The sequence below is a fragment of the Bacillus sp. MUM 116 genome, assembly GCF_001866655.1.
Classification (GTDB): domain Bacteria; phylum Bacillota; class Bacilli; order Bacillales; family Cytobacillaceae; genus Neobacillus.
Map to the genome: position 1 here is coordinate 115343 of NZ_MLYR01000018.1, position 57671 is coordinate 173013.

The following is a 57671-nucleotide window of genomic DNA, read 5'->3' on the forward strand; positions in this document are numbered from 1 at the left end:
TGATGAAATTGACCGGATACGTGAAGTGGATGCCCTGACAGGAGAAATTATCGGGGAACGGGATCATGTTGCGATTTTCCCGGCTTCTCACTTCGTTACAAGAGAAGAAAAAATGCGTAAAGCCATTGAAAATATTGAAAAAGAGCTAGAGGAACGCCTCCAAGTGCTTCGGGATCAAGATAAATTACTAGAAGCACAGCGGATTGAACAGCGGACCCGATATGACCTTGAAATGATGCGGGAAATGGGTTTTTGCTCAGGAATTGAGAACTATTCCCGTCACCTTACGCTTAGACCCGCCGGTTCAACACCCTATACATTATTAGATTATTTTCCTGAGGATTTTCTCATTGTCATTGACGAGTCCCATGTGACACTGCCGCAAGTCAGAGGGATGTTTAATGGAGATAAAGCCAGGAAGGAAGTGCTTGTTGAACACGGATTCCGTTTGCCATCTGCATTAGACAACCGGCCGTTGACCTTTAATGAATTTGAAAAGCATATTCACAACATTATTTTTGTCTCGGCAACACCAGGGCCATTTGAGTTAGAACACACACCAGAGATGATTGAGCAAATTATCCGTCCGACAGGTCTGCTGGATCCTCCGATTGAGGTTCGTCCAATTGAAGGGCAGATTGATGATTTAATCGGTGAAATCCAAGATCAGGTAAAACGAAATGAACGTGTGTTGATTACGACCTTAACGAAAAAAATGTCCGAGGATTTAACCGACTATTTAAAGGAAATTGGGATTAAAGTACAGTACCTTCATTCTGAAGTTAAAACTCTCGAACGGATTGAAATTATTCGCGAGCTCCGGCTTGGTAAATATGATGTCCTTGTCGGAATTAACCTGCTCCGGGAGGGCCTTGATATCCCCGAGGTTTCACTTGTAGCCATTTTAGATGCCGATAAGGAAGGCTTCCTCCGTTCTGAGCGTTCGTTAATCCAAACGATTGGACGTGCGGCCCGAAATGCCAATGGTAGGGTTATTATGTATGCTGACCGAATTACTAATTCGATGGAAGTAGCAATCAGTGAAACAAAGCGCCGTCGTGCCATTCAGGAAGAATATAATCAAAAGCACGGAATTACGCCGCAAACCATCCAGAAGGATATTCGCGATGTAATTCGTGCCACACATGCGGCGGAGGAACAGGAAGAATACAAACCGACAGCAGCCCTTGGCAAGATGTCCAAGAAAGAAAAAGAGCGCTTGATTGCCGATATGGAAAAAGAAATGAAGGAAGCTGCCAAGGCGCTTAATTTCGAACGCGCTGCCGAGCTTCGTGATTTAATTTTAGAATTGAAAGCGGAAGGATAACGTTAATCATGGCAATGGAAAAACTTATTGTAAAAGGAGCCAGGGCTCACAATCTTAAAAATATTGATGTTACAATTCCGAGAGATAAACTAGTGGTCTTAACAGGACTTTCCGGGTCGGGGAAGTCCTCGCTTGCCTTTGATACGATTTATGCTGAAGGGCAGCGACGCTATGTTGAGTCGCTCTCAGCCTACGCCCGTCAATTCCTTGGACAGATGGATAAGCCGGATGTCGATGCGATTGAAGGACTTTCTCCGGCCATTTCAATCGATCAAAAAACCACCAGCAGGAATCCACGGTCAACCGTGGGAACCGTGACGGAGATTTATGACTATTTACGGCTCTTATTTGCGAGGGTGGGGCATCCTACTTGTCCGAATCACAGAATTGAGATTTCGTCACAAACCGTAGAGCAGATGGTGGACCGAATTCTTGAATATCCGGAACGGACGAAAATGCAAATACTTGCCCCGATTGTTTCCGGCCGCAAAGGAACCCATGTAAAGGTGTTTGAAGATATTAAAAAACAAGGGTTCGTCCGTGTCCGTGTCGATGGTGAAATGTATGACATCGGGGATGAGATTGAACTTGAAAAAAACAAAAAGCACTCCATCGAAGTGGTAGTGGACCGGATTGTTGTGAAAGAAGGCGTTTCCGCAAGGGTGGCTGACTCCCTTGAAACGGCTCTGGGACTTGGCGGCGGAAAAGTGATTGTCGACGTGATTGGCGAGGAAGAACTGTTATTCAGCGAAAACCATGCTTGTCCGCACTGTGGTTTTTCGATTGGAGAATTAGAACCGAGAATGTTTTCTTTCAATAGTCCGTTTGGTGCCTGCCCTCAGTGCGATGGACTTGGTTCCAAACTTGAAGTCGATGTCGACCTGGTGATTCCAAACAAGGATCTGACGCTAAAACAGCATGCAATTGCTCCATGGGAACCAACTAGTTCGCAATATTATCCACAGCTGCTCGAGGCAGTCTGTGATCATTATGGAATTGATATGAATATTCCCGTTAAGGATATTCCTAAGCAGCAAATGGATAAAATTTTATACGGTTCAGACCGTGAGAAAATCTATTTCCGCTATGAAAATGATTTCGGGCAAATCCGTGAGGGGCATATTGAATTTGAAGGCGTACTTCGGAATATTGAACGACGATATAAGGAGACAAGTTCCGATTATATCCGGGAACAGATGGAAAAATACATGGGCCAGCAGCCATGCCCTGCTTGCAAAGGATATCGTTTAAAACCGGAAAGTCTGGCCGTCTTGATTTCCGGTAGACATATCGCCCAGATTACCGACCTTTCGATTGAAGAAGCGCATCAATTTTTCTCCGGATTAAATCTTACTGAAAAGGAAATGCAAATTGCCCGGTTAATTTTTCGTGAGATTAGCGAGCGATTAGGCTTTTTAATTAATGTCGGTCTTGATTATTTAACCCTAAGCCGAACTGCGGGAACACTTTCCGGCGGTGAGGCTCAGCGGATTCGCTTGGCCACCCAAATCGGGTCGCGTTTAACCGGAGTTTTATATATACTTGACGAACCATCGATTGGTCTGCACCAGCGTGATAATGACCGGCTAATCGGAACGCTGCAAAACATGCGTGATATTGGAAATACCCTGATTGTTGTCGAACATGATGAGGATACAATGCTTGCAGCGGATTACTTAATTGATATAGGTCCCGGTGCTGGAATACACGGAGGAGAAGTAGTATCAGCCGGGACACCGGAAGAAGTAATGGCTGATCCCAATTCTTTAACGGGTCAGTATTTATCCGGCAAAAAATTTATCCCGCTGCCGCTTGAGCGCAAAAAACCAGACGGCCGCTATGTTGAAATTAAAGGGGCATCAGAAAACAATTTAAAAAATGTTAATGTCAAGATTCCTTTAGGCATGTTTATTGCAGTTACAGGTGTGTCCGGGTCAGGGAAAAGTACACTGATTAATGAAATCCTTCATAAGTCACTGGCACAAAAGCTGAACCATGCAAAGACAAAACCAGGTGAACATAAGAGTATTAAGGGCATTGAATATTTAGAAAAGGTGATTGATATTGATCAGTCGCCAATCGGCAGAACACCTCGTTCGAACCCGGCAACATACACGGGGGTTTTTGATGATATTCGCGATGTTTTTGCAACAACGAATGAAGCGAAGGTTCGGGGTTACAAAAAAGGCAGGTTTAGCTTTAATGTCAAGGGCGGACGTTGTGAAGCCTGCCGCGGTGATGGAATTATCAAAATTGAAATGCACTTTTTGCCTGATGTTTATGTTCCTTGCGAGGTGTGTCATGGAAAACGCTATAATCGTGAAACTCTGGAGGTCAAATACAAAGGGAAAAATATTTCCGATATTTTAGATATGACGGTGGAAGCGGCAGTTGAATTTTTTGAAAACATTCCAAAAATCAGCCGTAAGCTGCAAACGATTTTGGATGTCGGGCTTGGCTACGTTAAATTAGGGCAACCGGCGACCACCTTATCAGGCGGGGAAGCACAGCGGGTGAAGCTTGCTTCGGAACTGCACCGGCGTTCGACTGGAAAGTCGTTCTACATTTTGGATGAGCCGACAACCGGTTTACATGTGGATGATATCTCCCGTCTGCTTGTTGTCCTCCAGCGCTTGGTGGAAAATGGAGATACTGTTCTCGTGATCGAGCATAATCTTGATGTGATTAAAGCAGCCGACTACCTTATCGACCTTGGTCCGGAGGGCGGAGACAAGGGCGGTACGATAATTGCCTCTGGTACACCGGAAAAAGTCGCGGAAGTTCCAGAATCTTATACAGGTAAATATTTAAAACCAGTCCTTGAACGCGATCGACTAAGGATGAAAAAACAAATCGAAGAAAAAGAAATGATGGCAAAAAGCTAAAATGCTAGCATTTAAGCAAGCTAGGACCTCGTGTCCTAGCTTTTTTCCATTGGCTATGTTAAAGGTCAATGTTGATTCTGTAACCCTGTTGAATGAAGCGGAAATCAACAGATTTATTTTAATAGAGCCTTTGCATTAAAGAAACTGAAACTTTTACTTCGTCCAATTCGTACTAATTAAGTAGAACAGAAGGCGTAAAAATCCTGAAAGCGGAATAAAATGAATTGAAAATAATGATCTGAGGTGAAAACAATGAAAGAGGAACGAAAACGAATATTAAAAATGGTCGAAGAAGGAAAGCTAAAGGTTGACGAAGCATTATCCTTGCTCGAGGAACTTGAAAAGGCACAGCAGACAATGGAACAAAAGCAGGAACAAATTGTTAACGAGCTTTCGACAGCTATTAAATTTGAAGAAGCACAAAAAGATCACCAGGAATATACGCAAGGAAACAAATTCCAGTCCACAAAAGATAAAATATTTGAATTCGTTGATTCCGCATTGAAAAAAATTAAAGATTTTGATCTCGATTTAAACTTCGGACAATCCGTCGAGATCTCCCATATTTTTCATCACGGCGACGTTTATTTAAAGGATATGGATTTGGATGTGGCCAATGGCTCCTTAAAAATCGCTCCCTGGGATCAAAAGGATGTTCGGATTGAATGTCAGGCAAAAGTATATCGGGTCGAAACCACGGAACAGGCAAGACAAAACTTCCTTAAAGATGTCATATTTGCGATTGAGGGAGAAAAGCTCCGCTTTACAACCCAGCAAAAATGGATGAAAGTTGACGCGGTCGTCTATATACCGCAGGCACAGTATGAACGAATTCGTGTAAGAATGTTTAATGGGCCGATTTCAGGAGAAGAATTGAATGTAAACGATTTTCGCGTGAAAACGGCAAATGGAAAAATTGAATTGGCAAAAGTCAATGGAAGACGCGCTGAAATTGAAACGGCCAATGGTCATATTAAGCTGCAAAACAGTATTATCGACGACGTTGAAGCGGAGACCATTAATGGTGCCATTAAACTTGATGGAAACTTTAGGAAGATGGAAACGCAGACTTTTAACGGCAATGTAACTTATAACCTGAATGGCAACCGCTGTGAATTGATTTCAGCTAAGGCGACCACCGGAAGCATTGATATCTATGTTCCAGAAGGTGTTCCCGTTAATGGGGAATTGAAAACCAATCTTGGCGGTTTTAATATGAAGCTTGAGGGAATCCAAATTCTCGAGGAAAAAAGTGAAATGATACAAAAATTGCTCCGGTTTGAATCGATTAATCATCCTGATAAGAAGTTAAAAGTATTTGCCGATACGAAAACAGGATCGATTACGGTAAACAAATCAGATGGGGTCATTCCTTTTAAATAGGTGGGAAACATATATGGAGAAATCTTTAGTACCAACCGAGCAGGATCTAAAAAGATGAGATGGCTGCTCGGAGTCTTAATAAATGCAGTACTATTTATGGCAATGGCAGGATATTTTCACGATAGCTTTCATGTGACTGGATTTACTGCTGCTGTTCAGGCAAGCTTTTTGCTATCGATTCTAAATATTTTGGTCCGCCCGTTGTTAATCCTGTTAACCCTTCCGGCAACCGTTTTAACACTTGGGCTGTTTTTGTTTGTTATTAATGCGATTACTCTCGAGCTTACCGATTACATTATGGGCGCGTCATTTGAAATTTCCAGCTTTGGGATGGCCTTGTTTGCTTCCGTGATTATGGCCATCGTTAACCTTATCATTCAAAAAACCATTCTGGAACCTTCCAAGAAACACTAAAATGAAAAAATAGCATGGGATTGAATCCTTTGCTATTTTTTTTATATCCCTTTAAACTGCACAGCACTTTGTTTCCTATTTGCTCTATACCCTATTTAAGAGAAATTGTCTAAATTATTTGGTTCTGGTTTAAAAAGTGCTAAAATAGAGGAATCTTATTTTTATTTTTATTTTTACTATTTTCGGCTATAAAATAGAAACTTGCGCTTTTCTAAAAAAGGAGGAACAGCTTTGGCAAAAGTACGCACGAAGGAAATTTTAGAAAAATTCCACCTTGAACTCATAAGTGGTGAAGAAGGAATCAACCGTCCCATTACTACAAGTGATATTTCCCGGCCAGGGATTGAAATGGCCGGATATTTCGAATTTTATCCTGCAGAACGAATCCAGCTTTTAGGGAAAACAGAACTTTCCTTCTTTGAGGAACTCACACCAAATGAACGGATGTCCCGGATGGAACAGCTATGTACCGATATTACGCCTGCCATTATTGTCACTCGTGGTTTAGAGGTTCCTCAAGAACTGATTGAAGCTTCGGAACGCGAATCAGTTCCTGTACTACGCAATGGTATGAAAACAACCCGTTTCTCCAGCCGTTTAACTAATTTTTTAGAGAGCAAACTTGCACCGACTACTGCCGTCCATGGTGTATTGGTCGATATTTATGGTGTAGGGGTATTAATAACCGGAAAAAGCGGTGTAGGTAAAAGTGAAACCGCATTGGAATTGGTGAAACGCGGTCATCGCTTAGTGGCAGACGACTGTGTTGAAATCCGCCAAGAGGACCAAGATACCCTTGTTGGAACTTCTCCTGAATTAATCGAGCATTTATTAGAGATTCGCGGACTGGGAATCATCAATGTGATGACCTTATTTGGTGCGGGTGCTGTCCGCAGCAACAAAAAAATCTCACTAGTGATCAGCCTTGAAAATTGGGATTCGAAAAAGCAGTATGACCGCCTTGGTTTAGATGAAGAAAAAATGAAAATTATTGATACAGATGTAACCAAGATTACCATTCCGGTTCGTCCAGGACGAAACATTGCCGTCATCATTGAAGTGGCCGCGATGAATTTCCGACTCAAACGGATGGGGGTGAATGCCGCACAGCAATTTACCGAGCGGCTTTCTGAAGTAATTGAAGAAGGGGAACATGAGGATATTTAAGGGAAATAAGGAGACGTGAACATGAAAGAAAACATTCAACCGCTTAATCCCATTGCCTTTACACTTGGACCAATCCAAGTGCATTGGTATGGAATTATTATTGGTTCAGGCTTGGCGCTTGCTTTGTTCCTTGCGATCAGGGAAGGAAACCGCCGCGGCCTGCCGAAAGATACTTTTGCAGACTTAATGCTCTGGGCCATCCCGATTGCCATTATTTCAGCACGAATTTATTATGTGATATTTGAATGGAAATATTATGCTCAGCACCCAAGCGAGATTCCAGCCATTTGGAATGGCGGAATAGCCATCCACGGTGCACTTATTGGCTCTGTTATAACCACCTATGTTTTTGCTAAAAAACGGGGAATTTCCTTCTGGAAAATCACCGACATCGCTGCACCAAGCCTCATACTTGGCCAAGCTATCGGGCGCTGGGGAAATTTTATGAACCAAGAAGCACATGGGAGAGAAGTGTCAAGAAGCTTCCTCGAGAGTTTGCATTTACCCGATTTCATTATTAACCAAATGTACATTAACGGAAGCTACTACCACCCGACATTTTTATATGAATCTGTCTGGGACTTTATCGGTTTCATTCTATTAATGCTGCTTCGCCGGGTTAACCTAAGACGAGGAGAATTATTCCTTTCGTACGTGATTTGGTATTCCATCGGCCGTTTCTTTGTCGAAGGAATGAGAACCGATAGTCTTATGCTAACCAGCACTCTCAGAATGGCACAAATGATTTCCATCGTCTTGGTTATTGGCGCGTTGGTAATCCTGCTTATTCGGCGAAAAAAATCGGAAGAACGATATTTAGATCAATCAGTATAATAAGGCGGTGTGAAAGGCAACATGTCGAACAAAATTACCACCCTTCTATTTGATTTAGATGGGACATTAATCGATACAAATGAATTAATTATTGCTACTTATTTACACACACTTGAAAAATATTATCCAAACAAATATAAACGGGAAGATGTTCTTCCGTTTATGGGGCCAACCCTTCATGAAGCATTTTCAACCGTTGACCCCGACCGTGTTGAAGAAATGATTTTAGAATATCGGACCTTTAATCTTGCAAACCATGATTTACTCGTAAAAGAATTTCCAAATGTCCTGGAAACGATTCAAACACTGAAAGAAAAAGGTTATAAGCTGGGGATTGTTACGACGAAAAAGCACGATGTCAGCTTAAAGGGACTTCGTTTGATGAAGCTTGAGGAATATTTTGATGTGATTGTAGCGATGGATCATGTCACAAAGGTAAAGCCGGATCCTGAGCCGATTTTTAAAGCATTGGAGCAAATAAACTCCACACCGGAGGAAACGATTATGGTCGGAGATAATTTCCATGATATTTTGGCAGGGAAAAATGCCGGCACGAAAACAGCAGGAGTTGCCTGGACAATAAAAGGCAGAGATTATCTTGCAAAATACGAACCAGATTATATGCTTGAAAACATGGCCGATTTATTAACCATTCTCGGAGAGTGAGAAGGATGAGAAAAACAACCCGCTACCCGGTTGAGGGAGCCAATTCCTTGTGGCATGTTTACAAAACCGTGCCATTTTGGAAGGTGGTCAAAAATTTTATTGTCATTCAGCTCGCTCGTTATTCTCCTTTTCTTGGGGTGAAAAATTGGCTGTATCGCACCTTCCTCCGGGTTAAGGTTGGGGAGCAGACCTCGTTCGCATTAATGGTGATGCTCGATGTTATGTTTCCAGAAAAAATCAGTGTCGGCCGCAATACGGTAATCGGCTATAATACCACGATCTTGGCACATGAATATTTAATTAAAGAATACCGGCTCGGCCCGGTCGAAATTGGCAGTGAAGTCATGATTGGTGCAAACTCGACGATTCTTCCCGGTGTTACGATTGGAGATGCGGCGATTGTTTCAGCAGGCACTCTCGTTCATAAGGATGTACCTCCGGGAAGCTTTGTTGGCGGTAATCCAATGCGGGTGATTTACACAAAGGAAGAATTGGAAAAACGTTGGGCAAACGACCCAATTTATCAAAAAAATAAATAAGGATTTAAGATAGAGCCTGGTTTTAAGACTAGGCTCTTTTCAATTGTACAGACTATTCATGAGATTTTTCATTGACGAACAGCAAACCAAGGGGTAAACTACTAATAACTTTAATTTACTACCATATTAGCAGACTAAAGGATTTCCATAAAAAGGATGATAGTAATGAGCCGTTTGTTTATGTTTGAAAAGCCATTGGGCATGAGGGATACACTGCCGGAGTTATTTGAAAAAAAACATCATGTTCAATCCTTGTTAGCGGATGCGATTAAGCTTTGGGGCTATAAATTTATTGAAACCCCTACTCTTGAATACTATGAAACGGTTGGAGCGGCATCGGCCATTCCGGATCGTCAGCTTTTTAAATTACTCGATAAAGAGGGCCATACGCTTGTATTAAGGCCGGAGATGACGGCACCGATTGCACGTGTCGCTGCCTCAAAGCTTTTGCAGGACGATCTGCCATTAAGGTTAGCCTATACAGCCAATGTCTATCGGGCTCAGCGTCGTGAGGGAGGACGGCCTGCTGAATTTGAACAAATTGGTGTTGAGTTTATCAATGATGAGACCGTCTCATGTGACGGTGAAGTGATTTCGCTATTGGTCTCATCTTTAAAGCAATCCGGCTTGGATAAATTTCAAGTATCGATTGGTCATGCGTCCTTTACGGAGGAATTATTTTTGCAAATATTAGGTACAGAGGAGCGGGCAGATTCACTTAGAAGATTTTTATTTGAAAAAAATTATGTCGGATATCGTGAGCATATTTCTTCCCTGTCCTTGTCCTCAATTGATAAACAAAGGCTTTTGCAATTCCTCGATTTACGTGGTGGGGAAGAAGTAATCGGTATGGCGTTTGATTTAATCGAAAACGAACAAGGCAAGCAAGCCATCCTTCAGCTCAAAGAATTATGGGATGTCCTCCGTGATTACGGTGTACAGGATCAAGTAAGATTCGATTTGACACTTGTCAGCCATATGAGTTATTATTCAGGAATTTTCTTTGAAGCCTATGCAGGCAATGTCGGTTTCCCGATTGGAAATGGCGGCCGATATAGTTTAATTGAGAAGTTTGGGAAGAAAGCAAGTGCGACTGGATTTGCCCTCCAGCTTGATCGGATATTAGAAGCACTCAGTGAATTTGAAATCGAAAATGACTTGCAATGTATTTTCTTCAGCCAGGAACGGCGGAAGGAGGGCATTGAGTTAGCCCAAAAAATGCAAGGACAGGGAGAGCGCGTCGTACTTCAGGATATTTCCGGCGTAAAAAATCTTGATGCTTTTTCAAAGAAATTTTCCAATGTGGTTTATTTAATCGGTAAAGCGCGAAAGGAGCCTGCAAATGAGTGATTTAATAACGATTGCCATGCCAAAAGGACGGATCTTTGAAGAGGCTGTTGTTTTACTTCGGAAAGCAGGCTATAGGCTACCTCCTGAATTTGAAGATTCGCGCAAGCTGATTATCGATATTGAGGAAGAGGGCCTGCGGTTTATTTTAGCAAAACCAATGGACGTCCCTACCTATGTGGAACATGGTGTTGCCGATGTAGGCATTGCAGGAAAGGATGTAATGCTCGAGGAAGACAGGGATGTTTACGAGCTCCTTGATTTAAAAATCAGCAGCTGTTATTTGGCAGTAGCTGGACTCCCAAACACGAAAATGAACGATGTGGCTCCAAAAGTGGCTACAAAATATCCAAAGGTGGCAGCTGCCTTTTTCCGTGAGCAAGGGGAACAAGTGGAAATTATTCGTTTGAATGGATCGATTGAACTTGCTCCGATTATTGGCTTATCAGACCGGATTGTCGATATCGTATCTTCAGGCCGGACATTAAAAGAAAATGGCTTAGTAGAATATGAACGAATCGTCGATGTGACCTCACGGATTATCGTCAATCCAGTTAGTTATCGAATTAAGGATGCAAAAATAAATGACCTCGTATCGAGGCTTCATGAAGTAGTTTCAGCGGAGGTGAAATCGAAATGAAAATTCAAAAAGTGGATGATTTGGTTTCCATTAAACGTTCGATTGAGACCGGTACGTCGGAACAGCTGGCGGTTGTTAAAAATATTCTTTTCGATATCCGCACCCGCGGCGACTTAGCGTTACGGGAGTATACGGAAAAATTTGACCGTGTTCAGTTAAATTCCTTTTCCGTAATGGAAGAGGAAATCGCAGAAGCCTACAAGATAGTGGATGAGGATTTTGTTGCGATTGTTCAGGAAGCAGCAGAAAACATCCGCTCTTTCCATGAAAAGCAGTTGCGACCTTCCTGGATGACAACAGAAGAAAATGGAACTATTTTAGGACAAAAAATTACGCCGCTGGATTCCGTTGGGGTTTATGTACCCGGCGGAACGGCTGCATACCCTTCTTCAGTACTAATGAATGTCATTCCTGCAAAAGTTGCCGGGGTGAAACGGATTGTCATGGTATCCCCGCCCGACAAAGAAGGGAAGTTGCCTGCTGCCGTTTTAGTTGCGGCAAAGGAAGCGGGAGTTAAGGAAATCTATAAAGTCGGCGGTGCCCAGGCAATTGCCGCTCTTGCTTATGGAACAGCATCAATCGCACCGGTTGATAAAATCACCGGACCAGGTAATATTTTCGTTGCGTTGGCTAAACGAGAGGTTTTTGGTGATGTTGATATCGACATGATTGCCGGTCCAAGTGAAATTGCTGTTTTGGCTGATGAAACGGCAAAGGCAGATGAGGTTGCCGCCGATCTTTTATCACAGGCGGAGCATGACCCTCGTGCCTGCAGTATTCTGGTTACCCCTTCACAACAATTGGCCGATGAGGTTTCAATCGAAGTGGAGAAACAGCTGGCCTTGCTGCCGCGAAAAGAAATTGCTGCGCGTTCAATTGAAGATTACGGTGTCATTTATGTGGTAGCAAATCTTGATGAGGCAGTGGAGACGATTAATGCGTTGGCACCAGAACATTTAGAGATCATCACGGAAAATGCGATGGAGATTCTCGGGAAAATCCGCCATGCGGGGGCGATTTTTATCGGGAGATACAGCTCTGAACCGGTTGGCGATTATTTTGCTGGTCCGAATCATGTTTTACCGACAAACGGAACAGCACGTTTTTCAAGTCCGCTGAATGTGGATGATTTTCAAAAGAAATCAAGTGTTATCATCTACAGTGAAAAAGCTTTGCAGGATAACGGAGCAAAAATTGCAACATTTGCCCGGATGGAAGGGCTTGAAGCACATGCAAGAGCAGTCGAAATGAGAATGAAAAAATAAATTAATGGATACTTACAACAGATTCGCAAATAAAGTCAATGAATCCGCAAATAAGAATGTTAGATTCGCAAATAAAAGCAGGTTCCGACTAAATCAATAAATACTAATACTAGAAAAACAACATAGGAGGGCCCCTTCATGGAAAGAGTGGCAGGAATTGAACGGAACACAAATGAGACACAAATTAAACTTTCTTTAGCAATCGATGGGGAAGGACATTCAGACCTAGAAACAGGGGTCCCATTCCTTACACATATGCTAGATTTATTTTCAAAACACGGACACTTCAATTTAACGGTGGATGCAAAGGGTGATATCGAGATAGATGATCACCATACAACAGAAGATATAGGAATTTGCCTCGGACAGGCACTTCGGGAAGCACTCGGTGATAAGCGGGGAATCAAGCGCTACGGGAACGCATTTGTCCCAATGGACGAAGCACTGGCGCAAGTAGTAGTAGATCTCAGCAACCGTCCGCATCTTGAAATGCGTGCAGAGTTCCCTGGTCAAAAGGTCGGAACTTTCGATACTGAACTTGTTCACGAGTTTTTATGGAAGCTGGCTCTGGAGGCGCGAATGAACCTTCATGTCATTGTTCATTATGGAAAAAATACACACCATATGATTGAGGCAGTTTTTAAAGCACTGGGCAGAGCGCTGGATGAGGCGACAACGATTGACCCGCGAATCAAAGGGGTCCCTTCGACAAAAGGGATGCTGTAAAACAGTCGTTACGGAAAAATTAGCTGTTTTTTACTGGAACTGATACTTTTAAAAGGTTTTATCGGCGAATCGATGGGTTTTATCAGCGAATCACCAAATGCAATGAACACCGAAGGGAGTGTGTAATCAATGATTGGCATTGTTGACTACGGAATGGGCAATCTTTTTAGCGTCAGTAAAGCGCTGGAACGATTAGGTGCAGAGTATTTTATCTCCGCCCAAAAAAGTGAATTGCTTTCAGCGGATGCGTTAATTCTTCCAGGCGTTGGAGCTTTCCGAGATGCGATGGAACTCCTGCCTGTGGATACCATTAAAGAATTTGCCGCATCAGGAAAACCGTTGCTTGGGATTTGTCTTGGCATGCAGCTTCTTTTTGATGAAAGTGAAGAAAATGGTCCCACCAAAGGGTTAGGGCTTTTACCTGGGAAAGTGCGCAGGTTTCCGGGGAAAACGGCAGAGTGTGAAACCTACAAAGTTCCTCATATGGGCTGGAACCGGCTTGAATTTGTAAAAGCATCCCCTCTTTTAAAAAATCTTGAAGAGGATTACGTCTATTTTGTTCATTCTTATTTTGTCGATGCAAAAGACTCGGATGTGTTACTAGCGAAGGCAACCTACCATGAAGAAGTTTCTGCAGTGGTTAGCAGGAACAATATTTATGGGATGCAATTTCATCCGGAAAAAAGCAGTAAGCTGGGAATGGCACTTTTAAATAACTTTTTACAATTGGCAGATAAAAAGGAGACAGTACGATGAGTATCACGATTTATCCTGCGATTGATATGCGGGGCGGAAAATGCGTACGCCTTCTCCAGGGGGATTACGACAAGGAAACGATATATGGGGATTCGCCATTTTCAATGGCACAGCAATTTGCAGCTGATGGAGCAGATTGGATTCACATGGTGGATCTCGATGGCGCAAAGGATGGAAAACGGGTAAATGACCGTTTTGTGCTTGAGGCGGCAAAACAGTTATCCGTGAACATTCAAATCGGTGGAGGTATTCGCTCTGAAGAAGATATTGTTCACTATCTTGAAAATGGTGTAAATCGGGTCATTATCGGGAGTATCGCAGTGTCAAATCCAGATTTTGCTATTGAAATGATAAATAAATACCAGGAGCGAATCGTAATCGGCATCGATGCCAAGGATGGTTATGTAGCGACACATGGCTGGTTGGATACATCAAAAATAAAGGCCGTCGATTTAGGCAAGCGGTTTGCTGATGCAGGTGCGGAAACATTTATTTTTACCGATATCGCAACAGATGGAACGCTTGCCGGACCAAATATTGCTGCGGTTTGTGAAATGGCAAACGTCACAGGTAAAAACGTAATAGCATCCGGGGGAGTCAGCAGTTTAGCCGATCTAAGTGCCTTAAAAGCGATTTCTCATCAGAGGGTAGGCGGTGCGATTGTTGGAAAGGCCCTCTATGAAAAAAGGTTTACTTTAAAGGAAGCACTTGATGAGGTGAGAGTATGACTTTAACCAAACGAATCATTCCTTGTCTGGATGTAAAAGAAGGCCGGGTGGTAAAAGGAATCCAATTTGTCCAGCTCCGCGATGCCGGCGACCCGGTTGAATTGGCTAGATTTTACGATGAACAAGGGGCCGATGAACTTGTTTTTCTTGATATCTCGGCTTCGGTTGAAGGCAGAAAAACGATGGTAGAAGTCGTTAAGGCCGTTGCCTCTCAGCTTGCAATTCCTTTTACAGTTGGCGGCGGAATCAATGCATTAGAGGATATGAAACGCATTCTTCGCGCTGGTGCAGACAAGGTATCACTGAATACAGCTGCGGTTTTGAATCCGAAGCTGATTGAAGAAGGCGCAAGCTTTTTTGGATCTCAGTGTATTGTTGTTGCTATTGATGCGAAATTTGATGAAGAATGGGGAACGTGGCGCGTTTATACCCATGGCGGCCGCAAGCCAACCGATAAAAAGGTGGTGGAGTGGGCCCAGGAAGCAGCGGCCCTTGGTGCTGGTGAAATTTTATTAACAAGCATGGATAGCGATGGCGAGAAACATGGTTTTGATCTAAAGCTTACAAAAGCGGTGAGTGAGGCTGTTACCATCCCGGTTATTGCCTCAGGCGGTGCGGGAAATGCAGCACATTTTGAAGAAGCATTTGTAACAGCAAAAGCGGACGCAGCACTTGCAGCATCGATTTTTCATTACAAAGAAACGTCTGTGCATGAAGTAAAGAGCAAGCTTAGGGAAAAAGGAGTGACGGTACGATGAATGTGAAATTTGATGAAAAGGGACTTGTTCCCGCGATTATCCAAGATGCAGGTACGAAGGAAGTATTAACCCTTGCCTATATGAACGAAGAATCACTTAAGAAGACATTGGAAACAGGTGAAACATGGTTTTACAGCCGTTCACGCCAGGAGCTTTGGCATAAGGGGGAAACGAGCGGGAATACACAGTCTGTAGTAAGCATTAATTACGACTGTGATCAGGATGCACTTTTAGTTCTCGTTTATCCGAAAGGTCCAGCCTGCCATACCGGTGCAGTCAGCTGTTTTTCCGAAAGAGTGTACGAAGGTGAATCAAGTTTGAGTGATTATCAAATCTTGCAATCACTTGAAAAAGTTATTTTAGACCGTGAGCGGGAACGTCCGGAAGGGGCCTACACAACCTATCTTTTTGAAAAAGGTGTCGATAAGATTTTGAAAAAAGTCGGGGAAGAGGCAGCTGAAGTGATCATTGCTGCAAAAAATCGCAGCCATGAGGAACTAAAATGGGAAGCAGCCGATTTACTCTATCACCTTCAAGTTTTATTGGTGGAACAAGAGCTTCCATTCAAGGAAGTATTGAAAACATTAGAAGAAAGACACAAAGACCGGTCGTAGGGCTGGTTTTTTTGTCGAATCCTGCCCATCCTTCTTCCTAGGTTCTTCTCGTACTGCCCATTGTTATGTTATACTACATTAGTTATGTACGTTTTGGAAAGATGGAGGACTTTATGGGAAAAGACTCGAAAGCAAGAATTCAAAAGGGAAAAATTCTCTCATTTGTCCCAACAGGGGAATATTACTTCAAGAAGGGATTAAAGTCCTACTATCGACGTGACTTTATCAATGCAAAAAAATACTTGGGGCGTGCGGTACAGCTGGAACCAGGTGAGCCGATTATTACTTGCCAGCTGGCGATTGTATCGACAGAACTGGGTGAGTTTGAACACTCAAATCGACTCTTGCATCAAATTCTTGAAGAGCTTGACGAACACATGGTGGAATGCCATTATTTTTTAGCGAATAATTATGCCCACATGGGATTATTTAAAGATGCTTATCATCATTCAAAGCTTTATTTAGAGCTTGAGCCGGATGGTGAATTTAGTGAGGATACAGAAGACCTGCTGGAATTATTGATGTTGGAAGAAGAGGGGCTTGAAGATGAGTTGTATCAGCAGGATGATCTCATCGTAAAACAAGAACAAGCCCGGGATTTATTAGACTCAGGATATTTTCCAAAGGCAATTGAATTGTTAAAAGACGTTGTCGAGAAGTATCCAGAGTATTGGTCTGCTTATAATAATTTGGCACTTGCTTATTTTTATTTAGGAAAAACAGAAAAAGCCGAATCGATTTTAGAGGATGTTTTGGCACGGAATCCCGGAAATCTCCATGCATTATGTAACCGGCTCGTGTTTGCCCATTATCAAGGCCAATTTAAAAGTGCTAAACGATTGATGGAATCGTTGAAAAAAATTAAACCGCTTTTTGTTGAACAACAGTTTAAGCTTGGAGCAACTTTTGCATTAGTCGGTGAACATGAACTTGCTTACTATTGGCTTAAAAAGCTATATAAAAATGGATTTGATGGAGACGGTCCGTTTTACTATTGGCTCTCAAGCGCGGCCTATCAAATTGGTAATCAGCATTTTGCTAAAAATATCTGGAAAAAGGTTCTCGAAATCAATCCTGAAAAAGAAGGATTTGAGCCATGGAATGCCGACAGGGGGCAGGTTGGCGGTTTTGAAGACCATTCAAGTTCCATTTTTCAGAAATTAGACAGTGATTATATTGAGGAACGATTATTTGCTCTTTTTCTTATAGCGGTTTCCGATAAAGCGGAGGATATTTTTTCATCGAAACGATTTTGGGAAAATCAAAAGCTGACACCAATGGAACTGGAGTATGTTTCATTTATCAAATCCGGTACCCCCTCAGTTACGGCAGATGCACAAGAAATTGCCGAAATTTTGTACCAAAACCATCAGCCAATCGGACCAATTGAATCCGGCTTATATTTAATCTGGTTCTCGACGTTTGTGGAAATTTCGAAATCGGATGTGAAATTAAACAATAAACAGGCATGGGCGGGAGCGATTGAATATGTTTGGAGCAAACTGCGCAGCGAAAAAATTTCACGTGAGGAAATCGCTAAAAGGTATGGGCTATCCACAGCTACTGTTGGGAAATATGTAAAACTAGTAAATAACTTCTTAAACTAAGCATATTTTTGGACTATAATCTATTTGTTTTATACGATTAGGGAAAGGGAATAATATTACCTAATCGTATTTTTTTATAGGGAGTGAGTATTAGTGTCCGAAGAAAAAATTTATGATGTTATTATTGCGGGAGCCGGCCCAGCTGGAATGACCGCTGCAGTATATACTTCACGTGCAAACCTTTCTACACTTATGATTGAGCGTGGGATGCCTGGCGGGCAAATGGCCAATACAGAAGATGTTGAAAATTATCCAGGCTTTGAAAGCATTTTAGGACCGGATTTATCCACCAAAATGTTTGAGCATGCCAAAAAATTTGGTGCCGAATATGCTTATGGTGATATTAAAGAAATTGTCGACCATGGTGATTATAAAATTGTCAATGCGGGTTCAAAACAGTATAAAGCCTATTCTGTGATTATTTCCACGGGTGCTGAGTATAAAAAAGTCGGCGTTCCCGGTGAAAAAGAACTAGGTGGACGCGGCGTTTCTTATTGTGCAGTCTGTGACGGTGCTTTCTTTAAAAACAGAGAGCTTGTCGTGATTGGCGGCGGTGACTCTGCTGTTGAAGAAGGCGTTTATTTAACCAGATTTGCAACGAAGGTAACGATTGTTCATCGCCGTGATCAGCTTCGTGCGCAAAAAATTCTGCAAGACCGTGCGTTTGCAAATGAGAAAGTGGACTTCATTTGGAATCACACCATCAAATCGATCAATGAAAAAGATGGCAAGGTTGGCAGTGTCACATTGGTTTCAACGGAAAATGGTGAAGAGCAGGAATACAAAGCAGATGGTGTATTTATTTACGTCGGCATGCTTCCATTATCAAAACCATTTGCAAACCTTGGAATTACAAACGAAAATGGCTATATTGAAACAAATGAACGTATGGAAACAAAGGTGCCAGGAATTTTCGCTGCGGGAGATATCCGCGAAAAAACATTGCGTCAAATCGTAACTGCTACTGGTGACGGCAGCATTGCCGCACAAGCTGCACAACATTTTGTTGAAGAGTTAAAGGAAGAGTTAAAACTTAAAAAATAAGATGGAAAAAAGTAACTGGGTTTTAACTCTTCTGTAACAGTAGTGAAATAATGATGGGGTATGATAGAAATAGTAATTGACCCCCTTTAAAAATATACCTTTTAGTGCACAGGCCCAAAGCCTGTGCTATTTTTTTTGACTATTCCTATTGGAAGGAATTTTTTAGTTAATTATCAAATTTGTATTCATTGTGACTGGATATCAAAAATAGTATAATGAAATGAATCACAATACCGGGAAATTTTTATGGAAAATAGTAGCAAGTTTCAGTATATAGATTAGGTGCTTATGCATTTGAAAGAAGGTGAAATTATGCAGCGGGTCACCAATTGTGTATTAATAAGGGACAATCAAATTTTGTTGCTGCAAAAGCCACGGCGAGGCTGGTGGGTGGCTCCTGGCGGTAAAATGGAGCCGGGCGAATCGGTCAGGGATTCCTGTATTCGGGAGTACCGGGAGGAAACGGGAATATATTTAAAAAACCCACAATTAAAAGGCGTTTTTACGATGATTATCAAAGAAAATGATTGTGTGGAATCTGAATGGATGATGTTTTCATTTTTAGCCAATGACTCAGACGGCATGGATGTCGAGGAGTCGGAAGAAGGAATTCTTCAATGGCATGCATTGGATCAGATTAAAAATCTGCCAATGGCTGCGGGTGATTATCATATCATCGATTATATGATACATGGAAAAGGAATCATTTACGGCACTTTTACGTATACAAAAGACTTTCAACTAATCAGTTATCGATTAGATCCAAGCTAATTTTATAGGGGGAATTGAAATGAGTACCGGTTCTACTGGCGATACTCAAATGGTCATCATTACAGGAATGTCTGGAGCAGGAAAAACAGTTGCAATTCAAAGCTTTGAAGATTTAGGGTTCTTCTGTGTTGATAACTTACCCCCGACATTATTACCAAAATTTCTTGAACTAATGAAGGAATCAGGGAATAAAATGAATAAAGTGGCCTTAGTGATGGATTTGCGGGGAAGAGAGTTTTTTGATCATCTTTTTAAAGCTCTTGATGACCTTTCAGAAACCTCATGGGTTACGCCAAGAATTTTATTTTTAGATGCCGATGACTCCTCATTAGTTCGCAGATACAAAGAAACAAGGCGGTCACATCCACTGGCACATGAAGGTCTGCCACTAGAGGGAATTAAGTTAGAAAGAGATCTTCTCGAAGAATTAAAGGGACGTGCTCAATTAATTTATAATACGTCGAAAATGAAGCCGCGTGAATTAAGAGAAAAGATTTTAACGGAATTTACGGTGAACAAAGAACATATATTTACTGTCAATGTCATGTCATTTGGATTTAAGCATGGGCTGCCAATCGATGCTGACCTTGTATTTGATGTGCGTTTCTTGCCAAATCCTCATTATATTGAGCATATGAGACCTAAAACAGGAATTGATGAAGAAGTATCCAGTTACGTTTTAAAATGGATTGAAACACAAAAATTTTTAGAAAAGGTAACGGATCTGCTTTCATTTATGCTCCCGCATTATAAACGGGAAGGAAAGGCACAGTTGATTATTGCGATTGGTTGTACAGGCGGGCAGCACCGTTCGGTTGCACTTGCGGAGTATATTGGAAAATATTTTTCAAAAGATTACAAAACCTGTATTACGCACCGTGACATTGAAAGGAGAAAGGAAAAAACTACATGAGCAATTTCGGACAGCCAAGAATTGTCATCATTGGTGGGGGAACTGGATTGCCTGTTTTGTTACGGGGATTGAAGCAGTATCCCGTTGATATTACTGCGATTGTTACAGTTGCGGATGACGGAGGGAGTTCGGGGAGGTTGCGGGATGACTTGCATATTCCACCGCCCGGAGATATTCGCAACGTGTTAGCAGCGATGTCCGATGTGGAGCCGCTTGTTGAGGAAATGTTTCAGCATCGTTTTAAAACCTCTAATGAATTATCAGGACATTCACTCGGGAACCTTATTCTTGCAGCGATGACATCCATTACAGGAAACTTTGTTCATGCTATCCAAGAAATGAGCAAAGTACTAAATGTTCGAGGCAAGGTATTACCTGCAGCCAACCAAAGTGTTGTGCTGCATGCTGAAATGGAAGATGGGACTGTCGTTTCAGGCGAATCTAAGATCCCTTATTCCGGCAAAAAAATAAAAAAGGTTTTTTTAACACCAAATGATATTCGGCCTCTGCCGGAATCCATTCAGGCGATGCGCCAGGCGGATTTAATTATTATTGGCCCAGGGAGCCTTTATACAAGCATTTTGCCAAATCTTCTTGTTCCAAAGCTAGGAGACGAATTATGCAAGACCCATGCCAAAAAAGTTTATATTTGTAATCTAATGACCCAGGCTGGGGAAACACATGGTTTTACTGCGAGCGATCATGTAAAGGCGATATACGATCATTTGAATTATGCTTGTATAGACACGGTACTGGGTAATAATGAAGAAATACCCCCTGAAGTCCAACTCCGTTATAACGAAGAATTAGCGGACCCAGTAATATATGATTTTACGCGTCTTTACGAACTTGGCCTTGAAGTGGTGCTTGCTGACATTGCTATTCAGGAGAATGGTGCGCTAAGGCATGATCCAAAAAAGGTTGCCGATATATTATATAATTTACTTATGGATGAAACTAAAAAGCGTTATCATCGTAAATAATAGCAGGCAAGAAACTTGAAGGGGGTGAAGGGATGTCTTTCGCTTCAGAAACGAAAAAGGAATTAACCAACATGGAAGTGAAAACGTGCTGCATTCAGGCGGAGCTATCTGCTTTAATTCGAATGAATGGTTCCCTTTCCTTTTCAAATCGAAAATTAGTTGTTGATATTCAAACGGAAAATGCGGCAATTGCCAGAAGAATTTACACATTGTTAAAAAAAAGTTACGATATTCAAGTTGAATTACTTGTTCGGAAAAAAATGCGTTTGAAAAAGAATAATGTTTATATTGTCCGCTTAGCGGACCAGGCAAAAGAAATTCTTGAAGATATGAAAATTCTTGGTGAAGGTTTTACTTTTATTCATGATATTTCAGACGATTTAATTAAAAAGAAGTGCTGTAAGCGTTCTTATTTACGTGGTGCATTTCTTGCCGGCGGGTCTGTGAATAACCCGGAGACGTCTTCCTATCATTTGGAAATTTCTTCGCTTTATAAGGAGCACAATGATTCTTTATGCGAGTTAATGAATACATTTGGTTTAAATAGTAAAACGCTTGAACGGAAAAAAGGATTTATCACCTATTTAAAGGAAGCCGAGAAAATCACCGAGTTTTTAAATATTATTGGTGCCCATAATGCCCTTCTGCGTTTTGAAGATGTCCGAATCGTAAGAGATATGAGGAATTCGGTTAATCGTCTTGTCAATTGTGAAACAGCAAACTTAAATAAAACCATTGGAGCATCGATTCGTCAAGTAGAAAATATTCGTTATATTGATCAAACAGTTGGACTTCATATTTTGCCGGATAAGCTTAGGGAGATTGCGGAACTGCGAATGAATTATACGGATGTTACCCTAAAAGAGCTTGGTGAAATGGTTTCCGGAGGTGTAATCAGCAAGTCAGGTATCAATCACCGTTTAAGAAAAATTGATGAGATAGCAGAAAAACTGCGACATGGTGAGGTAAGTGTTAAAAATAGATAGAATAATTGAGGAGGATATTGGAAATGTTGGAAAAACAAGTGGAGGTAAAATTGAAAACCGGTCTTCAGGCCCGTCCTGCAGCTTTATTTGTTCAGGAGGCGAACCGATTTTCTGCGGATGTGTTTCTTGAAAAGGATGGAAAAAAGGTTAATGCTAAAAGTATTATGGGGTTAATGAGTCTTGCGGTTGGTTCTGGAGTAGTTATTAACATCATTGCTGATGGTGTTGATGAAGAAAATGCCATCATGACATTAACAGAATTTGTTGAAAATGAACATTAAGAATTTAAAAGGGTTTGGCTGACAGGCCAAACCCTTTTTTTACAAAAAAACAACCGGCCAAAAGCCGGTTGTGCAAAAAATTTATTTATTATTTTTGTCTTCTAATATATTACGAGTAATGATGTTATCGATTAGCCCGTATTCTTTTGCTTTTTCAGCAGTCATGAAGTTGTCACGATCTGTGTCTTTGGCGATGACTTCAAGCGGCTGGCCAGTGCGTTCTGCCAAAATTCCGTTCAATTTATCGCGGAGGAATAAAATGCGTTTTGCAGCGATTTCAATTTCTGTTGCTTGTCCTTGCGCACCGCCAAGTGGCTGGTGAATCATAACTTCTGCATTAGGAAGGGCGAAACGCTTGCCTTTTTCCCCTGCAGCCAGTAAGAAGGCACCCATAGAAGCAGCCATCCCGATACATACAGTGGATACATTTGGTTTAATATATTGCATCGTATCATAAATCGCCATTCCAGCTGTGATGCTACCGCCAGGGCTGTTGATGTATAGGGTGATATCCTTTTCTGGATTTTCAGCTTCAAGGAATAATAATTGTGCCACAATGGAGTTTGACACATTATCATCAATCGCGCTGCCAAGCATAATAATCCGGTCTTTTAACAGGCGGGAATAGATGTCATATGCTCTTTCTCCCCTGTTTGTTTGTTCAATAACTGTAGGAATCAAATTCATTTTTCTTCCTCCTTTAAGTATAAAAGATTTTACTTATGTATAGTTATCATACACTGATGGTCAATAAAGGTCAAACATTTCGTCTGTAAAATTGTTCGACAACTTTCCTCCTTACATCATTTCCATCTCTCATAAATTTAAACCCATTCCCTACTTGCAATTATAAGTGAGATATCATATAATAGGTAAGTCGTTAATATTTGCCCTCGTAGTGCAACGGATAGCACGCAAGATTCCGGTTCTTGAAATTCGGGTTCGAGTCCTGACGAGGGCGTACACAATTGTTGATATCACTGCGTTTTATAAACGTGGTGATATTTTTTTATGCTCATTATCAACGGGTACGGTTTAACCGAAAATACCACGCAGTATAAGACGCTCCTTACGTTATATTCGAAGGAGGGTTCCACTATGAAACGAAGAAGTTCTATTACGAATGTTTAAGTTCAACACGCACACAATTATGATTCCGAAATAAGCAAAATATCCTATAAGATTATCTAAATGTTGTTCTAAATATATTCCCCTAAGAAAAAATAATTAAAATGGAGCTGCTGAAAATCAGCAGACTCATTCTCATGCATATTTCCTAGTTTTTCATAAAGGGAAAAAATAATTTTACCTCAGTTCCAACCCCTTCTTGACTTGTAATTTTAATTTCACCTTTATGCAATTTCATAATAGTTTTCGCGATGTTTAATCCTAAACCATAGCCTTCTGTGTTTCTGCTTCTTGCTTTGTCTACCCTGTAAAACCGTTCAAAAATTTTATTGATTTCTTCCTTAGGTATTCCAATTCCATAATCTTTAACTCGTATAATGGCGTGTTGTTCATTCTTTTCAATAAAAATATCAATTCTATCCTTACTATATTTCATTGCATTATCCAGTAAAATAATAATAACCTGTTTGATTTTTAATTCATCCGCACGAGTAATAATTGGATCTTTTTCAAAATGAAACGATATTTCACGCCTATATACATGTTTAATCTGTTTTAAAACACTTTGGCATAAAGATACCAAATTCGTCTCATTAATTTCTAGAATATCTTCTTTCTCTAAGTTGGCTAAGTCTAGAAAGGTCTCGGTCATTTTTTGAATTCTCATTGCCTCAGAATTAATGACTTGGATTGCTTCATTAGTCATTTCTTTATTTTCTAATCCACGCCTTATTAAAAAATCTGCGTAGCTCATAATGATGGTTAAAGGCGTTTTCAATTCATGTGATGCATCCGAAATAAACTGTTTTTGTTTTTCCATATTTACTTGAAGTCTGTGAATCATACGATTAAAAGTTCTTGCCATGGTCTGAAGTTCATCTTTTGTCTTATTTTGAAGGGTAATTGTCTTAGGAACCCCGCTCATTTCAATTTCCTCCATGGTTTTAATCATGTTAGAAATCGGTCTCATAATCATATTTGCTAGCCATCTTCCTCCAAGCAGGGATAAAAACGCAGCTAATAAAGTGCAAAAGAATAGAACAGCACGAAGAATCTCTTTATTCGTTTCTAAACCTAATAAACGCTGACCAATTTCCAAGCTTCCTGTAATTTGATTACCATTTCTAATTGGAACTCGAACAATTAATACCTGTTCTTCTCCATGTTCCGCTGAAATCAAATGTGTTTGCGCCTGCTTTTTTTCAGCGAATTTCCCTTTTATTTTTTTTGAAAGTAATGAGTCATTCGTTATTTCATGAATCACTTTGTTATTCGGGTGTATAATTCTGATATAGGAATGGGGAGTTAAAAATTCATCTAATTTTTCGTTAATATCGCTGGAATAATCGAGTGAATCAATGACTTTCAACACGTCCTCAGCTTTTTGATACTGTAAATCTTCTTCCCTATTTATCGTAAAGTTCATAAATAAAAAGTAGACCACCATATTAATGAGTATCAATATGCACAACATCCAAGCAGTCGTTAAAAGATTAATTTTTGTGGTGATCCTCATCTGTTTACTCCTTTATGGTATATCCCACGCCCCGTACAGTAGTAAATAATTGGGAGGAAAATCCTTCATCTATTTTTTTTCTGAGATGAGCTACCGTAACATCGATTATGTTGGTTTCTCCTTCATATCCTAAACCCCAAACATTCAGTAAAATACTATCTCGTGTTACCACTTTATTTTTATTCATGACTAAATAAAGCAAAAAATCATATTCCTTGGGAGTTAAGGAAATTGTTTTTCCATTCCTTACTACTTCTCTTGTATCTGAGTCTATTATTAAATCCTTAACGTTCAATACAGAATTTTTTTGTATTGATTTAGGTTGATTGCGTAAAAAGGCACGAATGCGAGCTAATAATTCTTCCATTTTAAAAGGCTTGGCCACGTAATCGTTAGCTCCTTGATCTAATCCAGCTACTATATCCAATGTTGTATTACGAGCTGTTAAAAGAATAACAGGAACATCCGTGTTTTCATATCTTAACCTCCTTAATACCTCAATCCCATTTAAGCTAGGCAGCATCACATCCAATAAAATTAAGTCAATGTCTGTTTGTAATGCGGTTTCTAATCCTGCTCTGCCGTCATGTTCAACTGTAACCTGATACCCTTCCATCTCCATCTCCATTTTTATGATGCGGGCAATATGTGTTTCATCCTCAATTATAAGAATATGTGCTTTCACTTCACACTCATCCCTTCTCTATCTATACATGCATTTCCCTTACTAAATTTAATACTTTTCGAGTACAAGCCGAAACATTTCGAACAACAAAAAATTAAAAAATATCCAAACTCCGCCGTATACATACCCACCAACAAAATCACTTGGAATTACATTGGTCAGTGCGATATTCACAATCGCTAGCCCCATTAATATGACTAATCCAAGTAAAGGAACAACTATGGTCAAAAAAATCTTATCCGAATGACGAACAAGTAAAAATAAGCATGTTCCATAAATAACAATCATAATAATTGCATTTAAATCAGGAAAATTGGATGAATGAAATTTCTCTGTGAAACCAAACTTTCGGAGGAATGAAAAAACCTCCATGATGGATGCACGAAAAAGGGTGGCTCCAAAAATGGAAACGATGAGTAAAAGATATTCCAGCACCCTGTTTTTCCTTTTTATCCAAATTCGGAAAATGGTTAGCACGATCATGCTGCCGAGTGCAAAGGGTTGCTGGAATACTAAAAATCCTTCCATCCAACCCATATAAACGACAGAGTGAACCATATATTCAGCGATTTGATTGAATTTCGTAAACTCACTGTATAAATAGTCTTGGGCCATTCCCAACATTAAGCTAACCATTCCGATTAAAACGAACGTGAGAAAAATAAGAAATATTTCCGTTGCTCTTATGGTTTTTAGTCGAGTGCTTAACCGTTGTAACAAACCAATAAAAAAATCCTTAATTTGGTTTTTATAAAATCGATACACCAGATAGCCGGCTAACAATACAGCCAAAACAATAAGAAACAGGGCTAAATATTTACTTGCCGCTTCATGGAAAGCCTTCCATTCGGGACCCAATACTTTTCCTAATGTAATAAAACAAATTCCCCATAAACATACACCTGTGTATGCAGGGATGAAAAATTTTCGAAAAGGCATACTGGAAATTCCCGAAATATAACCCGTAAAATGCCTAATCCCTGGAATGAAATAAGCAAACACCAGTAATTTACTGCCAGACCGTTCAAACCAAGCAGCTGTTTTTTTATATCTTTCAGGGCCGAGATGGATGTATTTCCCGTACCTTTCGATTAGTTTATATCCGCCTGCCTTGCCAATCCAATACGTTGCGGTTATTCCCAAACCACCTGATAAAAAGACCATCAGGAGTGCCAAAATGTAATTCATTTTCCCTTGATATACAAAGTACCCTGCATAGCTCATTAAAACTTCCCCAGATATAGGGAGAGCCATGAGTTCCAAAAAAATCCCTATAAATAAAATTAAATAACTATGTTGTGCAAATAAAGAGATTAAATATGACATAAATGCCTCCTATCAACAAAATCAAATCAAATGATGAGCAGGGTAACTCGGAAGTTTATCTACAATTTATCACTTTTTTTAAAATGATTTTTCATTTTAAGGAAATTTTAAGTTTCTATATAGTGAATGGACAGGTTCATTTTATAAACTTAGAATACCCCATTTCGAATGGCAGTAACATTTATTGAAATGATGACAAGAACCTTAAAGCTGCCAGAGTTTTTTAATGTTAAGGAGGTAACTATGAAAAAATTAGTAGAGGCAACCATGCAAAGAGCCATTCTCATGATTGTGTGTGTTGTCATTATTTTGGCTTGGGGAGGAATCTCTGCTTATCAGATGCAAAGAGATTATTTGCCTGGAATTAACAATACTACCCTTACAGTTAGTATGAGAGTGCCGGGGAATCAAGCTGCTCAAGTAAAACAGCAAGTAACCGATAATCTCGCAAGTGCCGTAAAAACAGTAGATGGTTTGTCCAATGTTGAAACCACTTCTTATGACGGCGGATTATTTATGAGTTTGTATTTTCCGATGAATACAGACATGAAACAAGCTGAAGATCAAGTAAATAAAGCATTGGCAAATGCCGGTCTTCCGCCAACTATTACAAGCACTCCTTCTGTAACACGATTAACAACAAGTTCATTCCCAATTTTGACTTACAGCGTAACAAGTTCAAAGTTGGATGAACCAACACTTCGTTCCACTGCAACGCAGGAAATTGTTAAGCAATTAAAATCTGTTCCAGGTGTAGCGGATGTATCTGTTTTTGGTGGAGCAAAAGATGGCTATGTATTAACCGTTCGTATGAAAGACCTTGTGAAAAACGGGTTAACATTGGACGATATTAATAAATCGTTCGCATTAGCTGTTCCATCCATGCCGCAAGGTACTATTGCAAACAATCAGTTATCCATTCCAGTATCGTTTGATGGATTGACATTAACTGTGAAACAATTGGAAAACGCAACAATTAAGAACAAAGCAGGAAAAGCAATTCCTGTATCTGCGTTTGGGACTATCACTCATTCTTTGAATGACTTAAAAACAGTTTCAAGAACAAACGGAAAACCAAGTGTTACGTTAAATGTGATCAAAACACCATCAGCAAATATTACGGATGTAGCAGATCAAGTAAAAGACCGAGTTGCACATCTTCACTTGGATACAATCAATCCAAAAGATGTTTCTTTCAAAGTCCTACTTGACCGGGAGAAAGAATTAAACAGTTCTCTTTTCGGTTTAGTACGAGAAGGTTTACTTGGTTGTTTATTCTCAATGATTTGTGTGTTCTGCTTCTTCCGAAATGTAAGAAGCACATTATTAATTGCTATTTCATTGCCAATTTCATTACTGGCAACAACGGCTTTCTTAAAATCAATGGGTATTACTTTAAACATTTTAACCGTTTCAGGTTTGATTGTAGCCATGGGCCGCATTGTCGATGACTCGATTGTTATTTTAGATAATATGTACCGTAAACGGGAGGAAAACAAGGATAAGTCCTTACTTTCCATTCTTGCATCATCGGTTGTTGAAATGATTCCTGCAATATTAGGCTCCACTTTAACGACGATTGCCGTTTATATTCCTATTGCTTTTGTTGGCGGAGTCATCAGTGCTTCCTATAGTGGATTTGCATGGTCAGTCGTGATTGCACTCATCATTTCATTCTTTGTTGCGATGCTCGTCATTCCTGCTCTTGCTTTTATGGGATGGAAAGGCGGAAACGGGGAAAAGCAAACCGTCAAACTCGATACAAAAATGAAACCAGTTTTGCAATCAGCGTTTAAACACAAAAAAGCAATGATTATTGTTTCTATACTGGTATTTTTAGCTGCTGGCACCTATTCTGCTTTTCTTCCTGTAAGTTTATTGCCTAGTGGAAAAATCGGACAAATTGCCATTAAAGCAGAATTGCCAAAAGGAAGCACACTCATTCAAGTCGATTCAGAAGTACAAAAAATTGAGAAAACATTGAAGGCAAATCCAAAAGTCGATGCGTATTCAGCCAATTTCGGTTCGACTATGACACCTCAAAGTGATGATGTGTTTGACCAAGGCGGTGGCTTTATCACCTATCCAAATGTCGCGAACCTTTCGGTTGTGTTGAAGAACGACAAGGATGCTGATTCTGTCATGAAGCAATTACAAAAGCAGCTTCCGACATTATCTAAAGATGTTACCTATACTGTAACAAGCCAGAACATTTCTGGTGATGATTCACAAATGCGTATCTTGTTTACTGGTTCAGATCAAGCAACATTGGATCAAGTAGCTCAACAAGTGAGAACCAACTTATCAAAAATTGCTGATTTAAGTGTAGATGGAAAAGTGGATTTAACAAATGGATCACCTAAGTATAAAGTGACTTTTGACCAAAAAGCGATTCAAGATAAAGGAGTAAAAGTGGCTGACATTTTAACGGTCATTAACCGTTATATGTCTCAATCTAAGGATGCAACAATTACCGTGAATCATAAAGCACTTCCTGTGGACCTATATTTAGATCAAATTGCAACAGGATCAAACTCTACGATTACCTTAAATGCTTCTGCGGATGATGTCTTAGCATCTCTTGCAGCTGAAACGTTAAAAGGAAATAATGGTCAAATGGTTCGATTTGACCAAATCGCTAAGATTGGAAAGGATACTTCTGCTTCAACCATTAGCGAACGAGATGGTCAACCATTCTCCCTTGTGACTGCACAAATTACATCTAATGATATTAGTAAAGTGTCAAGTCGAGCAGACAAAGTTCTAAGCGATATGAAACTTCCAAAAGATGTAACGTACTCATTAGGTGGTATTACTCAACAAGTAAAAGATATGATTTTCGATATGGTTGTTGCCGTTGCTTTCTCTATCCTTTTAGTATTACTTATTACTTCTTCTATTTTCAAAGGATGGAGAGCACCATTATCTGTACTTTTAAGCATTCCACTTGCTTTAAGTGGTGTAGTAATCGCATTAATTTTATTCCACGGAGAATGGAATTTAGCTGCATTAATTGGGGTTCTGATGCTTACAGGTATTGTCGTTACAAACGGTATTGTATTAATTGACAAAATTGAAAGAAATCGAAAAGAAGGAATGGCTGTAAAAGAGGCTGTATTGAATGGTAGTCTATCCAGGATTAGACCGATTTTAATGACCGCAGCAGCAACTATTCTTACTTTGTTACCACTTGCATTATCCCATAATGCAGATACGGTTATTTCTCAAACGCTCGGTATTGTGGTAATTGGCGGTATGGTAACGTCAACAATCAACAGCTTTATTATCATCCCGATCATTTATGAATGGTTGCATAAAAAATCAGCAGCCCAAAACCTCAGTACAGCTGCTCAAAGAAGTATCGGCTAAATGAGAATATTAGGGAGTAAGTAACCATTAGTAATTACAAAAACACCGACACAGTCGGTGTTTTGTTTTTCTCAATCCCTAAGCCATTTATAATTTATTTATAGAATTTTAAATAGACATTGTCTATTACTTTAACCATAACACTTTTAAGCAACCAAGATTAACTGAGCCTATTTTTAATAAAAACTTTTGATTTAAAAATCTGAAATTATCCAACCTTCAAAAAATATCAGGACCCTTAAAATCCTTATGAAGCCTGTATTCCCCGCAATCCAATTGAAAAAAAGATCTCATATACCAATTTCTTTCCATACACCAAATCCCTTCTATCATGTAAAATAGAAATATGGGGGGATTGGAATGAACTTAAAGGCGGGTTTATGGCAACAACAAACGTTAAAATTAACCATGACGCAGGAACTGACACAGGCTATTGCGCTTTTGCAGTACTCTGCCATGGAACTGAATGCTTTTTTGGAAAATAAGGCGCTTGAAAATCCCCTAATGCAGATTGAAAATGGGAATGTTCAACCGATGAATCCGTTGATTGATCGAAACCGGAAAAAATCCCAAAAAGCAGAAAAAGACTGGATTGAACAAATTGCCGGAAAAACAGTCAATTCACTTGAGAATCAATTAATTTCCCAATTAAATTTAAGAAAACTTACACCGGAGCAATTGAAAACAATCCGTCATCTTATTCACAACCTTGATGAAAACGGTTACTTATCTGGCGACCTTGCTGATATGGCAAAAATGTTAAAAGTTTCGGAAGAATTTGTTGAAGAATGCTTAATCATTATTCAAACACTTGAACCAGTAGGAATCGGTGCCCGGAACCTTCAAGAGTGTTTACTGATTCAAATAGAATGGGAATATCCTGATCATGAATTGGCCCATAAAATTATTTCTGATTACTTTGTTCCATTTGCGGATAAAAAGTGGAAACAGATTGCAAAGGAACTGCAAGTTTCCCTAAAGGATATCCAAGAGGTTTTTGATTTGATTCAACTGCTTAATCCTAAACCAGGAGCACTTCTTGGGCATGAGGATACTACTTATGTGATTCCTGATGTCATCATCGAAAAGTATGGAGACGAGTATACGATTCGGATGTGTGATGACTCGATGCCAAGGCTTTCCTTTAATGATGGTTATTACAAGAAGTTTTCTGGGGTTCAAGGGCAAGATCCGAGTGTCGTGAAATTTTTACAGGATAAAATGCAAGACTATCAATGGATTATGAAAAGCATTGAACAAAGGAAAGAAACCTTAACCAAAGTCGTTGCGAAGATTTTAGAAAAACAGGTACCTTTTTTCCAGAAAGGGCCGCACTATTTATTGCCAATGATCATGAAGGATATTGCAAATGAACTTGAAATCCATGAATCCACGGTCAGTCGCGCTGTTCGTGAAAAATATGTCCAAACACCGATTGGGACTTTCCCGTTAAAATCATTTTTCACAAGTACGATTCAAACTACATCTGACGAAAATACTTCTTCAACCTTAGTGAAAAAAGCAATTTCTTCTTTAATTGAAAGGGAAGATAAGCAAAAACCACTTTCTGACCAAGATATCGTTGAACAATTAAAAAATGCCGAGGGGATGGTTATCTCAAGACGGACTGTGGCAAAATATCGCGATCAATTGGGAATCCCTTCGTCTTCCAAACGGAAAAGGTTTAATTAAAGGAGTCAAAGTATGTCACAGATCCGTGTAACCTTATTCACAAGAAAACAATGTCCATTATGTGATAAAGCTAAAAATACTTTAATGGAACTGAAAGAAACATGGGGGTTTATCTTGGAAGAAATTGATATAGCAGCAAGTGATGATTTAACAGAACGTTATGGTTTAATGATTCCGGTGGTTCATATCGATGACGAAGAAGTGGGATTTGGCTTTATTGATAAATTTCACTTAAGTAACCGTTTGCAAGAAAAATCTGAATATTAACCAGTTGAAATTACCTTTCACTCCTGTTAGAATAAAGGAGTGATATTTTTTTGGATGTAGCGGGACGTAATATGTCACATAGGGACATTTTATGTCCAACTACATATTATAAAAGGAGCCTGTGCTCATGCAATCATTCATCGACATCCAAAAAAGGTTAGTTCCTGATATTCTGCAAGTGCTGCAGAAAAGACATCATATCCTAAGATACATCGGATTCATGCAGCCTGTAGGAAGAAGAAGCTTAGCCGCAAGCCTTGGTTACACGGAAAGAATCCTCCGAAGTGAAGTAGATTTTTTGAAGGATCAAAACTTAATATTCTCCAATAATGTGGGAATGAGTCTTACATCTGATGGGGAAAATTTGCTTGATGATTTGGAAGGACTCATGCGTGAATTAAAGGGTATTGATGTGATGGAATTAGAATTAAAGCATCGCCTGGGTATTAAAAACGTCATTATTGTTCCAGGAGACAGCGATGACTCTCCAATGGTGATAAAGGACCTTGGAAAGGCAAGTGCCTCTTACATGAAAAAGCATCTTGGAGGAAAAAATATTATTGCTGTTACTGGCGGTTCGACAATGGCGGCAATTGCCGATGAACTTTCGCCTGAACCGGATCATAAAGAAATTTTGTTTGTTCCTGCGCGGGGCGGTGTTGGGGAGGATGTACACAATCAAGCCAATACCATTTGCTCAATTATGGCGGCAAATATGAAGGCAAAGCACCGTGTGTTTTATTTACCCGATCAGGTTAGTCCTGAGATTTATGATTCGCTTATTAAAGAGCCTGGAATTCATGAGGTTTTAGAGCTAATTCAATCGGCGGACATTGTTCTTCATGGGATTGGGGACGCTATGACAATGGCTGAACGAAGAAAGTCAAGTTCCGAAACCATAAGGAAAATGGAAGAGGGAAATGCTGTTGGCGAAGCGTTCGGTTATTATTTTAACGAGACGGGCGATATTGTACACAAGGTTTTTACAGTTGGAATCCAACTCGGCGACTTAGCCCGCATCCCCGATATCATTTCTGTAGCCGGCGGTGCATCCAAAGCAAAGGCCATTCGGGCTTATATGAAGCAAGCTCCTCCATCCACTGTCTTAATAACGGATGAGGGTGCAGCAAGAAAGTTATTAAAAGGGTAAATCCTTTTTTAGCCGATAGAAAGTAAATCTATTCTATCAGGCAGTACATTATAAAATCCTTAACCAATTAAAGGAGGAAATTATCATGACAGTAAAAGTGGGAATTAATGGATTTGGTCGTATTGGGCGTAACGTTTTCCGTGCGGCATTAAACAATTCAAATATTGAAATCGTAGCAATTAATGACTTAACAGATGCTAACATGTTGGCACATCTTTTAAAATACGATACTGTTCACGGAACTCTTTCTGAGAATGTAACAGTTGATGGTGAATATTTAGTAGTAGGCGGTCAAAAAGTAAAGGTTATCGCTGAGCGCGATCCTGCACAACTTGGCTGGGGAGACCTTGGTGTAGATGTAGTAGTAGAATCTACTGGCCGTTTCACAAAACGTGAAGATGCCGCAAAACACCTTGAAGCAGGCGCTAAAAAAGTAATCATTTCTGCTCCAGCTTCAAACGAAGATATCACAATTGTAATGGGTGTTAACGAAGATAAATATGATGCCGCTAACCACCATGTATTATCAAACGCATCTTGTACAACTAACTGCTTAGCTCCATTTGCAAAAGTATTAAATGATACTTTCGGAATCAAGCGTGGTATGATGACAACTGTTCACTCATATACAAATGACCAGCAAATCTTAGATTTACCGCATAAAGACTACCGTCGTGCACGTGCTGCAGCCGAAAACATGATTCCTACAACAACAGGTGCAGCAAAAGCTGTTGCATTAGTTCTTCCTGAATTAAAAGGAAAATTAAACGGTATGGCAATGCGTGTTCCAACTCCAAACGTTTCAATTGTCGATTTAGTTGCAGAATTAGAAAAAGATGTAACAGTTGATGAAGTAAATTCAGCATTAAAAGCTGCGGCTGAAGGTCCGCTAAAAGGAATTTTAGCTTACAGTGAACTTCCATTGGTTTCTAGTGACTATAATGGAGCAACAGTTTCATCTACTATTGATGCATTATCAACAATGGTACTAGAAGGAAACATGGTAAAAGTACTTTCTTGGTACGATAACGAAGTTGGGTACTCTAACCGTGTTGTTGACTTAGTAGATTACATCGCTCAAAAAGGACTTTAATCATAGAACATTTCTGTTTAGACGGAATTGGCAAAAACGCCAAGGGCAGTCTATAATGGTAAATGGCGTGACAAAGGGGAGTGGGGAAGATTCCCCCTCCTTTTTTTATTGTAAATGGATGATATACCATTGATCGGTATTATTCGCAGTACATATTAAGGAGGTCCTTTTATGAACAAGAAAACATTAAAAGATGTAGATGTAAACGGAAAACGTGTTTTTTGCCGGGTTGATTTCAATGTTCCCATGCAGGATGGACAAATCACCGATGAAACACGAATTCGTGCGGCACTGCCAACCATTCAGTATTTAATGGAACAAGGAGCAAAAGTGATTTTAGCCAGCCATTTTGGCCGTCCAAAAGGCAAAGTAGTAGAAGAAATGCGTCTAGCCCCAGTTGGAAAACGCCTTGCAGAATTGCTTGGAAAAGACGTTAAGATCGCCGATGAAGCGCACGGTGATTCAGTAAAAGCTCTAATTGAAACGATGACAAATGGCGATGTCCTTCTCCTAGAAAACGTTCGTTTCTACCCTGGCGAAGAAAAGAATGACCCTGAGCTTGCAAAAGCATTTGCAGAACTTGCTGATGTTTATGTAAATGATGCATTTGGTACTGCTCACAGAGCACATGCTTCAACTGAAGGTGTTGCTCACCATCTCCCAGCTGTTGCCGGATTCTTAATGGAAAAGGAATTAGAGGTTTTAGGAAAAGCACTTTCTAACCCTGAGCGACCATTTACAGCGATTATCGGCGGAGCAAAGGTAAAGGATAAAATCGGTGTTATCGAAAATCTTTTAGAAAAAGTTGATAATCTAATCATCGGCGGCGGCCTTGCTTATACATTTGTAAAAGCACAAGGGCATGAAATCGGTAAATCTCTCCTTGAAGAAGACAAGATTGACTTAGCAAAATCCTTCATGGAAAAGGCAAAAGAAAAAGGTGTTAATTTCTATATGCCGGTGGATGCCATTGTGGCGGATGATTTCTCTGCGGATGCAAATACAAAAGTGGTAGCGATCGATGCCATTCCTGCTGATTGGCAAGCACTTGATATCGGACCAAAAACTGCTGAAATCTACCGCGATGTAATCCAAAACTCAAAACTTGTCATTTGGAATGGACCTATGGGTGTATTTGAAATCGACAAATTTGCAGGCGGAACAAAAGCGGTTGCTGAAGCTCTAGCTGAAGCAGAAGGAACTTATTCTGTCATTGGCGGTGGGGACTCTGCAGCAGCAGTGGAAAAATTCCATTTAGCAGATAAAATGAGCCATATCTCCACAGGAGGAGGAGCTTCCCTTGAATTTATGGAAGGGAAAGCATTACCTGGAGTCGTGGCATTGAACGATAAATAAGATAGTATTTTATTTTTACTAAGAAAGGATGGAACCAACATGCGCAAACCAATTATTGCAGGAAACTGGAAAATGCATAAAACACTTTCAGAAGCAAAAAGCTTTGCAGAAGAAGTAAAAAATCTTGTTCCTGCGCAAGACAAAATTGAATCTGTCATTTGCTCACCAGCGTTATTTTTACAAAGCTTGGTAGAAACGGCTAAATGCAGCGATGTAAAAATTGGTGCACAAAACATGCATTTTGAAGAAAGCGGAGCTTTTACTGGTGAAATCAGCCCGAAGGCACTTGCTGATTTAGGTGTTCAATATGTGATTATTGGGCATTCCGAACGCCGCGAAATGTTTAATGAAACAGATGAAACTGTCAATAAAAAAGTTTTGGCTGCATTTAACTACAATTTAACTCCTATCGTATGCTGCGGTGAAACGCTTGAACAACGTGAAAACGGCGAAACAATGGACCTGGTTGGAGATCAAATCCAAAAAGCCCTTACTGGTTTATCTGATGATCAAGTAAAACAAACGATTATTGCCTACGAACCAATCTGGGCAATCGGTACAGGTAAATCTTCTACTTCAGCGGATGCGAACGAAGTGTGCGCCCATATTCGCCAGGTAATTGTAAAGCAATTCTCAGAAGATGTTGCGAATGCAGTAAGAATCCAATATGGCGGCAGTGTGAAGCCTGGTAATATCAAAGAATACATGGCACAGCCTGACATCGATGGTGCATTAGTTGGCGGAGCAAGCTTAGAACCACAATCATTCCTGCAGTTATTGGAGGCAGGAAGCAATGAGTAAATCTCCTGTTGCACTCATTATTTTAGACGGCTTTGGCTGTCGTAATGAACACAAAGGGAATGCAGTTTTCCATGCGAAAAAGCCAAACTTTGATCGTTTTTGGGAAACATTTCCTCATTCTCATTTAATTGCTTCCGGTGAAGCCGTAGGACTTCCTGGGGGACAGATGGGGAACTCTGAGGTTGGGCATTTGAATATCGGTGCCGGCCGGATTGTTTATCAAAGCTTGACCCGTGTGAATATTGCGATTCGTGAAGGAGAATTTGAAAAAAATGAAACCTTCACAGGTGCAATGGAACACGTAAAAAAACATGGAACAAGCCTTCATCTGTTTGGATTACTTTCAGATGGCGGTGTTCACAGTCATATCAACCATATGTTTGCTTTACTGAAGCTTGCAAAGGATGAGGGTGTTGAAAAAGTATACATTCATGCCTTCCTTGATGGCCGTGATGTTGGACCAAAAACAGCCGAAACATATATTCAGCAGACACTGGACAAAATGAAGGAATATGGTGTCGGTGAATTTGCGACCATCTCTGGAAGATATTATTCGATGGACCGCGATAAGCGTTGGGAACGGGTTGAAAAATCCTACCGGTCAATGGTATATGGAGAAGGTCCTTCTTATACCAATCCATTGGATGTTGTCAAGGATTCGTACGAGCATGGCATTTTTGATGAATTCGTCATTCCATCTGTGATTACCAAAGAAGATGGACAACCTGTGGCAACAATTCAAGACAATGATGCGGTAATTTTCTATAATTTCCGTCCTGACCGTGCTATTCAGATTTCAAACACGTTCACGAATGAAGATTTCCGTGCTTTTGACCGCGGGGATAAGCATCCGAAACATTTATTCTTCGTCTGCCTGACTCATTTTAGTGAATCGGTTGACGGTTATGTTGCCTTTAAACCTTCAAACCTTGATAATACGCTTGGAGAAGTTTTATCCCAAAATGGCTTGAAGCAATTGCGAATTGCTGAAACGGAAAAATATCCGCATGTCACGTTCTTTATGAGCGGTGGCCGTGAGGATAAATTCCCGGGAGAAGAACGGATATTAATTAATTCTCCTAAAGTAGCCACCTACGATTTAAAGCCTGAAATGAGCGCATATGAAGTAACCGATGCACTTTTAAAAGAAATTCAAGCTGATAAATTTGATGCTATTCTTCTTAACTTTGCGAACCCAGACATGGTTGGCCATTCAGGAATGTTAGAGCCAACGATTAAGGCGATTGAAACAGTCGATGAGTGCTTAGGAAAAATTGTTGATTTAATCCTTGAAAAAGGCGGAAAAGCCATTATTACCGCTGATCACGGAAATGCCGATGAAGTAATCACGCTTGAAGGTGAGCCAATGACAGCTCACACAACAAATCCGGTGCCGGTGATTGTCACAAAACCAGGTGTTGAATTACGTGAAGATGGAATACTTGGCGATTTGGCCCCAACCATGTTAGATTTATTAGGTGTACAACAACCAGCCGAGATGACAGGAAAATCATTAATTAAAAAATAAAATTTATTTTTAGGAGAGATACAAATGCCATTTATTGTTGATGTTTATGCACGTGAAGTTCTAGATTCCCGCGGTAACCCTACAGTTGAAGTTGAAGTTTTCACTGAATCAGGCGCATTTGGCCGCGCATTAGTACCAAGCGGTGCTTCTACTGGTGAATATGAAGCAGTAGAACTTCGTGATGGTGACAAAGAACGTTACCTTGGCAAAGGTGTTTTAAAAGCAGTTGAAAACGTAAATGAAATCATTGCACCATTCCTAGTTGGAGAAGAATTCAGTGTTCTTGACCAAGTGGGGGTTGACCAAGCATTAATCGAATTAGACGGAACAGAAAACAAAGGTAAATTAGGTGCAAATGCAATTCTTGGTGTTTCCATGGCTGTTGCTCATGCTGCTGCAGACTACTTAGATATTCCTTTATACCAATACCTTGGCGGATTCAACTCCAAGCAGCTTCCAGTGCCAATGATGAACATCGTAAACGGTGGAGAGCATGCCGATAACAACGTGGATATTCAAGAATTCATGATCATGCCAGTAGGTGCTCCAAGCTTTAAAGAAGCACTTCGTATGGGCGCTGAAATTTTCCACAACCTAAAAGCAGTTCTTAAAGGCAAAGGTCTTAATACAGCTGTTGGGGATGAAGGTGGATTTGCTCCAAACCTAGGTTCTAACGAAGAAGCGCTTCAAACAATCGTGGAAGCAATCGAAAAATCTGGTTACAAACCAGGTGAAGAAGTTATGTTAGCAATGGATGCTGCTTCTTCTGAGTTCTACAATAAAGAAGACGGCAAATACCATCTTGCAGGTGAAGGAGTTGTTAAAACTTCTGCTGAAATGGTTGATTGGTACGAAGAGCTTGCGTCTAAATATCCAATCATCTCCATTGAAGACGGCTTAGACGAAAATGACTGGGAAGGCCACAAGCTTCTAACAGAACGTCTTGGCAAGAAAGTTCAATTGGTTGGGGATGACCTATTCGTTACCAATACAAAGAAACTTGCTGAAGGTATTGAAAAAGGAATCGGCAACTCAATCCTTATCAAGGTTAACCAAATCGGTACTCTTACTGAAACATTTGATGCAATTGAAATGGCAAAACGCGCTGGTTACACTGCTGTAATTTCTCACCGTTCTGGTGAAACAGAAGACAGCACAATCGCTGACATTGCAGTTGCAACAAACGCGGGTCAAATCAAAACGGGTGCACCTTCTCGTACTGACCGTGTTGCAAAATACAACCAATTGCTTCGCATTGAAGACCAATTAGGTGAAACATCTAAGTACAACGGAATTAAATCTTTCTATAACTTAAGTAAATAATATAGCTCTTATAGAATTGAAACCTTCTATAAATGTGATAAAGCCTCACATTTATAGAAGGTTTTTTATGTTTTTTTAGGGATGTCGAATAGTTCATCCTGCTGAACTAAATTTTGTCGAAGGGTTAGGTATTTTAGGGTGGATGGGGTGAAGGAAAAGTGGTTTAAAGGAATTAGGAAGGTTGGAATTCTGAAAGAAATTAGAAGTGAAATCGGACCTTTTTACTAATATATAGATAAAATAAATAGAATACAGCTAATTAAGTAAAATAATAATTGTTTACTAAATATTCCAAATAATGAATAATAAGGGGGTATTACAAATAAAAGGGGGATTTAGTTAGATGTTTCGAAAAAAATCGATGATTACCGTTTTAACAGCGGGGATGGTTTTATCTTCTGGGGCTGTTTATGCTCAAACGACAAGTCCGGCAAATGGACAATCAGCCACAGCTTTTGACAACAAAATTATCAAAAAAATAAGTGCGGATAATATGTATAATACCATTGCTTTGTTATCAGAGCAGCCAAGGGAGGCTGGCACTGAAGGGGAAGTCCGTGCGGTAAAATACATAGAAGACCAATTCAAGAACTTAGGTCTTGAAACAAAAGTAATCCCGTTCCCTATTTATGATTATTGGACAAACCATGTGTGGGTGAAAATTGGCGGCACAGACTTGTCTGGAACAGCCCCCCGTGCGTTCAGCGGTAGTGGAAGTGGAAACGTCACAGCTCAGCTTGTGAATGTTGGAAAAGCAAAACCTGAGGAAATTACTGATGCTGTAAAAGGGAAAATTGCCTTAGTGGAACGTGGCGATTTAACGTTCGTTGAAAAAGTGCAAAATGTATTAAGCAGAGGCGCCATAGGGGTTCTCATGTATAACAATAGTACGAGTGGGAATAGTTTTGGACAAGTTTCAGAGGGACAGAATATCCCGGCTGTCGCGATTACACGTGCTCAAGGATTAGCATTGGTAGAGCAATTAAAGTCCGGACCGGTTGAGTCAACCTTAGATGTCGATATCGAAAAAATTGAGAAAACTTCTTATGTAGTGGAAGCGAAATTAAAGCCGAACAAAAATAAGGATACGGGGCAAATCATCACCATCGGGGCGCACCATGACTCTGTTCATGGTGGTCCGGGAGCAAATGATGATGCCTCAGGAGTATCGGCTGTCCTTGAATTAGCACGGATTTTTACTAAAACTCCAATTGACACAGAGGTTCGATTCCTTACCTTTGGTTCAGAGGAAAGAGGATTGGTTGGTTCGTCATTTTATGCCGCACAGCTTCCAAAAAGTGATGTGGAGCGAATGGTTGCCCACTTCCAAATGGATATGATTGGCGGGCGTGATGCTGGAGCTGATAACCCTGCAGGTGGGTTAATTATGTATACGATTGACGGAAAGAAAAACCTTGTGACGGACTTAGGATCTGCCGCAGGAGCAAGAACGATGGATGTCGCGATTCCTTATGGCCAATTGGGCCGAAGCGACCATCAGCCATTCCATGAGTTAGGGATACCTTCAGCCCTATTTATCCACTCACCAGTTGAGCCTTGGTATCATCAACCGACAGATACAATTGATAAAATTAGCAAAGAAAAGCTTCAGCAGGCTGCTTCAATTGTTGGCGCGGCTGCCTATCAAATAGCCCGTCCAGACACACCGGCTTTGGTAAATGCCCATGTGGCGCCAGGTCCAGTTGATTACAATTTTGATGACCGTCCGGTGGATTAATAAATAGAATAAACGAACAAAAAAAAGCTGACTGCCCAAAAAGGAGTTGACCCCAAAAAGTCAACTCCTTTTCCTTTCCTTTATTTTATTGTAATCGTAACCGAGTTAAAGTTCTTACTGCTGGTAAGTGGATTATAGTTTTTCTCAATATTACCGGCTGCATCTACAGCAAACCAATTGATGGTGGTCGTTTTCTCAATTTTTAATGCTTCAGCTTCTTCACGAGTTCCATTCAGTCGAAGATGTTTTGATTCGAACGTTGGCCGGCTTCCGTCCAATGTATAATAAATGGTTGCCGGTTCACTTGTATCAAACGTAAAATTCACTGGTCCCGTGAATTTCCCGCTGCCAGGCACCGTTTTAGATGATGGCGGCTGGTGGTCCTTAGCGTTCTTATAAGCAACCTTTATCATTCCTATTAAACCGTTAGCAAATTCCATTGCTTCTTCATGACCTTCCGAGAATGGGGGTTGAAATCCAACTGGTTTCCATTGTTGTTCCTTTTTATCCCATAAATCAGCGCCCACCTCAAAATCCCAGGCATAAATACCTTTTTCGTACCATAGGTAGTCCGCAGAATTGCCTGCAGCAGAATAGAGAACATCCGGAACCGGACCAGTACGGCTCGGAAGAATGACAGTGCCCCGATAATCTTGAATATCATTCAGCATGGTATCAGAAACCGCCCAATAGAATGCCTCCTGACCTGCTGTCGGGCGTGGCAGGGTTGTCCGGTTTGCATCGTATGCACCAGGTGACCACATAAAATAGCCCCCATAGCTATGAATGTTCATGGCAAACTTAATATTTGGAAATTGATCCGCCAACCAGACAATATTTTTTGCCTCGGGTTCGGATGTTTCCGATGGGCCGGCATAAGTAGTGCTGGTACAATTTGTTGTTGATGCACCAATAAAGCCGTCAAAGGCGGAGCCGATTGAATGGTTCCGATTTAAATCTACGCCCCAAGAATTCCGATTTCCAGGGTCAGATTTATCCGGACCGCAGTAATTGGTCATATTTTTCCGCTGCATGTTGTAATCATAAAAACTGTAATTTGCTCCGTCAGGATTGACCGTTGGTACGAGGAAAATATCCAAATTATTAACGAGCTTCTTTGTTTCACCATCATGTGCATAGTTACGAAGGAGTCGTTCCGCTGTTTCAATGGTTACAAGCGGGGTTACCCATTCACGGGCGTGCTCCTGGGCATATCCCAGTACACCAGGTTTAGAACCATCACGATGTTTTCCAATCCTGATGGCTTTTACCGTAAATGGTTCACGGGAAACATTTTCGGGGGCCTTTAAACCATCAGTTAATTTTGCAGAAGTTGGTTCAACAATGCCGCTACCGCTATTGCCTCGGTATGTAGTCGCAGATACCAGTTGATCAGCATTAGAATTTATTGCTTCAGCCACTTGTCGGACAGTACTAATGGGATTGCCTGATCCATTCGTCCCTAAAGTAACGATAACTTTTTTTTCTTCGACGCTGACATTTAATGGAGAATTACCGGCATTAGGGTTTTTAAATTCCACGGAAATATCATTGCCACCTTGATACCCCCAAGCCTTTGATGTAATCACAACAGATGTATTGGTGGTGGTTCCCAATGTTGCCTGCGCCAACCGTCTATAGCCATTTGTTTTATTCGGCATATTAATAATCTCTACGAGGTCAGGAAATTCCTTTGCAAGTTTTTGGGCACGGTCGTATAATTCTGCCGGATCCATATAGTGATCAATAAAATCCTGAACATAGTGTTTTTTCGGATTTCCAGGCTTGTCCGTACCAAGCCATTCGGTAACAGCGCTAGTGGCTGTTCCGCCGAGGTTGCTTGTTATCTTTACAGAAGAAGGGATTTTATTTACAGGAAGTTCAAGATAATGGTATAAATATTCACCGGCATCTACCAATCTAGAAAGAGTCGCGGATTTTTCCACTCCGTCTTCAGTCCAGGTTGCGGTAAGGGAGGTGCTTGCTGCTGCTCCAGCACTTGACTTCGCTTCTATGTAAAGGAAGGTTTCAGACTGATTTGTATAATGGTTTGCTCTAAGAATCTTCACTGAATCCTCCGCAGCTTGTACACGGGAATCAAGTTCAATAGCTGATTGTCTCTCGGCATTTCTGGCATTCCATTCTTTTTCCGTCATTAGTATATCTTTTACCTTAATCCCATAAGTCTTTAGCATAGCAACTTCAGAAGGGGTTACAACCGCATCTACTTCAAAAATCCCATCGTGTGCTTCAGCCCTATGCGTTAGGTCAATCCCTAATTCCTGCAGCTTTTCTTTTGCATTTTGATTAGGTATTTCAAGCTGAACAATAGAGTAGGATTCCTCCTTAGGTAAGGGTAAATCGGGCTGTCCGGCTGCATCAGCCGTAGTGCTAAGACTTGGATATATAACCGACAAACTAAGTCCTGTTATGGCTGTGAGAGCCATAATATTCCTTTTCCATTTTTGCTTTTTCTTTTTAACCAAAAAACTCCACCCCCAAAATTCTCATCAAATTTTAATGTTACAATCAAAGTTTAAAATAATATATCTGAATATTTTGTAAAAATTTCGGTTTATAAATGTATTTTCGTCCAACAAAAATTTCAGGAATCGAAAGAAATCTATTATGGTGGAAAAATAGAAAAAGGAGGTATTTACTGGTCAAAAAGTACTCGAATTGACGAAAAATAATTGTAGAATTAAAATGAACAATTATTTTAAAATAGATGGTTAAAATCGACATTTTTTTGATTTTGAAAATCTGTGTCGATTATTGCTCGGTTAGAAATATAAAAAAACAATTTTAATGGCTGCCCTTTGGGTCAATTTCCATGAACTGTTTTAACAACTCTATTGTACAAAGGGAAGTAATATGGTAAATTTAAGATACTGTGATGTACGTCTATCAGGAGGTGGTCTTATGCATACATTAGTCGTAATCTTATTAGTAATCGTAAGTATCGGACTTATTGCCGTTGTTTTACTTCAATCAGGAAAAAGCGCAGGTTTATCCGGTGCCATTTCTGGTGGTGCTGAATCACTATTCGGTAAGCAAAAAGCACGTGGTATTGATCTAATCCTACACCGTATTACCGTCATTTTATCTGTGCTATTTTTTGTACTAGCTGTTGCCGTTACGTACTTTAAAGTCTAATGATGAATGCTCAAAACCCGGCTGGAATTGCCGGGTTTTTTTGTGGTTATGTGCAAAAGGGTTGATATCCGCTGGAAATGTGTTTATAAATTTAAAAAGTGTGTTGATATCCATCCCAAATATGTTGATATATTGCAAAAGCATGTTGATATCTTAAACAATCATCATTCAAACCACCGCTGCAAGCCTTTTTTCTGGAATGTTCCCCATCCCATTGCTTAAACTAAGATAAGTTAAAGGATTTTAGAAGGAGTTTTTTTATGAGAATATCATTACCAAAGCCATTTACCTTTGAAGGGGGAAAAAGAGCGGTCCTTCTGCTCCACGGTTTCACCGGGAATTCATCTGATGTACGCATGTTAGGCCGTTTTCTTGAAAAGAAAGGCTATACCTGTCATGCCCCACACTATAAAGGGCACGGGGTACCGCCGGAAGAACTTGTCCATACCGGTCCAAAGGATTGGTGGCAGGACCTGCTGAATGGCTATGAATTTTTAAAAAATAAAGGGTATGAGGAAGTTGCGGTTGCCGGTCTTTCTCTTGGCGGGGTATTTTCCTTAAAATTGGGTTACACTGTACCTATAAAAGGAATCGTAACCATGTGTGCGCCTATGTATATTAAAAGTGAAGAGGTCATGTACCAAGGAGTTTTAGAATACGCCCGCGAATTTAAAAAACGAGAAGGAAAAACAGAGGAACAAATCGAATTGGAAATGAACGAGTTTGCAAAAACACCGATGCAAACATTACGCGCTCTTCAGGAGCTAATCGCAGATGTTCGGAATCATGTTGATTTAATTTATGCCCCAACTTTTGTGGTTCAAGCTCGCCATGATAACATGATCAATACGGATAGCGCCAATATTATTTACAACACGATCGAATCCGTTCAAAAACAAATCAAATGGTATGAAGAATCCGGACATGTGATTACCCTGGATAAAGAGAAGGAACAGCTTCATGAAGATGTTTATGCATTTTTAGAAACACTAGAATGGAACGATTAAAAGCACCCAAAAAGGAGGGATCTGCTTGGAAGATAATATTCAAAAGCACATTGATAAGCTTTTGCATTATATGAAGGACGAAGCTTATAAACCGTTAACGGTACAAGAGCTTGAAGCCGCATTTGGAATTCAGGATTCCAGTGACTTTAAAGAGTTCGTAAAGGCACTCGTCCAAATGGAGGAAAAAGGATTAGTCGTTCGCACCCGAAGTAACCGTTACGGTTTGCCGGAAAAAATGAACCTAATCCGGGGAAAACTGACTGGGCATGCAAAAGGCTTTGCCTTTGTGATTCCGGATGAACCGGGATTGGACGATATTTTTATTCCTCCGAATGAAACAAATACGGCCATGCACGGTGATACCGTTTTAGCCCGCGTATCTTCGGAAAGCTCCGGTCAGCGCCGGGAAGGAAGTATTATCCGGATTATTGAACGCGGCATCCAACAAATGGTTGGAACGTATGTGGAAAGCAAAAGTTTCGGTTTCGTGATTCCCGATGATAAAAAGTTTGCCAGTGATATTTTTATCCCAAAAGCTGCTTCCAAAGGAGCAGTGGAAGGTCATAAGGTAGTTGTAAAATTAACTACCTATCCGGAGGGACGCAAAAGTGCTGAAGGGGAAGTCATTGAAATTCTTGGACATAAAAATGATCCGGGAGTGGATATTCTCTCCATTATTCATAAGCACGGGCTGCCAATGGCCTTTCCGGAGGATGTTCTGCAGCAAGCAAATGATACACCGGATACCATTGATGAAAGTGAATTGGCAAATCGTCGTGATTTACGGAACGAAACGATTGTGACGATTGACGGAGCCGACGCCAAGGACCTGGACGATGCGGTAACCGTAACGAAACTTGAAAATGGAAACTATAAGCTTGGGGTACATATTGCTGATGTAAGCTATTACGTAAAAGAAGGCACGCCGATTGATGTAGAAGCAGCCGACCGGGCAACAAGTGTTTATTTAGTAGACCGGGTGATTCCGATGATCCCTCATCGGCTTTCAAATGGAATTTGTTCGTTGAACCCAAAAGTGGACCGCTTAGTTCTTTCCTGTAATATGGAAATTTCTGCGGAAGGACAAGTGGTAGATCATGAAATTTTTCAAAGTGTCATTAAGACAACTGAGCGGATGACCTATTTAGATGTCAATCGGATTTTGGTTGATAAAGATGAGGAAACAAGAAAACGCTACGAGCCACTTGTGCCAATGTTTGAGTTAATGGAAGAACTGGCTTCGATTTTACGGGATAAAAGAATGAAGCGGGGCGCGATTGATTTTGATTTTAAAGAATCGAAGGTATTGGTGGATGAGGAAGGAAATCCAACCGATGTCATTCTTCGTGAGCGTTCGGTAGCGGAGAGATTGATCGAAGAATTCATGCTTGCAGCCAATGAAACGGTCGCCGAGCATTTTCACTGGATGGATGTTCCGTTTATTTACCGTATCCACGAGGATCCGAAAGAAGATAAACTGCGGAAATTTTTCGAGTTTATCACGAATTTCGGCTATATCGTAAAGGGTACGGCCAATGAAGTACACCCAAGGGCCCTTCAGGAAATTATTGAAGAGGTTCAAGGCAAGCCGGAGGAGATGGTCGTTTCAACGGTGATGCTGCGATCCATGCAGCAGGCGAAATATGACCCGGAAAGCTTGGGGCACTTTGGGCTATCAACGGAATTTTACACCCATTTCACCTCGCCAATCCGCCGTTACCCGGATACGATTGTGCACCGGTTAATCCGCACGTATTTGATTGAAGGCAAGCTGGATGAAGCGACTAGGGAGAAATGGAATGCCGAGCTGCCGGAAATCGCGGCACATTCTTCAAGAATGGAGCGCCGTGCCGTTGATGCGGAGCGGGAAACGGATGAATTGAAAAAAGCAGAATACATGGAGAACAAAATTGGAGTTGAGTATGATGGGATTATCAGTTCAGTGACCAATTTTGGAATGTTTGTTGAGCTTCCGAATACAATTGAAGGACTTGTCCATGTCAGCTATATGACTGATGATTATTACCGTTTTGATGAGCGTCATTATGCGATGATTGGTGAGCGGACAGGTAATGTATTCCGAATTGGCGATGAAATCACGGTTCGTGTTGTAAAGGTGAATAAAGAAGAGCGCTCGATTGATTTTGAAATCGTCGGGATGAAGGGTACTCCGCGCCGTGAACGCTCAGAGGCACCGAAGGTCTTTAAGACTGGAAGCGATTCGAATAAGCAACGCCGAAACAAACAGCAGGGCGACCGCAATCAAAAGTCCGGAGACGGCGGCCAAGGCGGCAATGGGTCCAGCTCGAAAAAGAAGCGAAAGTTCTACGAAAATGTACCTAAGAATAAGAGCACGAAGCGGAAAAAGAGAAGATAATTTTGTGGAGGCTGTCGTAAAGGCGGATTTTAAGGCTTTTTACGACAGCCTCTTTTTGATACAAATTGGTATAAAAAAGGCATCGATGATAAAAGTGCCTGTTACGCAGATAAAGTGATATTTAACTCAGATAAATTGCTTAGTAACCCAGATAAAAGTGAATTTTCCACAGACAAATGTTTTTTGTAATCGAATTGATTCCTTGGATTCGGTTGTTATACCTGATTTAATTGTACAGACTCCTAGATTCTGCTACAATTTAAGGGAAAAAGAGGTGGAAACCATGCCAAAAGGTGAAGGAAAAGTAGTTGCGCAAAATAAAAAAGCTTACCATGATTATTTTATTGAAGAAAAATACGAAGCCGGTATCGTTTTGCAAGGAACAGAGATAAAATCGATTCGTGCTGGAAAAGTAAATCTAAAGGATGCCTATGCAAGAATTCAAAATGGCGAAGCCATTTTATTTGGAATGCATGTCAGTCCTTATGAGCAAGGCAATCGCTTCAATCATGATCCGTTAAGAACCCGTAAATTATTGCTTCATAAACGGGAAATTAACAAGCTGCTTGGAGAAACGAAAGAAGTCGGCTATGCATTAGTACCGTTAAAATTGTATTTGAAAAATGGCTTTTGTAAGGTTTTAATTGGACTAGCAAAGGGTAAAAAGAATTATGATAAACGTGAGTCCCTGAAGCAAAAAGAAGCGAAGCGTGAAATTGAACGGGCCTTCCGTGAACGTCAAAAGATGTAACTTACAAATAATCACAATTGAAAAATACGCACAATGTGTTATAATAAGTTTGTCGCTAAGGAGCGACGGAAACTTTTGCTCTTAACTTTGCCTGAGCAAACCGAACGTCTTAGCTAAAATCTTTAATTAGATTTTAAGCACATTTTATAATGGGGACGCTACGGATTCGACAGGGGTAGTTTGAGCTTAGGTTGCGAGTCGAGGGGATCGGCCTCGTAAAAACGTCAAAGCCATAACTGGCAAAACTAACAAATCTTTCGCTTTAGCTGCTTAATAGCGCTTAGCGGTTCGCCCCTCCATCGCCCATGTGGTAGGGTAGCGGACTCACTTTAAGTGGGCTACGCCGGATTCCACCGCCTGAGGATGAAGGAAGAGAACAACCAGGCTAGTTGACCGGACGCCTGTCGACAGGCATATGGATCAGCGAAGCGCCAATATGTCGACTACACTCGTAGAAGCTTAAGTGCCGATATCTTTGGACGCGGGTTCGACTCCCGCCGTCTCCACCATACATACGGTGGATAACAAGACTAGCATGAAAAATGCTGGTCTTTTTTATTTATCAAAAAATACTTCTTTTACAAATTATCTTCCTAATTCTTTCTATTCAATTATTTCCCTATATTCATTAATCCAATTTTAAATTATTTGAATTTTTAGTCATTTTTGACTATGATTAAATCAAAAATGACTAGGTGATGAAGATGAACTTAACGTTGGATGACTCCATTCTTTTAAAATATATTTTAGAGCATTCTTTTGATGAAATTTTTATTGCAGATGCCACGGGAATGGTTTTATATGCAAGCCAATCTACTGAAAAGGTATCCGGAATTCCCTGTGAGCAAATCGTGAATCATAATATTTTCGATTTAGAAAAGCAGGGAATCTTTTCACCATCAGTAATTGCGAATGTCCTGAGAACCAATAAAAAAGATACGTTCATCCAAGAAACGAAGAAAAGTCGAAAACTAATAATCTCCGGATATCCAATCTACGATTCAATGGGAAAAATAATAGGAGCAATGAGTGTTTCAAGGGATGTTACCGAATTTGAATATTTAAAAAAAGAAAATGAGCAGATAGCTAAAGCTTTGCAATTATATCAAGATAAGATTGCAAAATTAAAGATGCAAGCGGCGAATCCATTTTTTCTCCGTAACAGCAAAATGGAAAAGGTTTTTGATGTAGTGTCAAAAGTCGCTAATTTAGGTGTCACGGTCTTATTAGAGGGGGAGTCAGGAGTAGGTAAAAACCATATTTCCCATATGATTCATCAAATGTCTTCAAGAGAAAATCATCCATTTATTGAAGTAAACTGCGGTGCAATACCTGAATCACTATTTGAGTCAGAACTTTTTGGGTATGAGGATGGAGCGTTTACCGGTTCTAAAAAAGGCGGTAAAAAGGGTTACTTTGAAGCGGCGGGGGAAGGAACCATATTTCTTGATGAAATTGGAGAACTGCCGATGAACCTCCAAGTCAAATTACTATCGGTACTACAAAATCATACGTTAATGAGACTAGGAGGGAGTAAAAAAATTGAGGTAAAGTGCAGAATTATTTGTGCCACAAATCAGAATTTGGAAAACTTAATCAAAGAAAAGAAATTCAGAGAAGATCTATATTACCGAATAAATGTTGTTAAAATTGAGATCCCGCCCCTTAGGGAACGAAGGGAAGAAATCATTCCACTAATATATGAGATCACTAAAGAAATGAACCGAAAATATGAAATGAATAAACATTTTACTCCGGTCATGATCGCATGGCTCAGTCAACAAGGCTGGCCTGGAAATGTTCGTGAATTGAGGAACTATATTGAGAAAAAGGTTATTACTACTAGCGGAAATGAAATAGGAATTGATGTGAAGGATGAAGGAAGTGGAGGAGTAATGGTCCCAGAATCCAGAGAATTGGCTTTAAATGATTATTTAGAAACACTAGAAAAGGAATATATTGTGCGGATGTATCAGAAATACCCCAGCAGCATTAAACTTGCTGAAAAATTGGGGATTAGTCAATCTACTGCCAATCGAAAAATAAGGAAGTATGTTGAAGGGGGTAGTCAGTTTTGACTATAAAATCATCTGCTGCCCTTATGTATGGCTTTCAAAATCACCAATAGGTCAGCTCCAATAAGGTTGGCATAAAATTTGCATTAATTTTTTGTAAGAAATCTGAAAAGGAGGCATCTTAAAATTGTCCAACCAAAATGAAAAACAATTTTTGAATTTACCTTTTACAGGAATCTGTACATTTGGAAAATATCCAGTTTGCCCGGACCTAGACCAACTGGATGCGGACGTAGCTGTCATTGGGGTTCCGAATGATATGGGGACACAATGGAAGTCGGGAGCAAGAATGGGTCCAAGGGGAATCCGTGAAGGATCAACCCTTTATAGCTTTGGTTTAAATGGTGCCTACGATATTGAAAAAGATATCATGTATTTAGGACCAAAATGGAAAGTAGTAGATTGCGGTGATGTAGATATGGTACATGGTGATATCAGACAATGTCATGAAAACACAGAAGAAGCAATAAGGAAAATTGTTTCTAAAGGAGCAATGCCTGTCATATTAGGCGGCGATCATTCAATTACCATCCCTGTCGGAAAAGGCTTAGAGGATTTGGGACCGTTTCATGTCATTCAAATTGATGCCCATTTAGATTGGGCCGACCATCGTTCCGGACAGCGGTATGGGCATGGAAGCTGTATCCGCCGTTTATCTGAAATGGACCATGTTCAGAAAATATTCCAATTTGGGATTCGTGGAATTAGCAGCAGTTTAAAGGAAGACGTAGATGCCGCTCGAGAATACGGCAGTGTAATCTTATCACCTCGACAAATGAGAAAAATGGGATTTGAAAATGTTTTAGAGCTTCTTCCAGAAGGAGAAAAATACTATATCACGATTGATATTGATGGACTTGATCCTTCTGTAGCACCTGGAACGGGTACACCTTCACCAGGTGGATTTATTTACGATGAAGTCAATGAATTACTTGAAGGAATTGCGAAAAGAGGCAAAGTAATTGGTTTTGATTTAGTTGAGGTAGCCCCTCCATATGACCCAGCAGGTATGACCGGCCAAGTAGGTGCACGTCTTGCATTAGATCTGCTCAGTTTTGTTTTAAAGGAAAAAGAAATAGCAGAAGAAAGCAGTTCGAATAAAGAAGAAATTCACACGTAAAATGGATCTCCAAAACTAATAATCGGAGGTATGTCGATGAAAATAGAGACAAGAAGCATTGAGTATATTCCTGCTAATGAACGCCATGGAAAACCAAAAAGCTTATTTTCCGTGTGGTTTGCGGGCAATATGCATATTACTACACTTGTAACTGGATCACTCTGTGTCACCTTTGGTTTAAATCTTTTCTGGAGTGTTGCAGCCATTATTGTGGGGAATTTACTGGGAGCCATTTTTATGGCTTCCCACTCTGCTCAGGGACCGAAGCTTGGTATACCGCAGATGATTCAAAGCCGGGCACAATTTGGTGTCATTGGTGCAGTCATCCCCTTAATCCTCGTGATTTTTATGTACTTGGGGTTTTTTGCAAGCAGCGGCCTATTAGGAGCTCAAGTTTTGAGTAGTGCGATACACCTAAATGTTACATGGAGTATCATTATCCTTAATATTATCACTTTTATAGTGACAATGATTGGTCATGACCTCATTCATAAAATGCAAAAGTATTTGACATGGGTTTTTATTCTGGTCTTTATCGTTGCTACATTTATTGTCTTTCAATTACCAGTACCACAAGGAAGCTGGTCTCCATCAAGCTTTAATCTTTCAACGTTTATGTTAAGTGTTAGTGTAGTCGCAACCTGGCAGATTTCCTATGCACCCTATGTTGCTGACTATTCCAGATATTTACCGATTGATACCAATTACTCCAAAACCTTTTGGTATACGTATGCTGGGACTGTTTTAGGAACCGTTTGGATGATGGTTCTCGGTGTCTTGTTGACAACCGCCATTCCAAATTTCCTAAGCAATTCCGGTACCAATCTGGCAAACCAGTTTGGGAGTCTCGCCTTCATCATGTTAATCATCATCATCCTCGGTCAGTTTTCCATCAATGTGTTTAATTTATATGGTGCGTTTATGTCAACAGTCTCAACAGTTGAGCCTTTTTCAAAAATAAAAGTAACACCTAAAGTACGCGGATTCTTTGTTTTTGGAATCGCTACGATTGGATCTTTGTTGTCTATTCTGGGCCAGGGTAATTTCCTTTCGATTTTTATCAACTTCATCCTATTTATTAGTTACTTTTTAATTCCATGGACAGCGATTAACCTCGTTGATTTTTATGTGCTGCGCCACGGGGAATACAGTATAAAGGATATTTTTGATTTAAATGGGAAATATGGAAAGATAAATAAAATTACTGCGATTGCATTTCTTGTTTCGATCATCGCTGAAATACCATTTATGAATACCACACTTTACGTCGGTGCAGCTGCCAAAGCGATGGGAGGGGCTGATGTTGCCTGGATATTAGGTTTGGTTGTTCCATCGGTAATTTATTATGTCATGATGAAAAGAAAATTGTCTAAGGCCTCTGTATCATCTGTTGATAGTGAAACTTCATCGAATTTAATTTAGAGATAGATAACTAATTCGTAATATGGATAGGAAGGGAATCATACTCCCAATTCCTATCCTTTTTTTCGGTTAAAAACAGCTTAGGAGGGCGGAAAGGTTATTCAAGGAGCGGAAGGACGTTATTCATAATATGGAATTGAAAAAGTTTTGCCAATCTATGCTTTGAAAGGTATACTAGTTTGGTGGAAGACTGTTCTAGATAAATTTTTTTATGTTGGGAGTAGAAAAATGTCTCATTTAAATATTGAAGCGTTTCGTGCGATTAATGATCTTGGTAAAAACAATTCTTTCATAGATCATATTGCTGTATTTTTTGCAGAATACATGTTGTATTTTTTAATTTTAGGTATGGTAGTTTATTGGTTTACTAGAAAAGATAAAAACAGAATGATGATTATCCTAGCAGTGATTTCTGTGGTTGTAGCTGAAGTGCTCGGAAAAATAGCAGGTAAGTTCTATTCGCATTTCCAGCCATTTGCTGTACTGCCGCATGTTAACAAGCTTATTAATCATGCGATAGATAATTCGTTTCCAAGTGACCACTCGATTATCTTTTTTTCGATTTGTTTTTTATTCCTGCTGGTTCGTAAAAAAGAGGGCTGGCTGTGGGTTCTTCTTGCCTGTCTCGTTGCGATTTCCCGCGTAATGGTAGGAGTTCACTATCCTGTCGACATCCTAACTGGAGCTTTGATTGGGATTATTTCGGCACTGATTGTCTACTTGATCGCTCCGAAGCTTTCCTTCTTAAACAATCTGCTTGCTTTTTACGAAAAAATTGAAGAATCGATTCTGCCACGATCTAAATCTGGAAATAAACATAAGAACTTTTAATAAGAAAAGCGCAGGCGCCTTGATCAGCCTCAGGCATAGCACAAGACAAGCCGGCCGAAAGGTTGTTCTTTAACCTTTTGGACGGATTGGCTTGTGACCTCGAGGGGCTAGGCGCCGGAGCTAGACCATTCTCAAAGCAATTTATAAATACTTATACTAAAACAAAGGACCGAAGCTATCAAGTTTCGGCCCTTTGTTTTTTATTTGAGTAAATCAAATAAGCACTGTCAAAATAATGAAACCATGGTGCCCTATTTATTTTTAGTGAGGCACATTCGTAATTGACAATTATAACATCCCTTATTATAGTTAACCTTGTTAATAGTTAAATAGTTGAACAATTAAACAGTAGAATTATTTCATTGTGAGGTGAATGGATACATAATGTCTAAGCAAAGCATCCAAGAATTAGTTGATCGATATATTACCATTTCTTTTTCTGTAAATAAAAAAGGCGAATCGCTGGTAAAAGAGCAAATTAGCAGTGATCTAACAAGCGACCAACATTACATGTTAAGGTATATCCGCAAATCAGGAACCTGTACATCCTCTGAATTGGCAGAAGTCTTCGAAGTGAAAAAAAGTGCCATTACTGCAATTATTAATCGGATGTGGGAAAAAGGGTTAATAAAGCGTACCCGTGATGAAAATGACCGGCGTGTTGTTTACTTGCACTTATCAGAGAAGGGTATTGATTTATTTGAACAAACGGAAAATCGTATTCATAAGCTGGTTGAATCAATTATTAACCAGTTCGATGAAACCGAAATCAAACAATTTTTAGATACGTACGAAAAGTTAAATCGAGTCCTTATGGAGAATTGCAGGGGGAGTAAAGGGTGAAATTTATTATAAAAAGTAAATGGATAATTATGATTGCCTGGATTGCCATCATTGTTGGACTGTTCATGATTGCTCCCAATATGGCAGAACTTGTCCGTGATAAGGGGCAAGTTGATGTTCCAAAGGGTTATTCATCCCATTTAGCATCAGAGATTATGAATCAGGTTCAGAAACAAAAGGATGGCGGCAAGGAAACACAAGTTGCTCTTGTGTTTCATGATCATAAAAAGCTGACAAAGGATGAAATCGAAGAAGCAAAAAAAGCGATTCAAGCTTTGGAAAACAACAAAGAAAAACTTGGTATTACCGATATTGTAAGTCATTTTAATGAAAAAAGTTTAAAAAATCAGCTGGTTGCAAAGGACGGGAAATCCATCCTTGCCTCCATTAAGGTCGCATGGAATGACCGTGAACCAAAAGAAGTCAGCGCTGCTTTATATAAAACGATAAAAGATATAAAGGTTGATCATTATTACACAAGTAACTGGATGATTAATGAGGATTTGATGAAAAGCTCACAAGAAGGCTTAAAGAAAACTGAAGGGATTACGGTTGTCTTTATCTTGGCCGTTTTATTGCTCGTTTTCAGATCAATCGTATCCCCGTTAATCCCATTAATAACTGTTGGGATTACCTACTTGGCGTCTCAATCGATTGTTGCAATTTTAGTAGATAAAGTGAATTTTCCCGTTTCCAACTACACCCAAATCTTCCTCGTTTGCGTTTTATTCGGAATCGGAACGGATTATTGTATTTTATTGCTTAGTAGATTTAAAGAAGAATTGTCCCAAAGAGAGACGATGGTCGATGCTATCGTGCAAACCTATCGAACTGCCGGAAGAACAGTATTTTTTAGCGGTTTAGCCGTCATGGTTGGCTTTGCGACGATTGGTTTTTCGCAATTCAAACTCTACCAATCTTCATCAGCAGTTGCAATAGGGGTTGCCATGTTGTTGATTGCCTTGTTTACGATTGTGCCATTTTTTATGGCAGTCTTGGGAAGGAAGCTTTTCTGGCCTTCAAAGGGCAGTGCGGAACATGCCGAGAGCAAGTTTTGGGGGGCAGTTGGGAAGTTTTCATTGGCACGCCCATTTATTTCTTTATTAATTGTTGCAGCCATTTGTGTGCCGTTCCTCGTTACATATGATGGGAAATTATCGTTTAACTCGTTGGAAGAAATCAACGGAAACGTTCCATCTATCCGTGCCTTTAATGCGATTGCTGACAGCTTTGGCCCTGGTGAATCGATGCCGACGCAAATCGTCATTAAAAATGATGAGGCGATGAATACAACGGATTATATGGAATTGGCAGAAAAAATAAGTCAAGAAGTAGAAAAGGTAGACAGAGTTGATACAGTCCGCTCTGTAACAAGGCCTGCAGGTGAAAAAATCAAAGACTTTTACGTGAATAAGCAAGCAGAAAGTCTTGGGGAAGGTTTAGGAAAGGGCAAAGACGGAATTACGAAAATTAGTGGTGGCCTGCAAGAAGCAGGGAGCAAGCTTTCGAAATCCGGCCCACAATTAAAAGGGGCGGTTAGTGGAATTAACGGGTTGATCTCAGGAACCAATCAATTGCAAACGGGTTTAACTGATATTCAATCAAACCTTGCTAAAATTGAAAATGGAATCCGCCAAGGTTCAGCGGGTTCAACAGAACTGAAAAAAGGTTTAGAAAAAACGAAAGCAGGTGCCGAGAACTTATTAGCCGGCTACAGAAAACTGCAAAATGGCTATCAGGACATCGATGCAAATCTTAAAACATTAAATGCGAAATATAAGGACGTTGCCAATGGATTAACGGCCTTATCAGGTGCGCTTGCCCAAATTAAGGGAGAAGATTTTGCTTACTTAGAAAGCCATTATGATGGATTGGCAAAAGAAGGGCAATACCAAAAAATCAAAGGAACCGTTCAAGCACTGCAACAGCAGCTGGCACCACTTTCTGAAGGTCTTAATCAATTAAACGCAGGCCTTTCTCAGATTACAAAGGGAATGGATACCGCAAATACCGGGTTTGCAAAAGCAAATGGCGGCCAGCATGATCTTGCAGCAGGTCTGGAAAAATTAATTAACGGTATCGAGCAGCAGCAGGCAGGACTTGACAAATTAGCAAACGGTCAAGGTCAAATTATTGCCAATATGCCAAAACTCACCAATGGTATATCCGGAATCAATGATGGTCAAAAACAGCTGCTATCTGGATTTGGAGGTTTAACAGGTCAATTAACACAGTTGTCGAATGGGCTTGACCAAAGTGCAAAAGGCCTAAATCAAGTGTCCGATGGTCTTAATTCTGCTCAGGGTTATTTATCTGATTTATCCGACTCGACCAGCATGTCCGGGTTCCATATGCCAAAAGAAGTAGTGAAAAGCAAAGATTTTAAACAGGCATTAGACACCTATTTGTCGGATGACTGGAAAGTCATGACAATGGATGTGGTATTTAAAGCGAATCCATATTCCAATGAGGCGATTCACCAG

Annotated in this window: 48 protein-coding genes, 1 tRNA gene and 1 other RNA gene (2 of these 50 running past the window's edge); 45 read left to right on the forward strand and 5 right to left on the reverse strand. The window is 40.2% G+C overall.

From position 1 onward, the window contains the following. The 23 genes from uvrB to BIV60_RS05105 all read left to right on the forward strand — a co-directional run. On the forward strand, positions 1–1327 hold the 3' portion of the coding sequence (uvrB, locus tag BIV60_RS04995) for an excinuclease ABC subunit UvrB (protein WP_071354622.1). It extends 653 nt beyond the left edge of the window; 1327 of the gene's 1980 nt are visible here — the last part of the coding sequence; its start codon lies off the left edge, out of view; it ends in the stop codon at positions 1325–1327. An 8-nt stretch (positions 1328–1335) separates the two neighbouring features. Continuing rightward, positions 1336–4212, forward strand: a complete 2877-nt coding sequence (gene uvrA / locus BIV60_RS05000) for an excinuclease ABC subunit UvrA (protein ID WP_071354623.1) — start codon at positions 1336–1338, stop codon at positions 4210–4212. A 252-nt stretch (positions 4213–4464) separates the two neighbouring features. Beyond that, positions 4465–5595 (forward strand): DUF4097 family beta strand repeat-containing protein, encoded by a 1131-nt coding sequence (locus BIV60_RS05005; protein WP_071354624.1) that lies wholly within the window; start codon positions 4465–4467, stop codon positions 5593–5595. Positions 5596–5649: 54 nt separating this feature from the next. Beyond that, entirely contained in the window at positions 5650–6009 is a 360-nt protein-coding gene (locus tag BIV60_RS05010) for a phage holin family protein (RefSeq protein ID WP_071354682.1), read from the forward strand. A 231-nt stretch (positions 6010–6240) separates the two neighbouring features. Beyond that, entirely contained in the window at positions 6241–7176 is a 936-nt protein-coding gene (gene hprK, locus BIV60_RS05015) for an HPr(Ser) kinase/phosphatase (protein WP_071354625.1), read from the forward strand. Between the two features lie 21 nt (positions 7177–7197). Further along, positions 7198–8010 carry a prolipoprotein diacylglyceryl transferase gene (gene lgt, locus BIV60_RS05020; protein WP_071354626.1) on the forward strand — a complete coding sequence of 271 codons (813 nt, stop codon included), beginning with the start codon at positions 7198–7200 and terminating at the stop codon, positions 8008–8010. A gap of 21 nt (positions 8011–8031) precedes the next feature. Next, positions 8032–8676 (forward strand): pyrophosphatase PpaX, encoded by a 645-nt coding sequence (gene ppaX / locus BIV60_RS05025; protein ID WP_071354627.1) that lies wholly within the window; start codon positions 8032–8034, stop codon positions 8674–8676. 5 nt (positions 8677–8681) lie between these two features. Next, positions 8682–9215, forward strand: coding sequence for an acyltransferase (locus tag BIV60_RS05030; protein ID WP_071354628.1), 534 nt, complete (start codon positions 8682–8684; stop codon positions 9213–9215). 165 nt (positions 9216–9380) lie between these two features. Beyond that, on the forward strand, positions 9381–10565 hold the full coding sequence (locus BIV60_RS05035; protein WP_071354629.1) for an ATP phosphoribosyltransferase regulatory subunit: 1185 nt from the start codon (positions 9381–9383) through the stop codon (positions 10563–10565). Continuing rightward, entirely contained in the window at positions 10558–11202 is a 645-nt protein-coding gene (hisG, locus tag BIV60_RS05040; RefSeq protein ID WP_071354630.1) for an ATP phosphoribosyltransferase, read from the forward strand. Before BIV60_RS05035 ends, hisG begins: the two co-directional genes overlap by 8 nt. Beyond that, positions 11199–12467, forward strand: coding sequence for a histidinol dehydrogenase (gene hisD, locus BIV60_RS05045; RefSeq protein ID WP_071354631.1), 1269 nt, complete (start codon positions 11199–11201; stop codon positions 12465–12467). The genes hisG and hisD overlap by 4 nt, the downstream gene beginning before the upstream one ends. A 138-nt stretch (positions 12468–12605) precedes the next feature. Further along, positions 12606–13193, forward strand: coding sequence for an imidazoleglycerol-phosphate dehydratase HisB (gene hisB, locus BIV60_RS05050; protein ID WP_071354632.1), 588 nt, complete (start codon positions 12606–12608; stop codon positions 13191–13193). 129 nt (positions 13194–13322) lie between these two features. Continuing rightward, on the forward strand, positions 13323–13949 hold the full coding sequence (gene hisH, locus BIV60_RS05055; protein WP_071354633.1) for an imidazole glycerol phosphate synthase subunit HisH: 627 nt from the start codon (positions 13323–13325) through the stop codon (positions 13947–13949). After that, positions 13946–14677, forward strand: coding sequence for a 1-(5-phosphoribosyl)-5-[(5-phosphoribosylamino)methylideneamino]imidazole-4-carboxamide isomerase (gene hisA / locus BIV60_RS05060; RefSeq protein ID WP_071354634.1), 732 nt, complete (start codon positions 13946–13948; stop codon positions 14675–14677). The genes hisH and hisA overlap by 4 nt, the downstream gene beginning before the upstream one ends. After that, positions 14674–15435 carry an imidazole glycerol phosphate synthase subunit HisF gene (hisF, locus tag BIV60_RS05065; RefSeq protein WP_071354635.1) on the forward strand — a complete coding sequence of 254 codons (762 nt, stop codon included), beginning with the start codon at positions 14674–14676 and terminating at the stop codon, positions 15433–15435. The genes hisA and hisF overlap by 4 nt, the downstream gene beginning before the upstream one ends. Further along, positions 15432–16049: a bifunctional phosphoribosyl-AMP cyclohydrolase/phosphoribosyl-ATP diphosphatase HisIE gene (hisIE, locus tag BIV60_RS05070; RefSeq protein ID WP_071354636.1), complete on the forward strand. Its 618-nt coding sequence runs from the start codon at positions 15432–15434 to the stop codon at positions 16047–16049. The genes hisF and hisIE overlap by 4 nt, the downstream gene beginning before the upstream one ends. Before the next feature lie 113 nt (positions 16050–16162). Then, complete coding sequence (locus tag BIV60_RS05075) at positions 16163–17656, forward strand: tetratricopeptide repeat protein (RefSeq protein WP_071354637.1); 1494 nt, start codon at positions 16163–16165, stop codon at positions 17654–17656. Positions 17657–17749: 93 nt separating this feature from the next. Then, positions 17750–18700 (forward strand): thioredoxin-disulfide reductase, encoded by a 951-nt coding sequence (gene trxB / locus BIV60_RS05080; protein ID WP_071354638.1) that lies wholly within the window; start codon positions 17750–17752, stop codon positions 18698–18700. Positions 18701–19012: 312 nt separating this feature from the next. Then, a complete protein-coding gene (locus BIV60_RS05085; protein ID WP_071354683.1) occupies positions 19013–19471 on the forward strand; it encodes an NUDIX hydrolase in 459 nt (152 codons plus the stop codon). Positions 19472–19490: 19 nt separating this feature from the next. Next, positions 19491–20384, forward strand: coding sequence for an RNase adapter RapZ (gene rapZ / locus BIV60_RS05090; RefSeq protein WP_071354639.1), 894 nt, complete (start codon positions 19491–19493; stop codon positions 20382–20384). Next, a complete protein-coding gene (locus tag BIV60_RS05095) occupies positions 20381–21367 on the forward strand; it encodes a gluconeogenesis factor YvcK family protein (protein WP_071354640.1) in 987 nt (328 codons plus the stop codon). The genes rapZ and BIV60_RS05095 overlap by 4 nt, the downstream gene beginning before the upstream one ends. A 32-nt stretch (positions 21368–21399) precedes the next feature. Beyond that, positions 21400–22353: a DNA-binding protein WhiA gene (gene whiA, locus BIV60_RS05100; protein WP_071354641.1), complete on the forward strand. Its 954-nt coding sequence runs from the start codon at positions 21400–21402 to the stop codon at positions 22351–22353. A gap of 23 nt (positions 22354–22376) precedes the next feature. Then, a complete protein-coding gene (locus BIV60_RS05105; RefSeq protein ID WP_071354642.1) occupies positions 22377–22634 on the forward strand; it encodes an HPr family phosphocarrier protein in 258 nt (85 codons plus the stop codon). A gap of 81 nt (positions 22635–22715) precedes the next feature. Here the strand turns inward: BIV60_RS05105 and clpP are convergent, their stop codons facing one another. Further along, on the reverse strand, positions 22716–23321 hold the full coding sequence (gene clpP, locus BIV60_RS05110; RefSeq protein ID WP_071354643.1) for an ATP-dependent Clp endopeptidase proteolytic subunit ClpP: 606 nt from the start codon (positions 23319–23321) through the stop codon (positions 22716–22718). A gap of 202 nt (positions 23322–23523) precedes the next feature. Here clpP and BIV60_RS05115 point away from each other — a divergent pair. Further along, positions 23524–23595 (forward strand) — tRNA-Arg (locus tag BIV60_RS05115). Positions 23596–23910: 315 nt separating this feature from the next. Here the strand turns inward: BIV60_RS05115 and BIV60_RS05120 are convergent. From BIV60_RS05120 to BIV60_RS05130, 3 genes are read right to left on the reverse strand one after another with little or no spacing between them, the layout of a single operon-like run. After that, positions 23911–25278 (reverse strand): sensor histidine kinase, encoded by a 1368-nt coding sequence (locus tag BIV60_RS05120; RefSeq protein ID WP_071354644.1) that lies wholly within the window; start codon positions 25276–25278, stop codon positions 23911–23913. 4 nt (positions 25279–25282) lie between these two features. Next, positions 25283–25963 (reverse strand): response regulator transcription factor, encoded by a 681-nt coding sequence (locus BIV60_RS05125; protein ID WP_071354645.1) that lies wholly within the window; start codon positions 25961–25963, stop codon positions 25283–25285. 48 nt (positions 25964–26011) lie between these two features. Continuing rightward, complete coding sequence (locus BIV60_RS05130; protein ID WP_071354646.1) at positions 26012–27289, reverse strand: VTT domain-containing protein; 1278 nt, start codon at positions 27287–27289, stop codon at positions 26012–26014. A 243-nt stretch (positions 27290–27532) separates the two neighbouring features. On the opposite strand from BIV60_RS05130, the gene BIV60_RS05135 reads away from it, so the two are divergent. The 10 genes from BIV60_RS05135 (at position 27533) to BIV60_RS05180 (ending at position 41606) form a co-directional block, all read left to right on the forward strand. Next, positions 27533–30658 (forward strand): efflux RND transporter permease subunit, encoded by a 3126-nt coding sequence (locus tag BIV60_RS05135; RefSeq protein WP_071354647.1) that lies wholly within the window; start codon positions 27533–27535, stop codon positions 30656–30658. A 360-nt stretch (positions 30659–31018) separates the two neighbouring features. Then, positions 31019–32350, forward strand: a complete 1332-nt coding sequence (gene rpoN / locus BIV60_RS05140; RefSeq protein ID WP_071354648.1) for an RNA polymerase factor sigma-54 — start codon at positions 31019–31021, stop codon at positions 32348–32350. A gap of 12 nt (positions 32351–32362) precedes the next feature. Beyond that, positions 32363–32617: a glutaredoxin family protein gene (locus BIV60_RS05145; protein ID WP_177177217.1), complete on the forward strand. Its 255-nt coding sequence runs from the start codon at positions 32363–32365 to the stop codon at positions 32615–32617. A gap of 127 nt (positions 32618–32744) precedes the next feature. After that, positions 32745–33767, forward strand: coding sequence for a sugar-binding transcriptional regulator (locus BIV60_RS05150; protein WP_071354649.1), 1023 nt, complete (start codon positions 32745–32747; stop codon positions 33765–33767). An 85-nt stretch (positions 33768–33852) separates the two neighbouring features. Then, positions 33853–34860, forward strand: a complete 1008-nt coding sequence (gap, locus tag BIV60_RS05155) for a type I glyceraldehyde-3-phosphate dehydrogenase (RefSeq protein WP_071354650.1) — start codon at positions 33853–33855, stop codon at positions 34858–34860. A gap of 171 nt (positions 34861–35031) precedes the next feature. Further along, on the forward strand, positions 35032–36216 hold the full coding sequence (locus tag BIV60_RS05160; protein ID WP_071354651.1) for a phosphoglycerate kinase: 1185 nt from the start codon (positions 35032–35034) through the stop codon (positions 36214–36216). A 39-nt stretch (positions 36217–36255) separates the two neighbouring features. Next, a complete protein-coding gene (gene tpiA / locus BIV60_RS05165) occupies positions 36256–37017 on the forward strand; it encodes a triose-phosphate isomerase (RefSeq protein ID WP_071354652.1) in 762 nt (253 codons plus the stop codon). Continuing rightward, positions 37010–38545, forward strand: a complete 1536-nt coding sequence (gene gpmI / locus BIV60_RS05170; RefSeq protein ID WP_071354653.1) for a 2,3-bisphosphoglycerate-independent phosphoglycerate mutase — start codon at positions 37010–37012, stop codon at positions 38543–38545. The genes tpiA and gpmI overlap by 8 nt, the downstream gene beginning before the upstream one ends. A gap of 24 nt (positions 38546–38569) precedes the next feature. Then, positions 38570–39868 carry a phosphopyruvate hydratase gene (gene eno / locus BIV60_RS05175; protein WP_071354654.1) on the forward strand — a complete coding sequence of 433 codons (1299 nt, stop codon included), beginning with the start codon at positions 38570–38572 and terminating at the stop codon, positions 39866–39868. Between the two features lie 343 nt (positions 39869–40211). Further along, positions 40212–41606 carry a M28 family peptidase gene (locus BIV60_RS05180; RefSeq protein WP_071354655.1) on the forward strand — a complete coding sequence of 465 codons (1395 nt, stop codon included), beginning with the start codon at positions 40212–40214 and terminating at the stop codon, positions 41604–41606. An 80-nt stretch (positions 41607–41686) separates the two neighbouring features. Here the strand turns inward: BIV60_RS05180 and BIV60_RS05185 are convergent, their stop codons facing one another. After that, complete coding sequence (locus BIV60_RS05185) at positions 41687–44092, reverse strand: M14 family metallopeptidase (protein ID WP_083402106.1); 2406 nt, start codon at positions 44090–44092, stop codon at positions 41687–41689. 436 nt (positions 44093–44528) lie between these two features. Between BIV60_RS05185 and secG the strand changes: the two genes are divergently transcribed. The 11 genes from secG to BIV60_RS05240 all read left to right on the forward strand — a co-directional run. Then, the gene (gene secG / locus BIV60_RS05190) at positions 44529–44762 is read left to right on the forward strand and encodes a preprotein translocase subunit SecG (RefSeq protein ID WP_071354656.1); all 234 of its coding nucleotides are present in this window, start codon (positions 44529–44531) and stop codon (positions 44760–44762) included. A gap of 260 nt (positions 44763–45022) precedes the next feature. After that, complete coding sequence (locus BIV60_RS05195; RefSeq protein WP_071354657.1) at positions 45023–45769, forward strand: alpha/beta hydrolase; 747 nt, start codon at positions 45023–45025, stop codon at positions 45767–45769. A 25-nt stretch (positions 45770–45794) separates the two neighbouring features. Next, positions 45795–48146, forward strand: a complete 2352-nt coding sequence (gene rnr / locus BIV60_RS05200) for a ribonuclease R (protein WP_071354658.1) — start codon at positions 45795–45797, stop codon at positions 48144–48146. Positions 48147–48429: 283 nt separating this feature from the next. After that, positions 48430–48897: an SsrA-binding protein SmpB gene (gene smpB, locus BIV60_RS05205; RefSeq protein WP_071354659.1), complete on the forward strand. Its 468-nt coding sequence runs from the start codon at positions 48430–48432 to the stop codon at positions 48895–48897. Between the two features lie 151 nt (positions 48898–49048). Next, positions 49049–49406: a transfer-messenger RNA gene (gene ssrA / locus BIV60_RS05210) on the forward strand. Between the two features lie 195 nt (positions 49407–49601). Beyond that, a complete protein-coding gene (locus BIV60_RS05215; protein WP_071354660.1) occupies positions 49602–50975 on the forward strand; it encodes a sigma-54 interaction domain-containing protein in 1374 nt (457 codons plus the stop codon). A gap of 124 nt (positions 50976–51099) precedes the next feature. Then, on the forward strand, positions 51100–52092 hold the full coding sequence (speB, locus tag BIV60_RS05220; RefSeq protein ID WP_071354661.1) for an agmatinase: 993 nt from the start codon (positions 51100–51102) through the stop codon (positions 52090–52092). A 36-nt stretch (positions 52093–52128) separates the two neighbouring features. Continuing rightward, positions 52129–53514: a purine-cytosine permease family protein gene (locus tag BIV60_RS05225; RefSeq protein WP_071354662.1), complete on the forward strand. Its 1386-nt coding sequence runs from the start codon at positions 52129–52131 to the stop codon at positions 53512–53514. Between the two features lie 228 nt (positions 53515–53742). Beyond that, positions 53743–54345, forward strand: coding sequence for an undecaprenyl-diphosphatase (locus tag BIV60_RS05230; protein WP_071354663.1), 603 nt, complete (start codon positions 53743–53745; stop codon positions 54343–54345). Positions 54346–54729: 384 nt separating this feature from the next. Next, positions 54730–55188 (forward strand): MarR family winged helix-turn-helix transcriptional regulator, encoded by a 459-nt coding sequence (locus BIV60_RS05235; protein ID WP_071354664.1) that lies wholly within the window; start codon positions 54730–54732, stop codon positions 55186–55188. Then, a protein-coding gene (locus tag BIV60_RS05240) for an MMPL family transporter (RefSeq protein ID WP_071354665.1) crosses the window boundary here: on the forward strand, positions 55185–57671 show its 5' portion. 651 nt of this gene lie beyond the right edge of the window; only the first 2487 of its 3138 coding nucleotides appear in the window; its start codon is at positions 55185–55187; its stop codon lies off the right edge, out of view. Before BIV60_RS05235 ends, BIV60_RS05240 begins: the two co-directional genes overlap by 4 nt.

Excerpts from the sequence above, each read along its gene's own strand:
- uvrA (WP_071354623.1), top strand. The coding sequence starts at position 1,336 with ATGGCAATGGAAAAACTTATTGTAAAAGGAGCCAGGGCTCACAATCTT.
- BIV60_RS05005 (WP_071354624.1), top strand. The coding sequence starts at position 4,465 with ATGAAAGAGGAACGAAAACGAATATTAAAAATGGTCGAAGAAGGAAAG.
- BIV60_RS05010 (WP_071354682.1), top strand. The coding sequence starts at position 5,650 with ATGAGATGGCTGCTCGGAGTCTTAATAAATGCAGTACTATTTATGGCA.
- lgt (WP_071354626.1), top strand. The coding sequence starts at position 7,198 with ATGAAAGAAAACATTCAACCGCTTAATCCCATTGCCTTTACACTTGGA.
- ppaX (WP_071354627.1), top strand. The coding sequence starts at position 8,032 with ATGTCGAACAAAATTACCACCCTTCTATTTGATTTAGATGGGACATTA.
- BIV60_RS05030 (WP_071354628.1), top strand. The coding sequence starts at position 8,682 with ATGAGAAAAACAACCCGCTACCCGGTTGAGGGAGCCAATTCCTTGTGG.
- BIV60_RS05035 (WP_071354629.1), top strand. The coding sequence starts at position 9,381 with ATGAGCCGTTTGTTTATGTTTGAAAAGCCATTGGGCATGAGGGATACA.
- hisG (WP_071354630.1), top strand. The coding sequence starts at position 10,558 with ATGAGTGATTTAATAACGATTGCCATGCCAAAAGGACGGATCTTTGAA.
- hisD (WP_071354631.1), top strand. The coding sequence starts at position 11,199 with ATGAAAATTCAAAAAGTGGATGATTTGGTTTCCATTAAACGTTCGATT.
- hisB (WP_071354632.1), top strand. The coding sequence starts at position 12,606 with ATGGAAAGAGTGGCAGGAATTGAACGGAACACAAATGAGACACAAATT.
- hisH (WP_071354633.1), top strand. The coding sequence starts at position 13,323 with ATGATTGGCATTGTTGACTACGGAATGGGCAATCTTTTTAGCGTCAGT.
- hisA (WP_071354634.1), top strand. The coding sequence starts at position 13,946 with ATGAGTATCACGATTTATCCTGCGATTGATATGCGGGGCGGAAAATGC.
- hisF (WP_071354635.1), top strand. The coding sequence starts at position 14,674 with ATGACTTTAACCAAACGAATCATTCCTTGTCTGGATGTAAAAGAAGGC.
- hisIE (WP_071354636.1), top strand. The coding sequence starts at position 15,432 with ATGAATGTGAAATTTGATGAAAAGGGACTTGTTCCCGCGATTATCCAA.
- BIV60_RS05075 (WP_071354637.1), top strand. The coding sequence starts at position 16,163 with ATGGGAAAAGACTCGAAAGCAAGAATTCAAAAGGGAAAAATTCTCTCA.
- BIV60_RS05085 (WP_071354683.1), top strand. The coding sequence starts at position 19,013 with ATGCAGCGGGTCACCAATTGTGTATTAATAAGGGACAATCAAATTTTG.
- rapZ (WP_071354639.1), top strand. The coding sequence starts at position 19,491 with ATGAGTACCGGTTCTACTGGCGATACTCAAATGGTCATCATTACAGGA.
- BIV60_RS05095 (WP_071354640.1), top strand. The coding sequence starts at position 20,381 with ATGAGCAATTTCGGACAGCCAAGAATTGTCATCATTGGTGGGGGAACT.
- whiA (WP_071354641.1), top strand. The coding sequence starts at position 21,400 with ATGTCTTTCGCTTCAGAAACGAAAAAGGAATTAACCAACATGGAAGTG.
- BIV60_RS05105 (WP_071354642.1), top strand. The coding sequence starts at position 22,377 with ATGTTGGAAAAACAAGTGGAGGTAAAATTGAAAACCGGTCTTCAGGCC.
- clpP (WP_071354643.1), bottom strand. The coding sequence starts at position 23,321 with ATGAATTTGATTCCTACAGTTATTGAACAAACAAACAGGGGAGAAAGA.
- BIV60_RS05120 (WP_071354644.1), bottom strand. The coding sequence starts at position 25,278 with ATGAGGATCACCACAAAAATTAATCTTTTAACGACTGCTTGGATGTTG.
- BIV60_RS05130 (WP_071354646.1), bottom strand. The coding sequence starts at position 27,289 with ATGTCATATTTAATCTCTTTATTTGCACAACATAGTTATTTAATTTTA.
- BIV60_RS05135 (WP_071354647.1), top strand. The coding sequence starts at position 27,533 with ATGAAAAAATTAGTAGAGGCAACCATGCAAAGAGCCATTCTCATGATT.
- rpoN (WP_071354648.1), top strand. The coding sequence starts at position 31,019 with ATGAACTTAAAGGCGGGTTTATGGCAACAACAAACGTTAAAATTAACC.
- BIV60_RS05145 (WP_177177217.1), top strand. The coding sequence starts at position 32,363 with ATGTCACAGATCCGTGTAACCTTATTCACAAGAAAACAATGTCCATTA.
- BIV60_RS05150 (WP_071354649.1), top strand. The coding sequence starts at position 32,745 with ATGCAATCATTCATCGACATCCAAAAAAGGTTAGTTCCTGATATTCTG.
- gap (WP_071354650.1), top strand. The coding sequence starts at position 33,853 with ATGACAGTAAAAGTGGGAATTAATGGATTTGGTCGTATTGGGCGTAAC.
- BIV60_RS05160 (WP_071354651.1), top strand. The coding sequence starts at position 35,032 with ATGAACAAGAAAACATTAAAAGATGTAGATGTAAACGGAAAACGTGTT.
- tpiA (WP_071354652.1), top strand. The coding sequence starts at position 36,256 with ATGCGCAAACCAATTATTGCAGGAAACTGGAAAATGCATAAAACACTT.
- gpmI (WP_071354653.1), top strand. The coding sequence starts at position 37,010 with ATGAGTAAATCTCCTGTTGCACTCATTATTTTAGACGGCTTTGGCTGT.
- eno (WP_071354654.1), top strand. The coding sequence starts at position 38,570 with ATGCCATTTATTGTTGATGTTTATGCACGTGAAGTTCTAGATTCCCGC.
- BIV60_RS05180 (WP_071354655.1), top strand. The coding sequence starts at position 40,212 with ATGTTTCGAAAAAAATCGATGATTACCGTTTTAACAGCGGGGATGGTT.
- secG (WP_071354656.1), top strand. The coding sequence starts at position 44,529 with ATGCATACATTAGTCGTAATCTTATTAGTAATCGTAAGTATCGGACTT.
- BIV60_RS05195 (WP_071354657.1), top strand. The coding sequence starts at position 45,023 with ATGAGAATATCATTACCAAAGCCATTTACCTTTGAAGGGGGAAAAAGA.
- smpB (WP_071354659.1), top strand. The coding sequence starts at position 48,430 with ATGCCAAAAGGTGAAGGAAAAGTAGTTGCGCAAAATAAAAAAGCTTAC.
- BIV60_RS05215 (WP_071354660.1), top strand. The coding sequence starts at position 49,602 with ATGAACTTAACGTTGGATGACTCCATTCTTTTAAAATATATTTTAGAG.
- BIV60_RS05225 (WP_071354662.1), top strand. The coding sequence starts at position 52,129 with ATGAAAATAGAGACAAGAAGCATTGAGTATATTCCTGCTAATGAACGC.
- BIV60_RS05230 (WP_071354663.1), top strand. The coding sequence starts at position 53,743 with ATGTCTCATTTAAATATTGAAGCGTTTCGTGCGATTAATGATCTTGGT.
- BIV60_RS05235 (WP_071354664.1), top strand. The coding sequence starts at position 54,730 with ATGTCTAAGCAAAGCATCCAAGAATTAGTTGATCGATATATTACCATT.